Origin of the sequence: Candidatus Contendobacter odensis Run_B_J11 (assembly GCF_000531125.1) — a bacterium.
GTDB lineage: Bacteria > Pseudomonadota > Gammaproteobacteria > Competibacterales > Competibacteraceae > Contendibacter > Contendibacter odensensis.
Genome location: NZ_CBTK010000028.1, coordinates 1 through 57,671, shown reverse-complemented (window position 1 = coordinate 57,671; position 57,671 = coordinate 1). Strand labels below are relative to the sequence as shown.

The 57,671-nt window shown below is 55.8% G+C and carries 51 protein-coding genes and 2 tRNA genes (1 of these 53 running past the window's edge); 9 read left to right on the top strand and 44 right to left on the bottom strand.

Annotated elements, in window-relative coordinates; all coding sequences use genetic code 11:
- Positions 1-1,715, bottom strand: the 5' portion of a protein-coding gene (locus BN874_RS02340) for a heparinase II/III domain-containing protein (RefSeq protein WP_034430604.1). It extends 799 nt beyond the left edge of the window; only the first 1,715 of its 2,514 coding nucleotides appear in the window; the start codon lies at positions 1,713-1,715; its stop codon lies beyond the left edge, outside the window.
- Positions 1,716-1,906: 191 nt separating this feature from the next.
- Here BN874_RS02340 and BN874_RS02335 point away from each other — a divergent pair, with 191 nt between their 5' ends.
- Entirely contained in the window at positions 1,907-5,236 is a 3,330-nt protein-coding gene (locus tag BN874_RS02335) for a VanZ family protein (RefSeq protein WP_034430603.1), read from the top strand.
- Here the strand turns inward: BN874_RS02335 and BN874_RS02330 are convergent.
- The 13 genes from BN874_RS02330 to tssA all read right to left on the bottom strand — a co-directional run bounded on the left by BN874_RS02330 (position 5,194) and on the right by tssA (position 19,693).
- Positions 5,194-6,081 carry a hydrolase 1, exosortase A system-associated gene (locus BN874_RS02330; RefSeq protein ID WP_034430602.1) on the bottom strand — a complete coding sequence of 296 codons (888 nt, stop codon included), beginning with the start codon at positions 6,079-6,081 and terminating at the stop codon, positions 5,194-5,196. The genes BN874_RS02335 and BN874_RS02330 overlap by 43 nt on opposite strands.
- Entirely contained in the window at positions 6,078-6,881 is an 804-nt protein-coding gene (locus BN874_RS02325) for a hydrolase 2, exosortase A system-associated (RefSeq protein WP_034430634.1), read from the bottom strand. Before BN874_RS02325 ends, BN874_RS02330 begins: the two co-directional genes overlap by 4 nt.
- A gap of 9 nt (positions 6,882-6,890) precedes the next feature.
- Positions 6,891-7,148, bottom strand: coding sequence for an acyl carrier protein (locus BN874_RS02320; RefSeq protein ID WP_034430601.1), 258 nt, complete (start codon positions 7,146-7,148; stop codon positions 6,891-6,893).
- Between the two features lie 117 nt (positions 7,149-7,265).
- A complete protein-coding gene (locus tag BN874_RS02315; RefSeq protein ID WP_034430600.1) occupies positions 7,266-8,627 on the bottom strand; it encodes a tetratricopeptide repeat protein in 1,362 nt (453 codons plus the stop codon).
- 29 nt (positions 8,628-8,656) lie between these two features.
- Positions 8,657-11,341: a type VI secretion system ATPase TssH gene (gene tssH / locus BN874_RS02310; protein ID WP_034430598.1), complete on the bottom strand. Its 2,685-nt coding sequence runs from the start codon at positions 11,339-11,341 to the stop codon at positions 8,657-8,659.
- Between the two features lie 84 nt (positions 11,342-11,425).
- Positions 11,426-12,457: a type VI secretion system baseplate subunit TssG gene (gene tssG / locus BN874_RS02305; RefSeq protein WP_051497323.1), complete on the bottom strand. Its 1,032-nt coding sequence runs from the start codon at positions 12,455-12,457 to the stop codon at positions 11,426-11,428.
- Positions 12,421-14,298, bottom strand: coding sequence for a type VI secretion system baseplate subunit TssF (gene tssF, locus BN874_RS02300; protein ID WP_034430596.1), 1,878 nt, complete (start codon positions 14,296-14,298; stop codon positions 12,421-12,423). The genes tssG and tssF overlap by 37 nt, the downstream gene beginning before the upstream one ends.
- Positions 14,298-14,813, bottom strand: a complete 516-nt coding sequence (gene tssE / locus BN874_RS02295) for a type VI secretion system baseplate subunit TssE (RefSeq protein ID WP_034430595.1) — start codon at positions 14,811-14,813, stop codon at positions 14,298-14,300. Before tssE ends, tssF begins: the two co-directional genes overlap by 1 nt.
- Positions 14,806-15,618, bottom strand: coding sequence for a type VI secretion system accessory protein TagJ (locus BN874_RS02290; RefSeq protein ID WP_034430594.1), 813 nt, complete (start codon positions 15,616-15,618; stop codon positions 14,806-14,808). Before BN874_RS02290 ends, tssE begins: the two co-directional genes overlap by 8 nt.
- A 98-nt stretch (positions 15,619-15,716) precedes the next feature.
- Positions 15,717-16,223: an Hcp family type VI secretion system effector gene (locus tag BN874_RS02285; RefSeq protein WP_034430593.1), complete on the bottom strand. Its 507-nt coding sequence runs from the start codon at positions 16,221-16,223 to the stop codon at positions 15,717-15,719.
- A gap of 267 nt (positions 16,224-16,490) precedes the next feature.
- The gene (gene tssC, locus BN874_RS02280; protein ID WP_034430592.1) at positions 16,491-17,990 is read right to left on the bottom strand and encodes a type VI secretion system contractile sheath large subunit; all 1,500 of its coding nucleotides are present in this window, start codon (positions 17,988-17,990) and stop codon (positions 16,491-16,493) included.
- Positions 17,991-17,996: 6 nt separating this feature from the next.
- On the bottom strand, positions 17,997-18,521 hold the full coding sequence (tssB, locus tag BN874_RS02275) for a type VI secretion system contractile sheath small subunit (protein ID WP_034430632.1): 525 nt from the start codon (positions 18,519-18,521) through the stop codon (positions 17,997-17,999).
- Between the two features lie 98 nt (positions 18,522-18,619).
- The gene (gene tssA, locus BN874_RS02270) at positions 18,620-19,693 is read right to left on the bottom strand and encodes a type VI secretion system protein TssA (protein ID WP_034430591.1); all 1,074 of its coding nucleotides are present in this window, start codon (positions 19,691-19,693) and stop codon (positions 18,620-18,622) included.
- A gap of 167 nt (positions 19,694-19,860) precedes the next feature.
- Between tssA and tagH the strand changes: the two genes are divergently transcribed.
- The 6 genes from tagH (at position 19,861) to BN874_RS02235 (ending at position 29,668) form a co-directional block, all read left to right on the top strand.
- The gene (gene tagH / locus BN874_RS02260; RefSeq protein ID WP_034430588.1) at positions 19,861-21,459 is read left to right on the top strand and encodes a type VI secretion system-associated FHA domain protein TagH; all 1,599 of its coding nucleotides are present in this window, start codon (positions 19,861-19,863) and stop codon (positions 21,457-21,459) included.
- A gap of 114 nt (positions 21,460-21,573) precedes the next feature.
- Positions 21,574-22,926, top strand: coding sequence for a type VI secretion system baseplate subunit TssK (gene tssK, locus BN874_RS02255; RefSeq protein ID WP_034430587.1), 1,353 nt, complete (start codon positions 21,574-21,576; stop codon positions 22,924-22,926).
- A 14-nt stretch (positions 22,927-22,940) separates the two neighbouring features.
- Positions 22,941-24,323 carry a DotU family type VI secretion system protein gene (locus BN874_RS02250; RefSeq protein WP_034430586.1) on the top strand — a complete coding sequence of 461 codons (1,383 nt, stop codon included), beginning with the start codon at positions 22,941-22,943 and terminating at the stop codon, positions 24,321-24,323.
- Positions 24,324-24,333: 10 nt separating this feature from the next.
- Positions 24,334-28,086, top strand: a complete 3,753-nt coding sequence (gene tssM, locus BN874_RS02245) for a type VI secretion system membrane subunit TssM (protein WP_034430585.1) — start codon at positions 24,334-24,336, stop codon at positions 28,084-28,086.
- Positions 28,068-28,856 carry a type VI secretion system-associated protein TagF gene (tagF, locus tag BN874_RS02240; protein ID WP_081756080.1) on the top strand — a complete coding sequence of 263 codons (789 nt, stop codon included), beginning with the start codon at positions 28,068-28,070 and terminating at the stop codon, positions 28,854-28,856. Before tssM ends, tagF begins: the two co-directional genes overlap by 19 nt.
- Positions 28,853-29,668 carry a PP2C family protein-serine/threonine phosphatase gene (locus BN874_RS02235; RefSeq protein ID WP_034430584.1) on the top strand — a complete coding sequence of 272 codons (816 nt, stop codon included), beginning with the start codon at positions 28,853-28,855 and terminating at the stop codon, positions 29,666-29,668. Before tagF ends, BN874_RS02235 begins: the two co-directional genes overlap by 4 nt.
- A gap of 42 nt (positions 29,669-29,710) precedes the next feature.
- Here the strand turns inward: BN874_RS02235 and BN874_RS02230 are convergent, their stop codons facing one another.
- The 4 genes from BN874_RS02230 to BN874_RS02215 all read right to left on the bottom strand — a co-directional run bounded on the left by BN874_RS02230 (position 29,711) and on the right by BN874_RS02215 (position 33,116).
- Complete coding sequence (locus tag BN874_RS02230; protein WP_034430583.1) at positions 29,711-30,196, bottom strand: DUF934 domain-containing protein; 486 nt, start codon at positions 30,194-30,196, stop codon at positions 29,711-29,713.
- Positions 30,197-30,206: 10 nt separating this feature from the next.
- Complete coding sequence (locus tag BN874_RS02225; RefSeq protein WP_051497321.1) at positions 30,207-31,904, bottom strand: nitrite/sulfite reductase; 1,698 nt, start codon at positions 31,902-31,904, stop codon at positions 30,207-30,209.
- Between the two features lie 158 nt (positions 31,905-32,062).
- Positions 32,063-32,506, bottom strand: coding sequence for an NUDIX hydrolase (locus BN874_RS02220; protein WP_034430581.1), 444 nt, complete (start codon positions 32,504-32,506; stop codon positions 32,063-32,065).
- A 10-nt stretch (positions 32,507-32,516) separates the two neighbouring features.
- Positions 32,517-33,116: a Tll0287-like domain-containing protein gene (locus BN874_RS02215; protein WP_051497320.1), complete on the bottom strand. Its 600-nt coding sequence runs from the start codon at positions 33,114-33,116 to the stop codon at positions 32,517-32,519.
- Positions 33,117-33,259: 143 nt separating this feature from the next.
- On the opposite strand from BN874_RS02215, the gene BN874_RS02210 reads away from it, so the two are divergent.
- Positions 33,260-33,601, top strand: a complete 342-nt coding sequence (locus BN874_RS02210; RefSeq protein ID WP_034430580.1) for a 4a-hydroxytetrahydrobiopterin dehydratase — start codon at positions 33,260-33,262, stop codon at positions 33,599-33,601.
- Between the two features lie 42 nt (positions 33,602-33,643).
- Here BN874_RS02210 and BN874_RS02205 read toward each other — a convergent pair whose 3' ends face one another.
- The 23 genes from BN874_RS02205 to BN874_RS02095 all read right to left on the bottom strand — a co-directional run bounded on the left by BN874_RS02205 (position 33,644) and on the right by BN874_RS02095 (position 55,295).
- Complete coding sequence (locus tag BN874_RS02205; RefSeq protein WP_034430579.1) at positions 33,644-33,970, bottom strand: DUF2818 family protein; 327 nt, start codon at positions 33,968-33,970, stop codon at positions 33,644-33,646.
- A gap of 27 nt (positions 33,971-33,997) precedes the next feature.
- Positions 33,998-35,437: an NADH-quinone oxidoreductase subunit NuoN gene (nuoN, locus tag BN874_RS02200; protein WP_034430578.1), complete on the bottom strand. Its 1,440-nt coding sequence runs from the start codon at positions 35,435-35,437 to the stop codon at positions 33,998-34,000.
- A 33-nt stretch (positions 35,438-35,470) separates the two neighbouring features.
- Positions 35,471-36,985, bottom strand: a complete 1,515-nt coding sequence (locus BN874_RS02195; protein WP_034430577.1) for an NADH-quinone oxidoreductase subunit M — start codon at positions 36,983-36,985, stop codon at positions 35,471-35,473.
- Between the two features lie 18 nt (positions 36,986-37,003).
- Positions 37,004-38,956 (bottom strand): NADH-quinone oxidoreductase subunit L, encoded by a 1,953-nt coding sequence (gene nuoL / locus BN874_RS02190; protein WP_034430576.1) that lies wholly within the window; start codon positions 38,954-38,956, stop codon positions 37,004-37,006.
- A gap of 4 nt (positions 38,957-38,960) precedes the next feature.
- Positions 38,961-39,266, bottom strand: a complete 306-nt coding sequence (nuoK, locus tag BN874_RS02185; RefSeq protein WP_034430575.1) for an NADH-quinone oxidoreductase subunit NuoK — start codon at positions 39,264-39,266, stop codon at positions 38,961-38,963.
- Positions 39,267-39,358: 92 nt separating this feature from the next.
- Complete coding sequence (locus tag BN874_RS02180) at positions 39,359-39,961, bottom strand: NADH-quinone oxidoreductase subunit J (RefSeq protein WP_034430574.1); 603 nt, start codon at positions 39,959-39,961, stop codon at positions 39,359-39,361.
- Between the two features lie 39 nt (positions 39,962-40,000).
- Entirely contained in the window at positions 40,001-40,489 is a 489-nt protein-coding gene (gene nuoI / locus BN874_RS02175; RefSeq protein WP_034430628.1) for an NADH-quinone oxidoreductase subunit NuoI, read from the bottom strand.
- A 22-nt stretch (positions 40,490-40,511) separates the two neighbouring features.
- A complete protein-coding gene (nuoH, locus tag BN874_RS02170) occupies positions 40,512-41,534 on the bottom strand; it encodes an NADH-quinone oxidoreductase subunit NuoH (protein WP_081756079.1) in 1,023 nt (340 codons plus the stop codon).
- A gap of 21 nt (positions 41,535-41,555) precedes the next feature.
- The gene (gene nuoG / locus BN874_RS02165; RefSeq protein ID WP_034430572.1) at positions 41,556-43,913 is read right to left on the bottom strand and encodes an NADH-quinone oxidoreductase subunit NuoG; all 2,358 of its coding nucleotides are present in this window, start codon (positions 43,911-43,913) and stop codon (positions 41,556-41,558) included.
- A gap of 38 nt (positions 43,914-43,951) precedes the next feature.
- The gene (nuoF, locus tag BN874_RS02160; protein ID WP_034430571.1) at positions 43,952-45,247 is read right to left on the bottom strand and encodes an NADH-quinone oxidoreductase subunit NuoF; all 1,296 of its coding nucleotides are present in this window, start codon (positions 45,245-45,247) and stop codon (positions 43,952-43,954) included.
- A 6-nt stretch (positions 45,248-45,253) separates the two neighbouring features.
- Positions 45,254-45,751 (bottom strand): NADH-quinone oxidoreductase subunit NuoE, encoded by a 498-nt coding sequence (gene nuoE / locus BN874_RS02155; RefSeq protein ID WP_034430570.1) that lies wholly within the window; start codon positions 45,749-45,751, stop codon positions 45,254-45,256.
- Positions 45,751-47,010 (bottom strand): NADH-quinone oxidoreductase subunit D, encoded by a 1,260-nt coding sequence (locus tag BN874_RS02150; RefSeq protein ID WP_034430569.1) that lies wholly within the window; start codon positions 47,008-47,010, stop codon positions 45,751-45,753. The genes nuoE and BN874_RS02150 overlap by 1 nt, the downstream gene beginning before the upstream one ends.
- Positions 47,011-47,023: 13 nt before the next feature.
- On the bottom strand, positions 47,024-47,734 hold the full coding sequence (locus tag BN874_RS02145) for an NADH-quinone oxidoreductase subunit C (protein WP_034430568.1): 711 nt from the start codon (positions 47,732-47,734) through the stop codon (positions 47,024-47,026).
- 11 nt (positions 47,735-47,745) lie between these two features.
- Positions 47,746-48,222: a NuoB/complex I 20 kDa subunit family protein gene (locus tag BN874_RS02140; RefSeq protein WP_034430566.1), complete on the bottom strand. Its 477-nt coding sequence runs from the start codon at positions 48,220-48,222 to the stop codon at positions 47,746-47,748.
- On the bottom strand, positions 48,213-48,569 hold the full coding sequence (locus tag BN874_RS02135) for an NADH-quinone oxidoreductase subunit A (protein ID WP_034430565.1): 357 nt from the start codon (positions 48,567-48,569) through the stop codon (positions 48,213-48,215). Before BN874_RS02135 ends, BN874_RS02140 begins: the two co-directional genes overlap by 10 nt.
- 295 nt (positions 48,570-48,864) lie before the next feature.
- Positions 48,865-48,949 (bottom strand) — tRNA-Leu (locus tag BN874_RS02130).
- 26 nt (positions 48,950-48,975) lie between these two features.
- Positions 48,976-49,311, bottom strand: a complete 336-nt coding sequence (gene secG, locus BN874_RS02125; protein ID WP_034430564.1) for a preprotein translocase subunit SecG — start codon at positions 49,309-49,311, stop codon at positions 48,976-48,978.
- Positions 49,312-49,320: 9 nt separating this feature from the next.
- Positions 49,321-50,073, bottom strand: coding sequence for a triose-phosphate isomerase (gene tpiA / locus BN874_RS02120; protein ID WP_034430563.1), 753 nt, complete (start codon positions 50,071-50,073; stop codon positions 49,321-49,323).
- 61 nt (positions 50,074-50,134) lie between these two features.
- Positions 50,135-51,472, bottom strand: coding sequence for a phosphoglucosamine mutase (glmM, locus tag BN874_RS02115; protein WP_034430562.1), 1,338 nt, complete (start codon positions 51,470-51,472; stop codon positions 50,135-50,137).
- A gap of 89 nt (positions 51,473-51,561) precedes the next feature.
- Complete coding sequence (folP, locus tag BN874_RS02110; RefSeq protein ID WP_034430561.1) at positions 51,562-52,392, bottom strand: dihydropteroate synthase; 831 nt, start codon at positions 52,390-52,392, stop codon at positions 51,562-51,564.
- A gap of 3 nt (positions 52,393-52,395) precedes the next feature.
- Complete coding sequence (ftsH, locus tag BN874_RS02105; protein WP_195912084.1) at positions 52,396-54,312, bottom strand: ATP-dependent zinc metalloprotease FtsH; 1,917 nt, start codon at positions 54,310-54,312, stop codon at positions 52,396-52,398.
- A gap of 106 nt (positions 54,313-54,418) precedes the next feature.
- Positions 54,419-55,039 (bottom strand): 23S rRNA (uridine(2552)-2'-O)-methyltransferase RlmE, encoded by a 621-nt coding sequence (gene rlmE / locus BN874_RS02100; protein WP_034430559.1) that lies wholly within the window; start codon positions 55,037-55,039, stop codon positions 54,419-54,421.
- Positions 55,026-55,295 (bottom strand): hypothetical protein, encoded by a 270-nt coding sequence (locus BN874_RS02095; protein WP_154724708.1) that lies wholly within the window; start codon positions 55,293-55,295, stop codon positions 55,026-55,028. Before BN874_RS02095 ends, rlmE begins: the two co-directional genes overlap by 14 nt.
- Before the next feature lie 17 nt (positions 55,296-55,312).
- On the opposite strand from BN874_RS02095, the gene yhbY reads away from it, so the two are divergent.
- Positions 55,313-55,609: a ribosome assembly RNA-binding protein YhbY gene (gene yhbY, locus BN874_RS02090; RefSeq protein WP_034430556.1), complete on the top strand. Its 297-nt coding sequence runs from the start codon at positions 55,313-55,315 to the stop codon at positions 55,607-55,609.
- 80 nt (positions 55,610-55,689) lie between these two features.
- Here the strand turns inward: yhbY and BN874_RS02085 are convergent.
- The 3 genes from BN874_RS02085 to BN874_RS02075 form a co-directional block, all read right to left on the bottom strand.
- A tRNA-Leu gene (locus BN874_RS02085) sits at positions 55,690-55,777 on the bottom strand.
- Between the two features lie 79 nt (positions 55,778-55,856).
- On the bottom strand, positions 55,857-56,966 hold the full coding sequence (locus BN874_RS02080) for a microcin C ABC transporter permease YejB (protein ID WP_034430555.1): 1,110 nt from the start codon (positions 56,964-56,966) through the stop codon (positions 55,857-55,859).
- A gap of 7 nt (positions 56,967-56,973) precedes the next feature.
- Positions 56,974-57,507 carry a protein phosphatase 2C domain-containing protein gene (locus BN874_RS02075; RefSeq protein WP_051497319.1) on the bottom strand — a complete coding sequence of 178 codons (534 nt, stop codon included), beginning with the start codon at positions 57,505-57,507 and terminating at the stop codon, positions 56,974-56,976.
- Positions 57,508-57,671: the final 164 nt, after the last annotated feature.

Sequence of the window (57,671 nt, the reverse complement as noted above, 5' to 3'; positions counted from 1 at the left end):
GCCGCCAAATCGGCAGCAATATAGGTGTAATCGCCTTCGCGATGCTCAAAGCGCTCCAAACGCCCGCCTTCCAGATGCAAGCCTTTGTCCCGGTTATCCAGCCAGTGCTGAACATCACGAATAGCGCTACCGGTAGGCAGCACGACTCGCTGGCCGCCATCCGCAACGTTGTCGGCGAAAAAGCGGTTAGGCTGCACCTTCTCGCCGGGTCGCAAAATCAGCAGGGTATTTTTGGCGATGCTGCGAATTGCGTAATTAAGCCGGTTGGGACTGAAAAATCCGCCATAGGCGCCACTGTTGATCGCCAGCGGCGCACCCTTGAACAGGCTGAAATGGCCGGCGTCATAATGACCATGATGGGTAAAAGCGTCGCCGGCCCGGAAGCTGATAAACGTCGCATCGGGAGTCCAACCGGAACGGATGTAGGCCAGATTCAGGGCGTTGCGCCCGAATAGTTCGGCGCTGGGAAGGCCGCTGAACAAGCCAGCGATACCGGCTCCCGGCACTGGTGCCAAGCTCGGATCGTTGAACAGGCGAAAGCCCCAGCGATAATCGCGGTAGTAGCTCTCCGCGCCGTGTAACTGACCTAGAAAGGCCGAGTAGGCGGCCAGCACCGGATCGTGAGTCACCTGAGCGATCAGATCGATCACCCGCCGAGTTTCATCCTTCAAATCCACCCGGGGACCTTCATCGCCTAACGCTTCGATCCGGTGATCCGGGCGGGTGGCGTACAGCGTCCAGTAGCCGACTCGACGCAAGGCGCGGCGCACCCGGTCGCCCTCGACACCGCGCTCCAGCCCGTTCAGGTAGGCCGATCCGGCCAGCGCGATCAGGAACGCCCGGCTATTGATCCAGTAGTTGTAACCTTCCGGCCAGCCTTCGGTGAGTTCGAGCGCTTTGATCGTTTCAAGAAAATGGCCTTGCGCCCGGGCGACCAGTTGTTCCCGCGCCGCATCGGTCGGATCAAGCACAACGGCACATAACCAGGCGTCAGCGGCTAGAGTGCTGCGCCCGTGCCACAGCGATGGGCTGTCATCATCCAGTTGTTCCAGCGTTTTACCCAGCACACTTTCCAGACCGATCTCGATGCGCTGCCGATCCTCATTAGTCAACCCTGAGTAGCGATGCAGCAGATCATAGGCCAGCGCAGCTTCCCAACAAGCGCCGCTTTGATCGCCGCTCGTCGTCGATGAAACTGTCGGCGCAAATTGCCGCAGCACCGTTAATAATCGTTGCGCGGACTTCGGATCGCCGGTGCTGACCCAGCAGGCCGCCAGTGCGGGCATATCACCGCCACTGCAAGCCGCACCAGGCGGATTCAAACCACGCTGGCGATAACCCGCCTCGCGAATTGCCAGAACCGCTGGTATGCCCTCACCTGACCCTTCGGCCAGTTCGGGCAACACAATTCGCGGGTGGGCTGCGCGCACTTGTCCATCCAAGAGATGATCGCGATAACGTGGCCCCGGCTTCAGCGCCGCCACCAGCCAAGGCGGATTCATCTGTGTCCATTCAAGGCCGCGTTGCGCCAACTGTCGCAATGTCACTGGATAATGGGTGGGAATGTACTCTATGCTTCCGCCCACCAGCAGCATGAACATCGTCAGGCCGGTCGCGTAGCCCCACCACAGCGGACGCAGCGTGGGGTGCGATGATCCCTCGTTGCATTGCGGTCGCTTGCTCTTTTGTGGTTGATTACGCCGCTTTCCTCTCATTGAGCGTCATCTCGCGATTGTCGCGATCATCCTGCTGGTTTAATTTAGCGCCCGGAAGCCGTACTAAAAGCCGGGGAACTCGGCATCTGCAGCGGCTATCTCGGCTTTGTCGTCGGGTGCTAGCCGTGGCGGGCCGAATTAGCTGGAACAATAGATTCCAGCGTTTCTGGAGACACAGTAGCGAGTATTTTATGGTTAATAGATTCCGTTCGGCTGCTTCCACACCTAATCTTTTATTCTTTCTGATTAGTTTATTTTTTCTGATTGTAATTATTTACGCCAACTTCATTCCATTCAACTTTTCATCCAAATTTTCTTTACATGAAGTATGGGATTTTTTTCAACATATACCCTATTTAAAATCCAGAGCGGGCTGGGAAGGTAACCTGCTTATGTACATCCCCCCCGCATTTTTTATGTGTGGCTACTTACATAGTTATCAAACAAGTAAATTAGCAAAATTGTTAGGTGTTTTTTTTACATTAATTTTCTATGGTACGGTAATAGTGAGTATAGAATTTTTCCAGATTTACTTTCCACCACGTACCGTTTCTCTCAACGATATTATTGCCGAATTCAGTGGTGTAGTATTAGGCGTTATTCTTTGGATACTGTTTGGAAACCGTTTTATAAATGCTTGGCAATCTATCCGCAATGGCGGGCAGCCCGCCATATTTTCCGCATTGATTTTTTACGTAATTGGTTATATTATATTTTGCCTTCTTCCTTTTGATTTCATTCTATCTCTTGATATTTTATACAGAAAATTAGGCAACTTGATGGCAAATAGTGAATGTAATTTCACTCTGCGCTGTTTAGCAAAAAATTTTGCAGTAGTTATTGTCAATATGCCCATCGGTATTCTACTCGGTTTGCTGTGGGAAACTCATAAATCAACCACTGTCCGCAATGTGCTTATCTTTGGGCTAATTATCAGCATTTCCATTGAACTGATCAAGTTTTTTGAAGTGTCTGGAATCAGCCAAGGGCTTTCATTATTGACTCGCCCCCTAGGAATGGGTTTGGGGCTATGGTTGCTTAAACGCCATCAGAAAAAGCCAATATGGCTATCCCAAGCTACTATTAAAGTCGGGATCAGCTTTTTGATACTGCCCTATTTGATCTTGCTGGCAGCTCTGAATGGATGGTTTAGCCAAGCGTGGTTTTCCTGGCAAGCGGCTGTACATCAGATGAATGAATTGCAGTTACTGCCCTTCTACTACCATTATTACGTGCCTGAAGCTGAAGCTTTGAGCAGCCTGATTTATGTTGCTGGGAGCTATGTTCCTATCGGGCTTGGTCTATGGTTCTGGCGCGCCTTGCCGCGACGATCTGATCGCCTGTTGATGCCTGCATTGTTGGCAGGCGGTTGCGCCCTTATCATGGAAACAGGCAAGTTGTTTCTGTCTAAACATCCGGATCTGACTAATATTCTGATTGCCATTACCAGTGCGATATTGAGCTATATCATCGCATCCTGGATAAGGCGCTGGAACCAGAATACCGTACCGCAATCACTTAAATCGATTACACCCAATACTACTGAGGCTGTTACTACTTTAGATAAAGGAAACCAGATAACAGTCGCTTTCTGGATGTTGCCAGTACAGCGTCTTTTCGCTCTCTCCTTGCTGGGAATTGTGATCTTTGCGGTCTCCCTCTATCCCCTTGAGCCTATCTGGCTAGCTATTGGTCTCGCCCTCTACGCCTTATTACTTTGGCGTTATCCTGCCGCATGGCTAGTGGCGATCCCAGCTCTGCTGCCGATTCTGGATTTAACGTTCTGGTCAGGCCGTTTCTTCTTTAACGAATTCGATATAGTCATCTTGTTGACTATCGCCATCGTCTGGTGGCGTTCACCACTGATAACCAGCGAGCAGATACTGTTTCCACGAACTGGCTTCATCATCGGTATAGTCGTTTTAACCCAATTAATTAGCACGGCCATCGGCCTTTTTCCCCCAGCGCCATTAGACGCCAATGCCTTCAGTAATTACTATAGTACTTATAATAGCTTGCGTGTTAGTAAGGGGTTTTGGTGGGCACTGTTCCTACTACCCCTGTTGCGACAGGAAGTGCGACAGGGAACCCCCGTCAGTCATCTGTTCTCAATCGGCATGCTAATCGGTCTTGCAGGAACGTCATTCGTAATCGCTTGGGAACGTATGATGTTCTCCGGTCTGTTTAACTTTGACCTTGATTACCGAGTCACTGCTTTATTCTCTGGTATGCACACTGGTGGTGCCTTTATTGATGGTTATTTGGCCACTGCTTTACCTTTAATTATTACCTGTTTCCTATCAGGAGGATACATAATTAGCCTGATAGGTATCGGAATTTTTTCGGCAGCTCTTTATGGTATTCTAGTTACATTTTCGAGAATTGATTACTTATCTTTTACTCTTACAGGGCTGGTATTATGCTGTGGCACTCTTCTTCTTCTTATTAAACACATCCGAAAAATCGGGCGTACTTTATTAATCAGTGGAATTATTCTGGTTTTAACCATCATCATAGTTTTACCGGTATTAAGAGGATCTTACATACAAGAACGCTTCTCCAGCACCACTGAATCCCTGGAGACTCGTCTTAAACACTGGCATCTAACTTTATCCATAATGAACGACAACTGGACAACAGCTTTTTTTGGGATGGGAAAGGGTAGCTTTCCACGCACTTATTTCTTGAAAAGCAATCAAAATTTTATTCCTACAACCTATCAATATTTGATAGAAAAAGAAAATCAGTTTTTACGCTTGGGTTCGGGGGAATCTCTTTACATGGGGCAACGAATTAATTTATCTGATGGCGATTCCTATACACTGAGTATGGATCTGCGCAGTAATGTAAGAAACGGTGTTTTAACAACGCCAATCTGCGAGAAATCAGTTTTGTATTCGTTCAATTGTAATTGGATAAGTATTAAAAAAAATGCTGCCATTGGAGAATGGAGTCATTATCAAACGACTGTTGAACCCAGTACTTTAGGCAAGGGGCATCGGTGGTTCACACAACATCCCTTGGAAATAGCTTTGTATAACGGTCAATCAGGTTCTGTGCTGGATATCGATAATGTAAAACTGACTACACCAGATGGAGATAATTTGATCAAAAATGGAGATTTCAGCGCTGGACAAGATTATTGGTTTTTTTCAACAGATAGTCATCTGGCTTGGCACAGCAAAAATCTTTGGATACAGATCCTTTTCGAAGAAGGATGGGTGGGGTTGACTGTATTTACGATACTGCTTTTTTATTTATTCTTCACCTTATACCAACGTATCTGTACTGGCGATAGCTTTGCATTACTATTAATGGCTTCGCTCACTGGCTTTCTCACTATTGGCCTGTCTGACAGCCTCTTCGACGAACCACGAATGACCCTACTGTTCTTTCTTATTGCTTGGTTAGCTATGGTCAAGCCTCATGGTCTGATAGGCAAAAGCATCCCAAAAAGCTTATCGCATGTCCACTCTCCTCACCACTTCCGCAGCCACTCCCGCGTCCAAGCCGCTACCTGATCGCGCCATTCACGGCAGGAAAAAGTGTGATTGGCTGCTGGATATTCCCGGATTGTCACCCGTGGCTGCGCCAGCAAGCGCCGCCAGCGCCGCGATGCCTTGACGGTGTCGCGGAATTCCGCCGCCGTCAGATCGTCGCCGCTCAAAATCAGCAGCGCCCGACCCTTGAAACGCCGCAGACCGTCCGCCATTCGCTCCGGCAACGGCGGCTGATTGGGTTCGGACGTCTGAACTGCGGTTGCCGTCTCCACCACCGATTGACTACCCCCCCGTTCACCTCGCCAAACCTGTCCGACCAGCGCCAGTAACGAGCGCAGCGCGGTGGCAAACGAGAACTCGCCGCGTCCGATCTTGCGCCACAAGTCTGGGTTAATCAGCCGGGCAAGGTAGTAATGGCGAAGATAAGCCCGCGCCTGGCCCGCCTCGGTTCGTAACCACGGGTTCAGCAAGACCAGACCAGTAATGCGCGGATCGCGCCAAGCGTAAAACAACGCCGCTGAGGCGGCATCGCACAGTCCCCAAATGACCACCTCCCTCAAGCCGGGAATCTGGGCAAAAAATGCGTCCACCGCGACGGCAATATCCGCGTCAATCTGCTCGAAACCGGCAAATTCGCCTTCAGAATCGCCCATGCCGCGATAGTCAAAGCGCAGCACCGGAATTCCAGCCTGGGCCAGATCGCGGGCCAGCAATACAAATTGGCGGTGACTGCCGACCCGGTATTGCGGCCCACCGACCACGATCAGCATCCCGCACGTTGCACTAGCGCTTCCCGCATGTAGGACTCCGAGCAAATGGGCACCCTCGCATTCAAAGATGAGAGGGCTTTCCTGATGGGCGTTCATCGTTCTGCAACCAGTGCGGCGACGGTCGCCGCCAGCAGATCGGGCGCCGTCGCGATTTCCTGAGTCGCCCAAAACGCTTCCCCCACCAGAGTTCGGGGATGAATCGTCACACCGCTAGTGCGCCATTCGTCCACGGTCCGCTGGCTGGCCGGAAGCAACGGCCGATTCACCGCATTCACCAGTTCAAACCAGTCCACCCAACCACCCGCAGGCGGCACCTGCAATCGAGCTTGTTTCATCGCTGTCGCCAGTTCAGGAGACAGTTCATAGCCTGAAACTTCCAGCGTTTGCCCCGCCGCCAGCACTTCCTGCAACCGGGCCATGGTTTCATCGCCGCCCTTGAGCCGGTCAGCGGTCAGCCGCAACCGCAGGAACTGATGCAGAAATCGCTCACCGTCCAACACCGGCTGCCACAGCAACAAGCGCTGGGTCGTGCTGTCGCCGGCCAGTTCCGCCGCCAGCAACGCCCCCAGCCGTAGCCCCCAGAGTACGAGGCGATGATGGCCGCGTCCGAGTAACCAGTCGCGACACCGCGATAGATCATCCCGCCAGATTTCCCAACGAGCCTCGGCGAAATCACCGGCGCTGTCACCGCAGCCGTACAAATCGGGGATCAGTACCCCGAAACCGGCAACGGCCAACCGCCGCGCCTGCAACGCCACCATCCGCCGCGCCTTGTTCATCTCCTCGGCGAACGGCGGCACATACAGCACCCCGCCACGCTCGGCGACACCGGCTGCCGGCGGATGATAGATCGCGAACCGTGCGCCCTGACTTCCGGGCAGGAAAAATGCTTCAATCACTGCCACTCAAGTCCCGGCCATAACCTTTTCACGCACGAATTCGTAAACCTTGCCCACAGTCTCAAACGTCTCGGCACTGATTTCGTCATCCGCAACCTGGATGCCAAACTGTTCCTCCAGTGCGTTGATCAGAGTGACCACTGCCATCGAGTCGAACTCCGGGATACTCCCCAGCAGCGGAGTGTCCGGCCCGAATGTCCGTACTCGTTCGCCTAATTGCAGGATCTCGCCGATCAACCGCTTTACATCATCGAATTCGACCATCCAGACTGTCCCCCAAAGTGAAAAACCCAGTGAACCGCACCCTACGGTAAGATCGCCCGTCGCCGGGCGCATCAAAAGGGCGTCAAGATAGCGTTGCCGTCGGCAAGAATCCAGCAATCAACCTACCGGCGCAAGATCGGAAAGCTTGCGGGTCAGCACGACATACCCACCGACCGGTTGTCGTCGCTCCAAACGCAAGTCAGCAGGGACAATAGAGAGCGGCGTCAGATTAACCGACATCAAAATCCGCTCCAGGTAGACCTGCGAGTGCAGATAGCGACCGCTGGAACTCAGGTGAAAGCCTTCGGTTTCGTCCATCAGCCGCTCCACTGTGAACGCCAGCAGCCCACCCGGTAACAACGCGCCTGCCGCAGCACGCAAAGGGGGTTCCAGATCGCCGAAGTAAATCAGGGTGTCGGCAAAAACAATTAGGTCGAAACCTTCGGTTTGCTCCCGCATGAAAGCGGTCAGTTCGGCAATGACCAAACCATCGTAGACCTCACGCGCTCGGGCCTTGGCAATCATTTGCGGCGATAAATCGACACCCGTCAGGTGGTGCGCGTAAGGGCGTAATAGCGGTCCACACAGTCCGGTGCCACAACCTGCGTCCAACACGCGCAGCGTCGAGTTTGGTTCCTGTTGCGACGCAATGGCTGTCGCCAACAAGTTGGGGGCCTGATAATTCAAGCGTTGCAACTGTTGATCAAAGCTGTGGGCAAAGCGGTCAAACAATGCCTGCATATAACCGTCTGCCGCCCGGACTGGAATATCTTCACCGGTGATCGCGGCCAGTAGATGCCGGGCTTCAGGGTCATCAGGATACTGGCGGGTCCAGCGCCGGTAGCAATCAGCCGCTTCTTCGATTCGATTGAGGGCGTAGAGTATGCGGCCCAATTCCCGATAGCCGACAGATTGACGCGAGTCATGCCGCAATCCTTCCTGGAGTGCCTGAATCGCTGCCTCAGGTTGGTCGTCCGCCGCCAGTGTCCGCCCCAGGCTGAAATAGGCGTCAGCATAATCAGGCTTGATCGCGATTCCCTGCTGCAATACCTCAATCGCTTCCGCCAAATGGCCTTGTTGCCGCAGCGCTACACCGAGATTTTTGTAGGCATCGGGAAAATCAGCGCAGCAAGCTATCGCCCGGCGATAAGCCGCCACTGCTTCGGCAGATCGACCCAGACTGCTCAGGATATTTCCCAGATTGTTATGGGCATCGGCGTAATCAGGCTGATATACGAGAGCTTGTTCGATCAGACGCACCGCTTCTACGCTTTCACCGCCTTGATAGAGTAAAACGCCCAGAAAATGCAGGGCGTCGGGATTTGCGGGCTGAATCTGAAGAATGTACCGATACAGTCGTTCTGCCTCCTCCAACTGCCCGCTGCGAAGCAGATTAACCGCTATCGGCAACGCCTGTTGGACATCGAGCGGTTGCCGGTGCCGGATCGGGGGCGGACGGTGGTGGCGTTTACGACTCATCGGCATTCACTGGGTAGTAGCAAAGGTGGCTATTCAAACTGATAAGCAAATTCGCTATCCTGCACATTCACATGCACCCGCTCAATCGGCTTGCCTTCGACCATCCGCACCAGAAATTCCTCGCTGATCTTGGGTAACACGGTATTGGTCAGAATCGCGTCAATCATCCGTCCGCCACTCTCCAATTCGGTGCAACGACTGGTAATCAGCTTAATCACCTCATCATCATAGCTGAATGGGATTTTGCGGGTTTCCCGGATGCGTTTGGCGATGCGGCCTAATTGCAACCGCGCAATCGCGCCAATCATGTCATCGCTGAGCGGGTAGTAGGGAATCACTACCAAACGACCGAGTAGCGCTGGCGGAAATACTTTCAGTAACGGCTCGCGCAACGCTTTGGCAATGCCATCGGGATCGGGCATCAAATCCGGATCCTTGCACAGACCCGTAATCAGATCGGTGCCAGCATTAGTCGTGAGCAAAATCAGGGTATTCTTGAAATCAATCACCCGACCTTCACCGTCTTCCATCCAGCCCTTGTCAAAAACCTGGAAGAAAATTTCATGTACGTCCGGGTGGGCTTTCTCCACTTCGTCCAGCAGCACCACGCTATAAGGCCGACGGCGCACCGCTTCGGTCAGCACCCCGCCCTCGCCGTAACCGACATAACCGGGCGGCGCGCCTTTCAGCGTCGAAACTGTGTGCGCTTCCTGATATTCACTCATATTGATGGTAATGACGTTCTGTTCGCCGCCATAGAGTGTTTCCGCCAGCGCCAGCGCGGTTTCGGTCTTGCCAACGCCAGAGGTGCCGGCCAGCATGAAGACGCCAATCGGCTTGTTCGGATTATCCAGCCCGGCGCGGGAAGTCTGAATGCGCTTGGCGATCATCTCCAGCGCGTGACGCTGACCGATGATGCGCTGTTCCAGGTTGTCGGCCAGCTTCAGCACCGTCTCGATTTCGTTCTTGACCATGCGCCCGACCGGAATTCCGGTCCAGTCGGCCACCACCGATGCAACCGCTTGAGCATCCACATCGGGCAGAATCAGCGGCTTCTCACCCTGTAACTCGTGCAATTGCGTTTGCAGCGTCTTTAACTCGGTCAGCCAGTTTTGCCGCTGTGGATCGGGTTCAACTGTTGCCGATGCATCTACCTTGCCGCCATCGCCGCGCAGCTTGGCGCGCAATTCCAGCACCTGATCGACCAGCGTTTTCTCCTGCTGCCAACGCTCGTCCAGTTCCGCCAACCGCGCCTGCTCGGCCTGCAATTTTTCGCTGGCGTCGGCTTGACGCTGTGCGGTATCCATCCCGACTGCCGCTTCGCGCCCGATAATTTCCAACTCGACGTTCAAACCCTCGATACGGCGACGGCTATCATCTACTTGGGCGGGCACTGCATGCAGGCTGATCGCAACGCGGGCGCTGGCGGTATCGAGCAAGCTGACCGCTTTATCTGGCAACTGGCGGGCCGGGATATAGCGGTGCGACAATTTGACCGCCGCCTCCAACGCTTCGTCAAGAATCTGCACCCGATGATGCTTTTCCATGGTCGAGGCCATGCCGCGCATCATCAGAATGGTTTTTTCTTCGCTCGGCTCGCCAACCTGTACCACCTGGAACCGGCGGGTCAGCGCCGGATCTTTCTCGATATGCTTTTTATACTCGGCCCAGGTGGTCGCGGCGATGGTGCGCAACTTGCCACGCGCCAGCGCCGGCTTGAGCAGGTTGGCGGCATCGCCAGTGCCCGCCGCGCCGCCTGCGCCGACCAGGGTATGCGCCTCGTCAATAAACAGGATGATCGGCTTGGGCGAGGATTGAACTTCATCAATCACTTGCCGTAGCCGGTTCTCAAACTCGCCCTTCATACTGGCGCCTGCCTGCAACAACCCCACATCCAGCACTCGCAACGTGACCTCTTTCAACGGCGGCGGCACATCGCCGGATGCGATCCGCTGGGCGAAACCTTCCACCACCGCCGTTTTGCCCACGCCGGCCTCGCCAGTCAGGATCGGATTGTTCTGGCGGCGACGCATCAGAATATCCACGATCTGGCGGATTTCCTCGTCGCGTCCGACGATGGGATCGAGTTCGCCTTTGCGCGCCCGCTCGGTCAGATCCACCGAAAAGCGCTGTAACGCCTCCTGCTTGCCCATTTGCGGCGGAGCCATAGCCTCGCTGGCCTCACCCGGCACCGCGCCGCCGCCGACCTGGGAACCATCGCTGGCGCGCAAGCCACTTTCCAGCGAACCGCCGACAATCGCGCTGAACTGTTCAGTTAAGGCATCCAGCTTGACCTTCTCAAATTCGCGGGAGATTGCGAGCAGCGCGTTACGCAAATCCGGGGTCTTTAACATGCCGACCAGCAGATAACCGGTACGCACTTGCGAATCGTTGAACAGCAACGTGGCATACACCCAACCTTCTCTAACCGCCGCGTCCACATGGGCGGACAGATCGGAAATCGAAGTCGCGCCGCGTGGCAACCGATCCAGCGCCTCGGTGAAATCCTTGGCGATGCGGGACGGATTCAGGTTGAAATGCTGGATGGCCCGGTGCAAATCCGAATCCGGTAATTGCAGAATCTGGTGCAGCCAATGCACCGGCTCAACATAGGGATTGCCCCGCAGCTTGCAGAATACGGTGGCGCTTTCGATGGCTTTGTAGCCCAGACTGTTCAACTTCCCGAACAGGGCAACGCGACTGATTTCGGTCATAAACTTGAACTCCATGAGCGGTAAGGCGTGAGAAATGCGGCGGGCGCGCTTCGGGGAATCCGGTCACGCCGCATTCCTCGCTCCTCAGCTACAGTAAGTAACAGCATCCAGTTTCAAATCGTCGGCATCCTGTGCCAGCGGCTGGCTGGTCAGCCAGGTGGTCCAGCCGAGCCGCGTACCCTCGCCCAGCACCAGCGGCGGCACTTCTTCCTTTTTAAGGATTGGGTTGAAATCCCACAGCAGTTCATCGCCAACATAATTGCGGACCCAAGCGACCAACCGTCGCAGACTGTCACTGCCAGGCAGGAAGCGCTGGAATTCCGCCAGCGGCATCGGCCCGATGGTGATGCGGAACTTGTACTGACAGTCCCACACCCGCTCGCCAATCACTGCCGTCATGCCAAGCAGACCGGTAGCCGGGATTTCGCCCAACCGGCAACGACTTTTTTCGTCCAGCGGCAACCAGTGACCGACGAAGGATTCAATATCAGCCGGCAGCTTGAAAAAATCCGCCAGAATCGCCCGCAGCCCTTCGGGATTACGGGTCTGGTTCACCAGCCGACCGGCATAATGAAACTTGGACAGATCCGGCACCGCATCCCGATTCCACAACGCCGGCATCCCCATCCCAAACGGCGCACCGATATAGACCTTAAAGCGGTCCGTTTCCGGACGGTCGAAACTGACCGTTGGTTGCGCACTGGCCCAGCCCCGGTAAAACAGGCACAGCATCCGGTGATGAAACAGGTCGGCGAAGCCGGCAAAGGTGTGATCGCCGACATTGCGGGTGCGGTCGCGGACGTATTCGGTCAGATGTAGCGGCAACGGCCCGTTGGGTCCGAACAATCCCAGGAAGTATTGGTACAGCCGCGCCGGTCGTTCACCGTCGCCAGGTTCAAACGCCTCCAGGGTAGAGGGCGCGAACACCATGGACGGTTGCTGCGCCAGCCGGATCGGGTCATCCACCAGCCGGATGGACTGGCCCAGCCGGGGTCGATCCCGATAGAAGCACTCCAGTCGCCGCAGCGCCTGGAAAACATGAAACGCATACGGCTCACGCCGCAGCGCCTCGAACAAGGCTACAGGGTGTGCCGACGTCCGATCCGGGCTGGCCATCGCATGATCTCACCGCGTTCGGTCGATCGGACGACCGTTTCGGTAAAGGAGTTGATAGAGGCGTACTTGGTGAAAAACCGCTCCAGCACCGCTCCTAACAGGAAGATGCCTTCGCCCTCGAACGCGGCTTCATCCAGCGTCACCGTCACTTCCAGACCACGGGCGAAGGCAATCGGCCCCGGAATCGGGGCGCGGCGGGTGACGGGGATTGACTGAATGGAATGCACTCCATCGATCTGCTTGCGGATCGACGCCTCAGCCAGATCACCGTACAGCGCCAGCAATTCCCGCAACGCAACCGCTCCCTGGCGGGCGTCGCTATCGGCGAGCGACAGATAATTCAGCGTTAGATGACTGATCAACCGCCAAGCGGTATCGCCATGCGCATGAGAAGGGCGTGGCTTGGTGGGTCCGGCCAGGCAGCGCACGGCGCGAACTGGCGCCCCGGAAGCCAAGGTGAAATCGGTGTCGCCACGACCGACTGGCATGTGGAGCGGCAGGTCGCGGTTGGTGCATAAGGTGGTCACTGCCAACTGCTTCAAATCACCCCGATAAGGCGCTTCATCGGTATCCACCAGCGCCAGATAGGTTTCGCTGCCGATATAGCTTGAGCGCGGGCCAGTGCGCCGCTGCGAGCTGGACAACAGGCGCGGCAATCGATGCACGGTGTAGAACGATCGCGGGTCGCGCTGGCTCAGCCGGTCGTGGCTGGCATAAAAAGGCAGGAATTCCTGCTCCTCACCCTCGGCACCGATTCCGGTCACACCAGCGATCTGATAAACCTCAAAATCCATCGGTCGGGTGCGATCCGGCAAGATATGATGTTCAACGACCTGATCGCTCAGGTGAATCCGGTCAGCGCGTTTGGGAAACAGATTAATCGCCGGGGTGCAGAATAAGGCGAAGTTCGCAGCGGCTACGGTATTTTCCAACGCCAGATCAGCCCGGTTGAACAGAATGAGAATTTCCAGCTCATTGCTCACACAGCGACGAATCGCCGGCCCCAGTCCACCCAGCTCCACAAACAGATAGCGTTGCGGCAACGCAAAATACTCGTGCAACAAGCGGTAACCCTGGAACGAAGGCGGCACATACGATAACAGCGCCTGCTCTTCCTCAAAGCCCAGTCGCTGAATCCAGCGGCTATCCACCACTTCATGCCAGGGTGCCGGACGCTGACTAGGACGCACCACCAGCATGACGGTGTTTGCCAGCATCTGTTCGTACAAACGCATGGGTAGCGCATCACTGCCGTGCAAGTATAGCGGCAATCGATCCAGCGCCAATTTACTAAACGGGAGACCGGGCAGCGTGGTGCGCAACCGCAAACGGATACCGGCCCGGACTTTCTGCAAATCAGGCAGGTTGAGCAATGCCACCGGTTCTTTGCCGGCAAAATACTGAGCCTCGGTGATTTCCACCGGCCACAGGGTTACTGGATGCGCGGTGCGGTATTCGCAAGCGGTGCGCTCGCCTTTACCCAACACGCTATACAACTCATTGCCCCGGGGAATGACAAAACCCTGTTCAAGAGTGCTTTCGGTGGGATCCGGATCAAAGCGGACGACGGCCATTGAAGGCGTTGGCGCCAGGTAATGCGGATAGATAATTTCCAGCAGATGTTGGGTGAAGCGCGGGAATTCAGCATCAATTTTGAGTTGTACTCGCGCCGCCAGGAAGCTGAAGCCTTCCAGCAGGCGCTCGACATACGGATCAGCGCAGTCGAAACCGTCAAGACCCAGCCGACCGGCGATCTTTGGAAACTCACGGGCGAACTCTCCGCCCATTTCGCGCAGATGTTGCAATTCCCGGTTGTAATACTGGAGCAGGTGCGGATCCATCAATGCACACTCGAATGTCCGGCTTCCTCAATTTTGACCTGACCACTTTCCAGGTCAATCTCGGTTTTCAGATAAAGCTGCAGCGGTAACGGCTGCGCCCATAAGTCGCCGCTAATCTCGAAAGTCAATGTATTGTGGCTCATTTGATCTGGAGCCAGAATGGCGTGAACCTTGACCGTATTTCTGAGAATACGCGGTTCAAAATCCCGGATCGCCTGGCACAATATGTTTTCCAGATCCTTAATATCGAGATTATGAACGATGCTTCCCGATAGAGGCGGCAATCCGAAATTGATCACGGAACGGGCCGCAAACGGATAGCGCTCAATGTCCTGGCTCGTGGGCAGTCGCGCCGAATTGAGTAGCCACGCCAAGTCGCGCAACACGCATTCGCGCAGTCGACCCATGGATAAAACCCGTTTTTCACGCGATTCCTGAAGCTTATCCGGCTCCTCATCAGTCAGTCGATCCAGCAGCGAAGGTTGCAAGCGATCCTTCTGGGTCAGTTCAGCCATCGCTAACCTCGGTAGCAGGCGCATCCAGCGTGATCTTGCGCACATCCAACAGAGCGTAATCATCCACATCGGTGGCCAATAGCCGCTGTCCCAGACCCAACTGAGTCACGTCAGAACATTTTTGCCAGTCAGTTTTACTGGCCATGCGAATGGCATCGTCCTCGGAGAGTTCCGAGCCGGGATAACGAACCGGAACCAAACCGACATTCTGGCCGCCGTTGGCCCAGGTAAAATTGGCGGGCAACCAAACCAGATCACGCAAATCAGAGGGCGGTTCAAATTCGATCACCCGAATGCGATGCAACGGAATCCAGTAATAACGGCCGTTGATAATAGCTTCCAGCATCGGCCCCAGTCGCGGATCAGCATCCATCAGCCAGGTAAAGGGCAGATCGTTAATGCAACCGCTGGTAACCGGAGCTTGGTCTAGCGCCTGCGCACGCAAATCCTCGGCTTTACCGTACTCGTTCTGGGCGGTGAGCTTGAGCGCTTCCAGCATCAGCGCCAACCAGGTTTCCGGTTCGCCGAAAAACAGCGGGGCGCGCGCTCCAGCAAACACTTGCTTGCGCAGCGCTTCGCACTGAATGGCTTCCTGATAGGTTTGTGCCATCGGCAAGGTTTCAGCATCCAGCTCACGCAGTACGTTGAGCTGATTCAGGGCTTTCTGCCAATCTCCCAGTACGCAATAAAGCTGAAACAGAAAAATCCGGTGCTTGAGGTCAGCAGGCTGTTTACGCACCTGCTGTTGCAGTTGCTCCAGAGCCTGGCGCAGGGCGCGGTCACGCAGAATGTCTGCGACTGCCATGAGAACCACTCCATCTTTACGGAATCAAGCGAAATGCCCGATGGGCAAAGCCCACCGGGCTATCGAACACGCCTAAGTCAGACGGCAAGCCACGCCGATTAGGCCTTTTCGGTGTTGGTGGTCAAATCCCAACCCGCCACCACTGCGGCATCCAGCGAACCATCCTCGGCCTTCTGCGGGCTGTAGGAGATTGAGAAGGTGCCAAAAGCCAGCGACATGCTTTCGGTCGGCGTATCGTCGCCGCCGGTCGAACCGGACCACTGGATGCTCTCGACGAATACCTTTTCGAAGGTGTAGATCAGATATTCCTGCTGCCCACCTGCACCACCCGCTTTGCGCAGGGTGACCGTAGCCTTATCAAAGTGCTCGCCCTTAGCGCACATGCTGAACAGAATCGGCGAAGCCTTATCGGTCTTCTTCATGATATTGAAGCTGGATACCGACACTTTGCCGCCGGACGATCCGGTCGATCCTGAACCGATGGTCACCGGGTTACTGGCGCCAAAGCTGAAGCTGTAAATCTCGAATTCACCCGCATGCGTCGAGTCGGTTGATTCGCCGGCGACATTAGGGCCTTCCAGTTTCAAAAAGGTATCAAAAGCCATGATTGCTCTCCACAGTGGTTAAGTTCAAAAAAACAAGGGTTTTGGTCAAACCAGCCGCGATACTCGCTGCTTGGACTGCAACCGGATTCACCATCACCTCGAACCCAGTTGCCTGACTTCAAAGCATCATCCATGCCAAAAAATATATCAAATTGATTTTATTGATTTTATTTCTTAATCAACGAAAGAATTAGCCGCACTGACCGGTTCATTAAATCGGGTCAAACTGGCAAGCTGGCCTACCAGTTTGACCCGATTCGCGGTAACTCAACCGCTGCCCTTCACCGAAGGCAGCTTGGAAACCAGGCGCAGCGATACGGTTAAGCCCTCCAACTGATAATGCGGGCGCAGGAAAAACTTGGACGTGTAGTAGCCGGGATTGCCCTCAACCTCTTCCACCCGCACCTCGGCGGCGGCCAGCGGCTTCTTGGCTTTGACCAGCTCGCTGGAATGCTCTGGCGAACCATCGACGTACTGGATGATCCACTTCTGCAGCCACCGCTGCATATCTTCGCGCTCCTTGAACGAGCCAATCTTGTCACGAACCATGCACTTCAGGTAATGCGCAAAGCGACAAGTGGCAAACAGATAGGGCAGACGAGCTGACAGATTGGCATTTGACGTAGCGTCGGGATCCTCATACTCGGCTGGTTTTTGCAATGACTGCGCCCCGATGAACGCGGCAAAGTCCGAGTTTTTCTTATGAATCAGCGGCATAAAACCGTTTTTAGCCAGTTCGGCCTCACGCCGGTCGCTAATGGCGATTTCGGTCGGACATTTCATATCCACGCCGCCATCGTCGGTCGGGAAGGTGTGGGTCGGCAGATTTTCTACCGCACCGCCAGATTCGATACCGCGAATCCGGGTACACCAGCCATACAGCTTAAACGCCGTGTTGATATTGACCGCCATGGCATAAGCAGAATTAGCCCAGGTGTACTTGCTGTGATCGGCACCTTCGGTATCTTCTTCAAAATCGAAGTCTTCGACTGGATCAGATTTAGACCCGTAAGGGCGCCGCGCCAGGAATCTTGGCATCGCTAAACCGATATAGCGTGAATCTTCTGATTCACGCAGCGACCGCCACGCCGCGTATTCCGGGGTCTGGAAGATTTTGGTGAGATCACGGGGATTGGCCAGCTCCTGCCAGGAATCCATTTGCATCACCGTAGGCGCTGCACCGGCGATGAACGGACAGTGGGCAGCCGCAGAGATTTGCGACATCTCTTTCAATAATTCAACATCGGTCGGACTATGATCGAAGTGGTAATCCCCCACCAGACAACCGAACGGTTCGCCGCCAAACTGTCCGTACTCCTCCTCGTAAAGCTTTTTGAAAAATGGGCTTTGATCCCAAGCAGTGCCTTTGAACTTCTTCAGCGTTTTGTGCAATTCCTTCTTGGAAACATTGATGACCCGAATCTTGAGCATCTCGTCAGTTTCAGTGTTGTTAACGAGATAGTGCAACCCGCGCCAAGCGCTCTCCAACTGCTGAAATTCGGGATGATGCAGAATCAGGTTGACTTGCTCGGTCAGCTTACGGTCAATTGCCGCAATCATCGCCTCAATGGATTTGAGCACATCATGAGAAATGACGGCGGTATTGCTCAGCGCCTGTTCCGCTAAAGTCCGTACTGCGCTTTCAACGGCATCTTTAGCTTGATCACTCTTGGGCTTGAACTCGCGTTGCAGCAGCGAGGAAAACTCACTGACTTCCAGTGTAGCCGCCTCGGGTTGAACCTCGGCAGCGGTCATCGGATCAGCCATGGCGCATTACTCCTGTGGGGCAGTGGGGGCAGAGGCATCTTGTGGCTTCGGAGCCGAAGCCAATGCTTGCAACAACGTCGGATCGCTCAGAACCTTGGCGATGAGTTCCTCAGCGCCGGTTTTACCATCCATATACGTCATCAGATTCGAGAGATGCTGACGCGCTTGCAACAACTGGTTTAGCGAATCCACCTTCTTGGCAATCGCAGCCGGCGAGAAATCATCCATGCTCTCAAAGGTCAAGTCCACGCTTAATTCGCCTTCGCCGGTCAAGGTGTTCGGAATCCGAAACGCCGCCCGTGGTTTCATCGACTTCAGCCGACTGTCGAAATTGTCAACATCAATCTCCAGGAACTTGCGATCAATCACTGCGGGCAACGGTTCAGTCGGTTTTCCCGACAGATCCGCCATTACGCCCATTACAAAAGGTAGTTGCACTTTTTTCTGTGCGCCATACACCTCTACATCATATTCAATCTGAACGCGCGGCGCCCGGTTGCGGGCGATAAACTTCTGACTGCTCATTGCCATGGTCATACCCCTTTAACCCATACATGAAAGCAACGATATTGAGCGGGAACCGTGAGAATCCCGCAACCCTATGTCAACCCCAATCCCATCTGCTATTTTCAACCCGCTGATGTTTCATCCAGGCCCAGAATCACTTTCGCGTGGTCAGTGCCTCCTGGAGCCAGATCCCGCAATACTTCCATGAAGTCCTTGGACATTAAGCGCCTGGCCCGTTTCAGCAAAAACGGCACCGGACTCGAAGGCTCGTAACGACTAAAATACTCGCACATCTTGTCAATGGCACGGATGACTTCTTCACGACTATTAAGTTCGCCCACCACCAGTCTGGATTCCCTTGGTACTCCAGTGGCATCAACGGCGCCAGCAGTTTCGGCATCGTCGGTCATCGCGGTTTCAACTGTGGGTTCAACATAACCCCGCCGTGACAACCAGCCTGCCACTACCGAATACATGTCCTGAGCCAATTTTCGCAGAAGTTCCAGATTAGCAGATTGGGTGATACCGACCCGCTCCGTAATCAGCGCCTCAATCATCTGTGTATTTTCCTTGATACCGGCCAGTGCATCCGCAGTCCCTTTTAATTCCATCAGATCAACATCCTGAAAAGCGCTATCAATCATCGCCTGCTCAGGTAATGGCGTTTTGTCATCTTTAGCGACAATCGGTTTCAATTCGCCGGCGGCAATCTGAATGTCACGATAACTGAAGCGCCCGGCGACCCGCGAAACCACCAGCGGCCATTCCTTAAGACTGCGCAAGGTCTCTTCGGGGTCAATCAGAACTTCAACAATATTCACTCTCAAGGTTGAATCATAACCATCATCGGGGTCGAGTTTGGGATGCACCTCATCCCAGAACTGTTCAATCAACCCCCGCAACAGCACCAGTCCATCACGAAAGCCTTCCAACCCATCGGTATACAGTAGCGCTCTCGTCAGATAGACCGCCACCCGCAAATCCTTGGTGCGGGACAGCAATCCCAGTGCCATTTTCTTGATACCGCCCCAGTTGGGAGGTTCCGCAGGAATAATGGTGTTACCGTACTGGCGCTCCGGCGTTCCCTGCGCCAGTTTCTCCATCTCCACGAACACCGGGTCGTACTCAAGATTCTCGCCGCACGGCTCGGCAGCGGAGATCTGGCTCAAAAATTGCTCAATTTCAATCGCACTCATAGCGGTCGCATGCCTCGTCATGATCCTGAGTTTTCCAGTCAAGTATAGTCTGGCTTGGCGCAATTACACGGTCGGTATAGACTGAATAATAGTAATCCATGCGATCCATTTCGATGAATTCCGCTCGGGGCGGTCGAAGCGGCACCCCTGCCAACGGAAACTGCGTCATGCCCCTGAAATTGACTATCACCAGCTACCAGCGACTCTCTCCTGGCCAGGAAACTACCCAGATACTCGACCGTGGTTCCATCAGCATCGGTCGCGCCGCGCAAAGCGACTGGATCCTGCAAGACCCGGAACGCATCCTGTCGGGTAAGCATTGCACCGTCCATCATCAGGATGGCGGCTACTTCCTCACCGACACCAGTACCAACGGGGTCTACCTGAACGATTCCGAACAACGCATCGGTCGAGGCGAAATGGTCAGGCTCCAGGACGGTGATCGTTTCGTCCTCGGTGAGTACGAAATCGCGGCTACCTTGATCCCTACGGCTGCGGAATTGGATGAAATCGAGCAGGAAGGACCCACCACTGATGTAGTGTGGACTTCGAATATCCCCACTCCAGCCGCGCCGGCGCTCCCTGTAATGGGCGTGGTCAGTCTCGGGGGGGGGCCAGTAGAACTGGACAAGCCTTCTTTCACTGATCTTCTGGCCGAAAATCACGATGATCTGGGCCTCTCCGAGCTACCGCCCGCCAACGCTATCGCCACTGAGCCCCCCTCCGATCTCATGGCGCCGGATCGTGCCTTTTTCGAACCACCTGCGCTGCTGCCCGAAATCCCGACTCCGCCCATCGAACCGATCACGGCGATCCCGACTCCAGCACCTGTGGTACAACCCCCTCCACAGGCGCCGACTGCGCCCGATATTTCGTTCGATCGCACCGCCGAAGATTCCAGCGCAAGTGCGCTTTCGGCTGGAGCCGCCGAATCGGAATCCGAACCGGCCATTCCCGAAGATTGGTGGATGACCCCACCGGTGTCCGCCGCTGCCGTCCAACCGGTCACCGCGCCGCCGCTAAAGCCGCCGCCACCCGCGCCACCACGCCCGACCGTTCCGCCATTACCGACCTCATTGCCGCCGGTTGAGGAGCCTGCCAAAGCCGTGCCGTCGGTAATGCCAGCGCCTCCGATACCATCGCCCCTCCCGGAACAGCCGGTCGGACTCGAAGCCAAAGTTCTGCTGCGCGCCTTTCTGGAAGGTGCCGGTCTGCCACACGCACGCTTGTCCGACGAGCAGCTACCCGAAATTATGGCCAATCTCGGCGCGATTTTCCGCGAAACGGTGCAGGGAATGATGGAAATTCTATTGGCGCGCGGTGATGTCAAGGGTGAATTCCGCCTGGATCGCACCAATATTGGACCGATAGAAAACAACCCGCTCAAGACACCGCCGGGCCAGCCGCCGCTCAGCCCGGAAGAGGTGATGACCCTGCTGCTGATCCGGCGCAAGGACGCCTATATGTCTCCGGTTCAAGCAGTGCATGAGGGGTTCAATGATATCAAGGCCCATCAACTGGCGGTCATGGCCGGGATTCAGGCCGCCTTAAGCCGCCTGCTCGAACGGTTCGCTCCCAGCAACCTGGAAACTCGCCTGCAACAAACCGTGTTCGACAGTATTCTGCCGGCCAATCGCAAAGCCAAATACTGGGATTTGTTCACCGCCGAATATCGAGCCATTGCCCATGAAGCCGAGGAAGATTTCAATGAACTGTTCGGCAACGAATTTGCCCGTGCCTACCAAGAACGGCTGCATCTGCGCTAGGTCTCATGGCTCTGATCCTGCATTGACTACCGTTCTACGGTTTGGATGCTAGGCTTTAGAAGCAAAGCCCCATCTTCCCAATCCAAGACACATAATGAGACGAGCAACACTGCAATGAGTTGGTACAGCAAGGTCGTGTGGTCTGAAGGGATGTTCCTGCGTCCCCAGCATTTTCAGCAGCAGGATCGCTATCTGGAAGCCTTCATTCGGCAATCCTGTAGCGTGCTGCGTCCTTACGATTGGGGTATGGCGGAACTGACTCTGGATCGGGAAGCGCTGGCGCTGGGCAAGATCGCCCTCACTACCGCTCGGGGTCTGCTGCCCGATGGCACCCCCTTCGATATTCCCGACCGCGATCCGCCTCCTGCGGCAATTGATATCGAGGCCGATGTACGCGGCACTCGGATCATGCTGGCCTTGCCGCTGCGGCGAACCGGCATGGCGGATGTGGAGCGCGGCGAGCAACAGGACACTACTACCCGTTATCGGGCGGTAGCTCGCGAAGTGCGTGACAATAACGTCGACACCGCCAATAACAGCGCCTTCGTCGAAATCGGCGAGCCTCGATTGCGCCTGTTGCTCGATACCAAGGATTTGGGTGACTACACCTGCATCGGGATCGCCCGGGTGCTGGAAAAGCAGCCTGATCAGCGGGTGGTGCTGGATGGAGAGTATTTGCCACCGTGCCTGGACTGTCGCAACGTGCCGACGCTAAACGGCTTTGTCACCGAAATACTGGGGCTGTTGCACCAGCGCGGCGACGCTCTGGCCGAACGGGTAGCCGGTGGGGGTGCCGGGCGCGGCGCTGGGGTAGACATTGCCCAGTTCCTGCGGTTGCAAACCGTCAATCGTTTTGAACCACTGTTCGCCCATCTGGCAACCATGCAGGGCTTGCATCCAGAAGCGTTCTACCAGATCGCCTTGCAACTGGCCGGCGAGATGGCGACTTTCACCGGCAAGGTCAAACGCCGTCCGCCGATGTTTCCAGCTTATGATCACGACGATTTGCAGAAGACCTTTGGCGCGCTGATCACCGAGCTACGGCGCTCGCTCAGTCTGGTTGAAGAGCAAGCCGCGATCCGGATTCCTATCGAGGAACGCCAGTACGGCATCCGGGTGGCGATCATCACCGACCGCGAGCGCCCGCTGCTCGCCAAGGCCACCTTTATCCTGGCAGTACACGCCGACATGGCGATGGACCTGCTGCGCGCCCGCTTCCCGACCCAAGTCAAAATCGGCCCGGTGGAACGTATCGCCCAGTTCGTCAATCACCATCTGCCGGGTATTGGCGTCAGTGCCCTGCCGGTAGCGCCCCGAGAAATTCCGTATCAGTCTGATTTCATCTATTTCCGGCTTGACCGCAGCAGCGAGTTCTGGAAACAGATGCTCAACTCGGGTGGCTTCGCGTTCCATGTGGGCGGCGAGTTCCCGGATTTGGAAATGGCATTCTGGGCTATCAAAGAGTAACCGAGTAGCGAACCTTGACCATAGACGATCCGTTTGCCACCACCGATGGGGATGAAGGTGAGCGCACGATTATCCGGCCCATGCCGGGCGGTCGCCGTTCAGGCAGCCCGCTGGCGGCACCGCCAGCACCAACAGCGCCGCTGCCTCGTCCGACAGGTACGCCGCCGCCGACTGAAGCGGCCCTGATGCCGTCCGAGGTCGGCCTGAATCCGCTGGAAGCTGCCGCTGCGCCGCTACTCAGTTTGATCACCCGCCTGAAGAACACCTCTTCGCACCCCGATCCCGAGCGACTACGCCAACAAATGATCGAAGAGATCAAGGTGTTCACGGCCACCGCCCGTGACCGGGGCCTTGACGAGAAAACGGTATTCCGTGCCCGTTATGTACTTTGCACCACGCTCGATGAAGTGGTGCTGAATACCCCGTGGGGCCGGGCCAGCCAGTGGAGTGAAAACAGTCTGCTGGTCACTTTCCACAATGAAACCTGGGGCGGGGAGAAGTTTTTTGAACTGCTGGATTCCATCATCCTCGACCCGCGCAAGAATCTATACCTGCTGGAACTGATGTACCTGTGCCTGGCGTTTGGTTTCCAGGGCCGCTACCGAATGCTGGACAATGGCCGCAGCCGGCTGGACGAACAGCGGGAGCGTGCCTACAACGCCATCCGTACCGCCCGCGGCGAATTTGAACGCGAGCTATCGCCGCATTGGCGCGGCGAGATCAAACAACGTAACCCGTTGATCCGCTATGTGCCGCTGTGGGTAGTGGCCGCAGTCGCGGCTGCATTGCTGCTTGTCGCCTACTCGCTCTTTAACTGGCTGTTGAACAATGCCTCCGATCCAGTGCTGACCTCCCTCAGCAGTCTTCGTGGCGAAACCGTGGCCATGGTTCGGCGCGGCGGCGTCGCCGTCCAACCCTCGGTTGCCAAACCCCAGCCACCCAACGCCGGTCTTACCCGGTTTTCACAGGAACTGCGTAAATTCCTCGATCCCGAAATCCGGCAGGGGCTGGTTGCTGTCATTGAGGAAGCTGACAAGACCACGGTGCGCATCCGTGGCGACGGTCTGTTCGACTCAGGCAGCACCCACATAAAACCAGCGTTTCTGCCGCTGCTGGCGCGGATTGGACAGGAACTGAACACGGTGCAGGGCCGGGTGCTGGTAACCGGTCACAGCGACAACACCCCGATCCGCACCCTGCAATTTCCCTCCAACTGGCATCTGTCCAAAGCTCGCGCCGATAGCGTGGTGCAAATGCTGGCTGTCGGCAGCACCAATCCGAGCCGTTTCACCAGCGAAGGCCGCGCCGATACCGAGCCGGTTGCCCCCAACGATACGCCGCAGAATCGCGCACTGAACCGGCGCGTTGACATCATTCTGCTGGCGCGGGTCAATTAGTGGGGGAGCCATGAAAAAAATCCTGAGTATTCTCAAAAATCCCTGGCTGATCGGTATCACCGGCATTCTGGCCGTCGCGGCATTGATCTGGTATCTAGGCCCGCTGATCGCCGTCGCTGGTCAAACCCCGCTCGCCACCAACCTCGGTCGTGTCGTCGCCATCATGACCGTTGGCGGCGCCTTCGCGCTTTACCGAGTTATTGAGTACGTCGGCACGCTGCGCCGCAACCGCGACATGCTGGCCGGTTTGGCTGGACAAGCCGGTTTGGCTGGACAAGCCGGCAAAGCGGGACAAATCGCAGCCGGGGGAGGCGATCAAGCCGCTCGCGATCAGCAACAAAAGAAGAAGGAAGTGGAAACCGCCTCGGCTGATGAAATTTCCACCCTTAAGCAGGGGTTGGACGAAGCGCTGGTTACCCTCAAGAAAGCGCGGCTGGGTGGTAAATCGGGGCGCGCCCAACACCTTTACCAATTGCCCTGGTACATCATCATCGGCCCGCCGGGTTCCGGCAAAACCACCGCGCTGATCAACTCCGGCCTGCGCTTCCCACTGGGTGCCGGCAAGGTGCGCGGCGTGGGCGGCACCCGCAACTGCGATTGGTGGTTTACCGATGAAGCAGTACTGCTGGATACCGCTGGACGCTACACCACTCAGGACAGCCATGAAGAAGTGGATCGGGCGGCATGGCGCGGTTTCCTGGATTTGCTCAAGAAGCACCGCAAGCGTCGCCCCATCAACGGCGCTTTCATTGCGATCAGTCTGGCCGATTTGTTGCAGCAGTCCGAGGAAGAGCGGACGGCTCAGGCGCTGGCCATCAAGCAACGCATTCAGGAGTTACACGAGCATTTCGGCATCCGCTTCCCGATCTATGTACTGTTCACTAAAGTCGATCTAATCGCCGGCTTTATCGAGTTTTTTAGTGATCTAGGCCAGGAAGAACGAGCGCAGGTCTGGGGTGCGACCTTCCCGATGGATGATCTCGCTCATCCCCAAGGGGTGGTGGAGCGGGTTGCCGCCGAATTCGAGTTGCTGGAGCGCCGGTTAAACGACCGGATGGTGGAACGCTTGCAGGAAGAACGTGACCCACAGCGGCGCGACCTGATCTACACCCTGCCCCAGCAGTTCGGCGCCCTGAAACCCCTCGCGGACCAATTCCTCAAAGAAGTATTCCGACCCAGCCGCTACGAGGAGCGAGTGCTGCTGAGAGGCATGTACTTCACCAGCGGCACTCAGGAAGGCACCCCAATTGACCGGCTGATGAGTTCGCTGGCGACCACGTTCGGTTTGCATCGACAGACGCTCAGCACCTTTTCCGGCAAGGGCCGCAGTTACTTCCTCACTCGGTTGCTCCGCGATGTCATCTTCCCGGAAGCGGAGATCGCTGGCGCCAATCTGCGGTTTGAACGCTGGCGAGCCTGGATTCAGCGCGGCGCCTATGCCGCTGCCCTGCTCATTACCGTGACCGCCGCCGTCCTGTGGTTGACCAGCTACGCTCGTAACGAACTGTACGTGCGTGCGGTAGAGAAACAGCGACTGGACGTGGAAAAACAGATTCAGGCGCTCTCACCCGATCAGACCGATCCCATCGCCGCACTTCCGCTGCTCAATTCCGCCCGCGTCATTCCCGGCGGCTACGGCGACCGCGATGCGGGCGCACCCTGGCTGATGGGTTTCGGCCTGTACCAAGGCGACAAACTGGGCGGGGAGGCGCAGGCGATTTACCAGCGACTGCTCCTGCAAGCTCTGTTGCCTCGCATCATCCTGCGGATGGAAGAACGACTGCGGCAAAATACTGGCAACCCCGGCTATCTGTATGACACGCTCAAGATTTATCTGATGATGGATAATCAGGAACGCTTCGATGCCAAGGCGGTTAAGAATTGGCTGGAGCAGGAGTGGCAAGCCAATCTACCTCGCTCGGTCAGCCGGGAACAGCGTGAGCAGTTATCGGCCCATCTGGATGCGCTGCTGGCGCAGGCGCCGTTGCAATCACCGCTGGCGCTGGACAGTACCTTGATCCAGAACACCCGAACCCTGTTAAATCAGGTTCCCCTCTCCCAACGCATTTACGAGCGGATCAAGCAAAATCAACGCACTGCCGGTATTCCTCCGGACATCGGGTTAACGTCCGCTGCCGGCCCGGATACGCCCCGCGTCTTCGACCGCAAGAGTGGTCAGCCGCTGAATGTCGGCGTTCCCGGCCTGTACACCTATAACGGCTATTACCAGTTCTTTCTGAACGAAAGTCCGAAGCTGGTGGGTCAACTGGCCGACGAAAGCTGGATTCTGGGAACGGCGGTGCAAATTTCCAGCAATCCGGCGGACCGGCAACAAACCGCCGATGGGGTCTGCCGGTTGTATCTCAACGACTATCTGAAGCAGTGGCAAGACCTGCTCACCGACCTCAAGATCAAGGAATTCAACAATCCGGATGCAGCACTCGACATCCTGCAAGTGCTGTCCGCACCGGCCTCGCCACTGCGCACCCTGATCGAAACCGTCACCCGGGAACTGGCGCTGGACAAGCCACCCCCACCACCCGATGGTAAAGCTGCCCCTGCCGATAAATCGCTGACCGACAAAATTGCAGGCATCCTCAATAATGCCAATGCGGTCGCTACCGGCACTACGATCCAAGCCTGTACCCTCGATCCACGATTGCTGAACTTTGGGACTCAATACGGACGTGAAATCGCCGGCGCCGAAGGGGCTATCCCGCCCTTCGACAAGACCCTGTCTACGCTTAATGATCTTTACGGCCACATGAATGCTATCGCCCGCGCCCGGGAATCCAGTCCTGACGGCGTGGTGCCGCAAACCCTTAAAGACCAGTTTGGAACGGTGGTCAATCAGCTTCAGGTAGACGCTGCCCGCAAGCCACCCCCGTTCAATACCCTGCTGAACAAGCTGGCCCAGGACAGTTCCGATATGATTCGCAGCCTGCGCGACCGGCTGAATGCGCAATGGCGATCAGCACAGGTCGCCGCCTTTTTTCAGGACAATCTGAAGGGCCGCTATCCACTGGTCCGCAGTTCCATTCAGTGGAGCGGAGGCGCGCCGGGGGCTGCGCCAGGCGGCAATGTCCCGCTCAATACCATTCAATGGGTTGGCCAAGGCACTGGTCCTAATGTGAGCCGCACTGTAGCCGGCCCACCGGACGCCACCCTCACCGCTTTTGGTCGCTTTTTTGGCCCGAACGGTCTGATGGACAGCTTCTTTAAGCAGAATCTGCAACCTTATGTAGAGACCACGCCGGGCGGCTGGCGCTGGCGCGGTCCCACCGGTCCGGAACAGAGCATCCCGCCCGAGGCCTTGCAGGCTTTTCAACGCGCCGCTGCGATCCGCGATACTCTGTTCAGCGGCAACAGCCAAACACCCACGGTTCGCTTTCAGTTGGCGCCCATCGAACTCGGCAGCGATGTCGGCCAGTTCGTGATCGGCGTGGACGGCCAAACCCAAAGCTACATCGCCGGACAGACGGCGCGGGTCGCCGATCTGCAATGGACCGGCGGGTCTGGGCAAGCACGGATCGAGTTTTTGCCGCCGACTGCGGGCAGCCCAACGCAACTGAACGAAACTGGGCCTTGGGCCTGGTTCAAGATTCTCGATCAAGCACAAGTTCAACCCATGGCTACCGGGCAATTCCGGGTGACGTTTCAGTTGAACGGCCGTCAGGCTGTTTACGAGATGCGCACCTCGGGTGGCGTTAATCCCTTTCGCCCGCGAGAACTGGAGGGTTTCCAGTGCCCGGAACAACTGTGACTTCCGGCGCAGCATGGCCGACGACCGGATTTTTCGGCAAACTGCCCAGCCGGGGTGATTTCATTGGCCGTCATCTGCCCAAGAGCTTTCTGGAACCTTGGGATGCTTGGCTGCAAGCCGCTATCGTCCAAAGCCGCAGCCAGTTGGGCGAATCCTGGCGCGAGTGCTACTGCACCAGCCCGATCTGGCGGTTCACGCTCGGTGCCGGTGTGTGCGGACCGACGGCCTGTGCGGGCATTCTGATGCCCAGCGTTGATCGGGTAGGTCGCTACTACCCGCTGGCACTGATCGCACCGCTGGCGCTGAACGAGCCTTTGCTGACGCTACCGACGACCGGCGCGGCGTGGTTTCAGCAAGCCGAACGCCTGGCGCTCGACGCGCTCGACCGTGATGAACTGGATTTGGACGATTTCAGCCAGCAGGTGGCGACCCTGGATGCGCCACCTGCGGTGGGCTTTGCCGCGACGAGCGCAGTGACGGGCAATACTTGGTGCTGCTCCCTGCCGGAATCGTCGGACGAATCGCCGATATCGCCGATCTTGGCAAATCATTTGCTTAGAAAAGCATTTCCCCAACCCAGTTTATGGTGGACTGAGGGTTCCGAGCAGATTACCCGTTGCCTGCTGATTTGTGACGGGATGCCGCCGGTGGCCGGTTTCGTGGCGCTGCTGACTGGAAACTGGCAACACTGGGGTTGGAATGAACTATCGCTCGTCGGTATCGCCGACTTGCCGGGCGAGTCAGCCACTGCCGAGGAGGATCAAGCATGAATCAGAAAACAACCTTTCAATGGTCATCCGCCGGTCGTAGTCATGTCGGCATGGTGCGGGCGATCAATGAGGACGCTTGCCTCGCCATGCCAGAACTGGGTCTTTGGACCGTCGCTGATGGCATGGGCGGGCACGAGGCCGGCGATGTGGCCAGCCGCATGATCGTCGAAGCTCTGCAACAGATAGATCCGCCGAGCAACTGGGAGGATTTTCTGGATTCAGCGCGGAATCGGTTGCGCGAGGTGAACCGGCGACTGCGCGAGGAATCAGCTGAACGCTACCAACACCGCACCATCGGCAGCACGGTGGTGGTGCTGCTGGCCTATGAAAGCCAGTGCGCCTGTCTGTGGGTGGGAGATAGCCGAATCTATCGGTTACGGAATGGGCAGCTTCAGCAGTTAACACGCGACCACAGCCATGTCCAGGAACTGGTCGATCAGGGCTTGATCACGCCCGATGACGCGCACCGCCACCCACTGGCTAATGTGATCACACGAGCGGTGGGTTCGGCAGAAGAGTTGCAGATTGATGAGGTAATCCATCCGCTGCAAGCGGGCGATCTGTACCTGCTGTGCAGTGACGGTCTTAACAAAACCGTCAGCGATGATGAAATCGCCGGTCTGCTTGCCCACAGCGATCATAACTGTCAAGAAGCAGTCAAGGCCTTCATTCATCTGGCCTTGATGCGGGACGCCAGTGACAACGTAACCACGGTGGTTGTCAACATCGGCGACCCTGGATCGGATCCGGTAGAGGAAACCGGTTCCGAAACGCTCGCTAACCCGATTCCACCGGATTGGTACTTGCAATAACGCAGGCCGCCCCAATAGTGGGGGCGGCGCCAACCTAAGCTCTCAGCGCCCCCGCCGGTACAGCGGCAACGGCTGGTCGGCGGCGGGCTGATAGCTCTCGCTAAATTCACCGAATGCTTCCAGCGCGTCTTCCAGACTGCGATCTTCGCGCAGTTCAAAGACATCGAAACCGCCACGCGCCATGAAAAACACCTGATCGCGCAGTACATCGCCCACTGCCCGGATTTCACCCCGATAGCCATAGCGTTCCCGCAGCAGCCGGGCTTGGGAATAAGCCCGGCCATCGGCAAATTTGGGAAATTCCAGCGCTACAACGGCAAGTTTTGGCAAATCTTCGGCCAGTTCTGCGGGATTAATGGTGTTCGGCAACCGGACTCCGACCGGCTCGCCCCGTTCCAGCAATACGGATCGTTGCTGTTTCCAGCGCGCCAACGACACAATTACCGGATTTGCCGGCAGTTCGCCATCGTCGGTGAGATGTTGCCAGTAATCCTCGATGATCTGGCGATTCTTGATAATTCGTCGCATGGCGCTGCTCCTAAGCGGCATCCGCTTCCAACTCCAGCACAGCCGGCGATGTTCCCACAGCGGGATAAACCCGCGCCCGAAATGGTTCGAGACCAATCCGCCGGAAAGTGTCAAGGAACCGTTCATCATCCTCACGCCGCTCGACATAGACCCGCAGGATGCGCTCCAGGGTGTTGGCGACCTCGGTTTTGGGCACTGAGGGGCCGAGAATATCGCCCAGCGTGGCGTCGTTCTCCGAGGAACCGCCCAACGAAATCTGGTACCACTCTTCGCCTTTCTTATCCACGCCGAGAATGCCGATGTGGCCAACATGGTGATGGCCACAGGCATTCATGCAACCGGACATGTTGAGGCGGATTTCACCGAGATCGTAGAGATAGTCGAGCCGGTCAAATTTCTCATTGATCTGCTGGGCAATACCAATCGAACTGGCATTGGCCAAGCTGCAAAAATCCAGACCGGGGCAGCAGATCATGTCGGCCAAGGTACCGATCACCGGCGCAGCCAGTTTCTGCGCGGTGAGAGCGTGCCACAGCGGATATAAATCAGCCTGCCGCACATCAGCCAGCAGCAGGTTCTGATGATGGGTCGCACGAATCTGGCTGAAACTGTAACGATCCGCCAGATCAGCTACAGCATCCATCTGATCAGCGCTGATGTCGCCCGGTGGCACCCCAGGATACTTAAGCGCCACAAATACGTTGCGATAGCCTTCTATCTTGTGATCAGCCACATTATGACGCACCCAGGCGGCGAACGCCTTGTCGCCCTTTAACCATTGCCCAAAGCTGAGATCGCGGTCAGCCTCCGACTCATAGGGCGGAGGGGCAAAGTAGCAGCGTACCCGCTCGATTTCATCAGCGTCCAGCACCAGGCCGGAATTTTTGATCTGTTCCCATTCCGCCTCGACTTGGGCGCCGAACTTTGCCGGCCCCAATGCTTTAACCAGGATTTTGATCCGGGCCTTGTAGATATTGTCGCGCCGCCCGTATTGGTTGTAGACCCGCAAAATGGCTTCCAGATAGGACAGCAAATCACGCTCGGGCAGGAACTCACGGATGACGTGGCCGATAATCGGAGTGCGGCCCAAACCGCCGCCGACCAGCACCCGAAAGCCGATCTCGCCCTGCTGGTTGCGGATCAGATTCAGGCCGATGTCATGGACTTGAGCCGCAGCCCGATCATGGATCGCACCGGTAACGGCAATTTTGAACTTGCGCGGCAGGTAGGAAAATTCCGGGTGGAAGGTGGACCACTGGCGAATGATCTCGCAGTAGAGGCGCGGATCTTCCAGTTCATCCTTGGCCACTCCCGCCAAATGATCAGCGGTGACGTTACGGATGCAGTTGCCGCTGGTTTGGATGGCGTGCATCTCCACCGTTGCCAGATCGGCGAGGATGTCCGGCGTTTCTTCCAGTTTCGGCCAGTTGTACTGAATATTCTGGCGGGTAGTGAAGTGACCATAATCCTTGTCGTAGCGGCGGGCAATGTGGGCCAACATCCGCAGTTGCCGCGACGATAACAGGCCATAGGGAATGGCGACCCGCAGCATCGGCGCATGGCGCTGGAGGTAAAGACCATTCATCAGCCGCAACGGACGAAATTCGTCGTCGCTCAGTTCACCCGCCAGATAACGCCGAACCTGACCGCGAAACTGGGCGACTCGCTCGTCCACAAGCGTCTGATCATACTGGTCATATTGGTACATGGTCGTCGGTTCCCGCTGTCCGGTTACACATCCTGCCCTGGCTCAAGCCGCCTCGGGCCACTCGATTAGAACCTTAGCATTGTGGCTATATGCAAATAAAGAATTTTTTAACCATAAATTTATAGCAAATTGTTATCAAGTGGCGCGGTCGTCTGACCTCAGAGATAGCTGAACAAATCCAGTGGATACCGCTGACCCGTCAGATAATCATCCACACAGCGCAGCACCATCGGGCTACGCAATTTTGGCCCCAGCGCGGCGATCTCCTCCCGAGTCAGCCATAACGCCCGCTCAATCCCGTGATCCAGCGGTTGATCGGGATGGTGGCGCAAGGCTTGGCCGGTGAAACAGGTACGGATGTAGGTATGACCCTGGGGATGCGTCCAATAGTAGAGGCCAACAATGGCGTCCACCTGCACTTCCCAAGCGGTTTCCTCCAGCGTTTCCCGGATAGCTGCCGCCGCCAGCGTCTCGTGCGCATCCAGATGACCAGCAGGCTGGTTATAGACCAGTTCCTCGCCGTCAGCGTATTCCTCAACCAGCAGAAATCGCCCCTCGCGCTCGATGAGGGTAGCAACGGTCAACCGGGCATCCCAATCCATAAAAATCCTCCTACGGTAACGGTTTAGCCAGAGTAAATGCGCCGCGCAAATCACCTTCCCTAAAGCCCCGCGCCGCGTCGCTCGGATACAACTCTTTCAATTTGGCGTCCACTTCAGGAGTGAGATGCTCACCATGACAGCCCAGACACAACGCGGCGGTTGGGATTGCTTTCATATAGCGGAAGGTTTTCTGGCCTTGGTCATCATCAATCACCGCGAAAAACTCCAGCTTATCCACCGGTTCACCCTGCGCCTTGCGGGCATCGAACTGCTTGAGTACCGCCTGTTCCCAATTGTCGGGTGCATTGGCTGGATTGCGGATTTTGAGACTGGTTCGACCCACCAGTATCCCCAAGTGCTGGGATAGATCCGTGGCGATTTGTTCAGCCTTATCGTGGCAAACCGCAATGCCGTTGACCGCACCACCGCTTTGCATCGCCTGTTGTAACGCTTCTTTCAGGGTTGCGCCGAATTTCTGAACGGCGACGCGGCTGACAGTGATTTCGGGCGGAGGGTTTGGGCTGGGTTTCGCAGCGACTGATGGGGGCGAAGTCAGAGCGATGCCGACGGTCAGCGCCGCGCTCAGGGTAAGAATCAAAGCGGGTCGCATGTGCAGAATCTCCCATTTACGTCAATACTGGGAGAGAAAGTATAGGCGAACCAGCGCCTATTGCCGTGAATTTTTCCGAACCTGGCCCGTTCTAACCCAGCGCGCCTAATTTCCATCGAAGCCAAACCCACGAGGTGTGACTGATGAGCCTGTCCCAGAAGACTTGTACCCCCTGCCAAGGCCGCATTCCCCCGCTGTCCATAACCGAAGCCGAAGCCCTGTTGGCGCAAGCCCCCGGTTGGGGTTTGCTACACCATGGCACCCAACTGGAACGGCGGTTCCCATTCAAGTCCTTCGACACAGCTTTAGCTTTCGTCAACCGGGTGGGTGATCTGGCCGAGGAGGAGGGTCATCATCCTGACATTAGCTTCGGCTGGGGTTACGCCAACGTGCTGTTTTACACCCACAAGATCAGTGGGTTGCACGAAAACGACTTTATTATGGCCGCTAAGGTCAATGATCTTTATACGGACGAGGTGACTTGAGAGGAAACCAGGGGAGAAAATAACGACTTCGACACAGCGCACTTACCGACCGGACTGCTCCAGTAAACGCCGCAGTTGGTAGCGATAGACAAAACCGGGCAAGGCACCAACCGCAAACAGGCACAGAGTCACCGTGTAGAACTCCCAATCCTGAGGGTGAAGGGTGCCAGTAGCCTTGTATTCCAGACCCAATCCCAGACCTAGAACCAATGCATAGAGCAGCGCCCACTCAATCAGTCGCAGCCCAAACGGCTTGGGCTGCCCATCCCGGCGCGCGATCAACAGCAGCCAGCGCTCGCTCAACCAAGGCAGATTAGCGGCCACCACCGCCAATCCCAACCAAAACCCAATAGCGATTCCCTGCGGCATGGCGTGTGGCCGGGCCGGATCAAGCAATCAATTCAATAGCGCCGTAGCGCACCAGGTCATCAGCGCGGTCGGGTATAGCCCCAGCGCCACCAACAGCAGGCCATTGGCGCTAATCGCGATCTCGGTATCCAGACTGATATGAATCGGCTCGCTCTGTTCCGGCTTGTCGAAATAGAGGCATTTGACCACCCGCAGATAGTAAAACGCCCCGATCACCGAGAACACCACCCCGAACAGCGCCAGCCAGACCAGACCGATATTCACCACTGCCTGCAACACCATCCACTTGGCGTAGAAACCGGCCATAAACGGAACGCCCGCCATGGACATCATGATTACCAGCATCAGAAAGGCCAACCACGGACTGCGGTCGTTCAACCCCTTAAAATCGTCAATATTCTCGACTTCAAAGCCAGTCCGACCCAGCATGATCACCATGCCGAAAGCGCCGACCGCCATCAACACATAGACGATGGCGTAGAACATCGCCGCCGCGTAACCCTCAGGGGAGCCGGCCAAAATGCCAAGCAGCAGAAAACCGACATGAGAAATAGTTGAATAGGCCAACATCCGCTTGATGTTGGTCTGGACAATAGCTACCAGATTGCCCAGCGCGATGGACAGCACCGACAGGATGATCAGCATCTGTTGCCAGTCACCTTGCAGCGTACCCAGCCCATCCACCAAAACCCGCATCATCAGCGCGAAGGCCGCCAGTTTGGGCGCTGACCCGATGTACAGCGTGACCGAAGTCGGCGCGCCCTGATAGACATCCGGCAACCACATGTGAAACGGCACTGCGCCCAGTTTGAACGACAGCCCAACCACCAGAAACACCAACCCGAACACTAACACCAGATTATCAGCGCCTTGCCGGGCGACCGCATCGGACACCACCTGAAGATCCACGCTACCGGTCGCACCATAGATCATCGAAATCCCGTACAGCAACATCCCGGAGGCCAGCGATCCCAGCACGAAGTATTTCATCGCAGCCTCGGACGCCACCGGTGAGTCGCGGTCCATCGCCACCAGCGCGTACAGCGACAACGACAACAGTTCCAGTCCCAGATATACGCTCAGCAGGCTGTGCGCCGACACCATGATCATCATGCCCAACACGCCAAACAGACCCAGCACATAATACTCGCCCTTGAACAAATCACGCCGGCGCAGATAGTCACGCGAGTACAGAAACACGGCAGCGGAGGACAGATAGATGAATATTTTGAGCAGATCACCCATCGCATCCTTGATGTAATGACCGAACATGGTGGTCACTGGCGCATGGGCATAGGTTACCAGCGTCAACAGCGCCGCACCCAACAGAGTCAGTTGCGCCACCCCGTAAGTGATGTAGCGCTGCCGCTGTTCCAGGAACACGTCAATGACCAAAAGCAAACACGCCATAGTCAGAACGAACAGCTCCGGCACTACCGGCATGAAGTCAGGGGCGACAAAATTCATGGATTTTCCCTTTTTTCTCTACGACAGGCGCTTTCACAGCTTGGTCACAATGACATGTTGCAACAGATTATCCACCGTGGTGTGCATCACCGAGGTGAGCGGATCAGGCCAGAGACCCAGCAACAGCACCGCTGCCGCCAGCAGGCTCAGCATGACGATCTCACGAGTGCTGACATCCTTCAGTTCAGCGACATGGCTGTTACCAATTTCGCCGAAAATAACCCGCTTCACCAACCACAGGGTATAGGCCGCGCCCAGGATCAGAGTCGTAGCCGCCAGGAAAGCGATCCAGAAATTCGCCTTGAAACTGCTGAGAATCACCAAAAATTCGCCGACGAACCCAGATGTCCCCGGCAAACCGGAATTAGCCATGGCAAACAGCACCATGAAAGCGGCGAAGATCGGCATGGTGTTGACCACCCCACCATAATCCTTGATCTGGCGGGAATGAACCCGGTCATACAGCACCCCCACGCAGAGGAACAGCGCACCAGAGATGAAGCCATGCGACACCATCTGCACCATGCCGCCCTCAATGCCCATAGCCGCTCCACTCAAACTGCCTGTGTTGCGGTATAAGCCAAACACGATGAAGAAACCCAACGTCACAAAGCCCATGTGCGCAATTGAGGAATATGCAATCAGCTTTTTCATGTCCTGCTGGATCAGTGCCACCAAGCCGATATAGACCACTGCAATCAGCGACAGGGTAATAATCAGCCAGTCCAGCATATTAGCCGCGTCCGGGGTAATCGGCAGAGCAAAGCGCAGGAAGCCGTATCCACCGATCTTGAGGGTAATAGCAGCCAGGATCACTGAGCCACCGGTGGGCGCCTCGACATGGGCGTCCGGTAACCAGGTATGCACCGGCCACATCGGCACCTTGACTGAGAAAGCTAACACGAAGGCAAAGAAAATCAGCACCTGCTCAGTCATGCTGAGCGGCAGCTTGTGGAAATCCAGAATCTCGAAGCTGTTGGCCTGGTTGTACATATAAATCAACGCGATCAGCATGAACACCGAACCGATGAAGGTGTACAGAAAGAACTTAATCGTAGCGTACACCCGCCGTGGGCCACCCCAGATCCCGATGATCAGGAACATCGGGATCAGCATCGCTTCGAAAAAAACGTAGAACAGGAGGGCATCCAGCGCAGTGAACACCCCGATCATCAGCCCTTCCATGATCAAAAAGGCCGCCATGTACTGAGCAACCCGGTACTTCACCACTTCCCAACCGGCAATGACCACTAATACGGTCATAAACGCGGTAAGCAGGATGAGCGGCATTGAGAAGCCATCCACACCCAAGTGGTAATTAACCGTGAACGCTGGAATCCAGGGCGCAAACTCCTGGAACTGCATCGCAGCCGTCGCGGGATCGAACAATGTATACAATGGAATGCTGATCAAAAAGCTCAGGATTGCCACAGTCAGGGCCAGTGTCCTAGCACGTCCGGGGTTATCATCACCCACGAACAGCACGGCGACACCACCGAGAATCGGGAACCAGATAACAAAACTCAGCAAAGGCAGTTCCGGCAGCATGAATTTTATTCTTCCAGGTTAGCGGGTGACAAACCACGTTAGCAGGATCAACAAACCGATGATCATCGCAAATGCGTAGTGATACAAATAGCCCGATTGCAGATGCCGGGTCACAGCCGCTACCCAACCGACCCATCGCGCTGTGCCATTGACCAGCAGGCCATCAATTAATCCGGCATCCACATACTTCCACAGCACGGTGCCGGTCTCGCAACTACCCCTGGCAAAGAACCGCTGATAGAACTGGTCGAAGTAGTACTTATTATCCAGGATATCGTACACCGGTGCGGCAAGCTGACGAATCCGCTCAGGCACATCGGGCCGTGCCATATATAGGTACCAAGCTGAGCCAAAACCAGCCAGAACCAGGATAAACGGCAACCCAGTCAAGCCATGCAGTGCGAAGTTCATGGCTCCGTGGAAGTGTTCGGCAAGATGCTCCAGTACATTATGCTCCGGCGTAACCATGATGACCCCCTTGAATACCTCCCCGAATAACAGAGGTTCGATGGTCATAGCTCCGATAACAACAGAAGGGATAGCCAGCAGAATCAGCGGCACAGTCACCACCGCAGGAGTCTCGTGTAAATGCTCCTGAGTATGATGATCCATTCGCTCTTTACCGTGGAACACCAGAAAATACAGTCGGAAGGAATACAGCGAAGTGACGAACACGCCCAGCATCACCGCGAAATAGGCGAACCCCGCACCGGGAATCTGTGACGCATGAACCGCTTCAATAATACTGTCCTTCGAGTAGAATCCGGCGAAACCTGGTGTACCAATCAACGCCAAAGTGCCGAGCAGGAAGGTCACCCAAGTAATCGGCATATACTTCCACAGCCCACCCATCTTGCGGATGTCCTGCTCATGGTGCATGGCGATGATTACCGAACCGGCGCCTAAAAACAGCAGTGCCTTGAAAAAGGCATGGGTCATCAGGTGGAAAATAGCGGCGGAATAAGCGGACACACCGAGTGCCACCGTCATATAACCGAGTTGCGACAGGGTGGAATAGGCAATTACCCGCTTGATGTCATTCTGGACAATACCCAGAAACCCCATGAACAGGGCGGTAATCGAACCGATTACCAGCACCACACTCAATGCGGTCGGCGACAACTCAAACAGGGGCGACATCCGGGCCACCATAAAGATACCGGCAGTCACCATGGTCGCAGCATGAATCAATGCCGAAATTGGAGTTGGGCCTTCCATTGAATCAGGCAACCACACATGCAATGGCACCTGAGCCGATTTACCCATCGCGCCGATGAACAACAGGATGCAGGTCACCGTCATCAGCGACCAATCAGCACCAGGAATAATCTGCACCGTCATGCTGGCCATTAGCGGCGCGGCAGCGAATACATCAGCGTAATCGAGGCTATTGAAAGCCATCAGTACGGCAGCAATACCGAGCAGGAAACCAAAATCACCCACCCGGTTGACCAGAAACGCTTTCATATTAGCGAAAATGGCACTCTCGCGCTTGTACCAGAAACCAATCAGCAGATAAGACACTAAACCAACCGCTTCCCAACCGAAGAACAATTGCAGGAAGTTGTTGGACATCACCAGCATCAGCATCGCGAAAGTGAACAATGCGATATAGCTGAAGAAACGCTGGTAACCGTCATCGTCATGCATATAGCCGATGGTGTAAATGTGGACCATGAGCGACACAAAAGTCACTGTGGCCATCATGATCGCAGTCAAGTTATCCACCAGGAAACCGACTTCCAGGCGGATACCTTCAACTATCATCCAAGTGTAAATCGAACCATTATAAGGGGCAGCCCCGCTCAGCACATGATGCCGGAGAACGATCAGTGACAACAGGAAAGCAGTCGCTACACCAATGATGGTAATCCAGTGGGCACCAGACCGACCAATTTTGCGGCCGAACAGACCCGCAATAAGGGCTCCCATTAACGGCGCGAGAATAATACCGAGGTAGATATTTTGCATACGGCTAGCCTTTCAGCGTATCGAGTTCGGCGACATTAATAGTGCGACGGTTGCGAAACAGCACCACCAGGATAGCCAGACCGATGGCCGACTCGGCTGCCGCCACCGTCAGGATAAAAAAGACAAAAACCTGTCCAGTGGTGTCGCCAAGGAACCGCGAGAACGCGATGAAGTTGAAATTCACCGCCAGCAACATAAGCTCAATCGACATCAGCAGGATGATGACGTTCTTCCGATTCAGAAAGATGCCAGCCACGCTGAGACAAAAGAGGATCGCCGCAAGCACAAGATAATCAGTAAGCGCGATCATCTATCCCCCGCCTTGAGTTTTTTGGAACAGTAGAAATCAGTAGAGAAAAAGCGGACTCACCACTTTTAGTAGTTGGCCGCCCGCCTGACATTTTACTTCTTCTTTTCCGGCATCATCCGTACCAGACGTACCCGATCATCCCGCGAAACCCGAACTTGCCAAGCGGGATCCTGGGACTTAGTACCTTCCCGACGACGCATCGTCAGCGAAATAGCAGCAATAATCGCTACCAGCAGGATCGCCGATGCAATCTCAAATGGATAGACATAGAAGGTATAAAGGACGCTACCTAATTCTCGGGTATTACTGTAGTCAACTGCGTGTGGAACGAGCCGGTACTGTTCCGCACCGAAATAACCGGAACCCACTACCAATCCCATTTCGATAACAATGATCAGCGCCACCGTCACTCCAACCGGCAGGTAGCGAATAAAACCTTCTCGCAGCGGTACGATATTAATGTCCAGCATCATGATTACGAACAGGAACAACACCATCACTGCACCTACATAGACCAGCACCAGGACAATGGCCAGGAACTCGGCCTCAATCAGCAGCCAGAGCGCAGCACTGGTGAAGAACGCCAACACCAGAAACAGCGCGGCATGAACTGGGTTGCGCACCGTAATCACCCGCACCGCCGAGAACACCAGGACAAGGGCAAAGACATAAAATAGAAACTTTTCAAATCCCATAAGTGAACCTGTTTTCTTGATTCTGATAATAGAAACTGACTAGCGATAAGCAGCGTCAGCGGCCCGGTCGGCAGCGATCTGCGCCTCCCACTGGTCGCCATGCGCCAGCAGTTTTTGCTTGGTCATGATGTGTTCGCCCCGCTTCTCGAAGTGGTAATCAAATACCCGGGTTTCCACGATTGAATCTACGGGGCAAGACTCCTCACAGAACCCACAGTAGATACACTTGAACAGATCGATCTCGTAGCGAGTGGTACGGCGGGTACCATCAGGTCGTTGCTCTGACTCAATAGTAATCGCGAGTGCCGGACAGACTGCCTCGCATAATTTGCAGGCGATGCAGCGTTCTTCACCGTTTGGGTAACGGCGCAACGCATGCAGACCGCGAAACCGGGGCGACAACGGAGTCCGCTCTTCCGGAAATTGCACCGTGATTTTCTTGGCGAACAAATAACGGCCTGTCACCTGCAGACCAAGCAGCAGTTCCCACAACAGGAAACTCTTAAGGTAGTGCCGAAGGGTGTTCAGCGTATTCATCTGTTTTCTCCACTCAATCGAACCATGGACTCACATGAGCCAACACGCCGAGCCCGATGACCAGCAGCCAAACCAGTGTCACCGGGATAAATATTTTCCAGCCCAAGCGCATGATCTGATCGTAGCGATAGCGTGGGAAGGTAGCGCGAAACCACAGAAAAAACAGCAGCAAGAAGGAAATTTTGAGTACCAGCCAGATCGCGCCAGGCACGAAGGCGAACAGATTACCCAGCAGCGGAATACCCTCGAACGGCGACAGCCAGCCCCCCAAAAACAGGGTAGATGCCAGCGCGGACACCAGGATCATGTTGGCGTATTCCGCCAGAAAGAACACAGCAAATGCCATGCCGGAATAGTCCACATGGAATCCGGCCACGATTTCCGACTCACCTTCAGCGACATCAAAGGGGGCACGATTGGTTTCGGCAACACCGGAGATGAAGTAAACCAGGAACAACGGCAACAACGGCAGCCAGAACCAGTGCAGTAAGCTACCCTGCTGCGCCAGCACTATCTGATTGAGATTCAGACTACCGGCGGCCATGAGCACGCCCACCAAGGCAAAGCCCATGGCAATTTCATAAGAGACGATTTGCGCTGCTGACCGCATGGCGCCAAGGAAGGCATACTTGGAGTTCGAGGCCCAACCCGCAATGATTACACCGTAAACGCCCAGCGAAGTCAGCGACAGCAGATACAGCAGGCCGGCGTCGAGATGAGAAATGAGCATGCCATCGCCGAACGGAATCACGGCCCAAGCGGCCAAAGCCGGACCGAAAGATAACACCGGGGCCAAGAGGAACAGGAAGCGATCCGCTCGACTCGGAATAATAATTTCCTTGAACATCAGCTTCATAGCATCGGCGATTGGCTGCAACCAACCCTTGGGGCCGACCCGGTTCGGGCCGATCCGCACCTGCATGTAGCCAATGATCTTACGCTCGGCGAAGGTCAGATACGCCACGCCCAGCAGCAGAGGCATTAAGAGAGCCACAATCTTTAGCAGGATGATAACGAGGGTCAGCAGCGTTTCCATGATCCGATGTCCTTGCTCTTGTTATTGGATGATCACCGGCCCTACTGCCGGACCCAGCACGACACTAGCGGGTAACCCTGCCGGAATCCAGGCACAACCCCTGGGTACACTGTCATCCAGCACCAGCGGCAGATCGACTGCCACGCCATTCTGGCGCACTTGAACCCGATCCCGCCCGACCACCCCCAACTCTTGAGCCACATCAGGATGCAGTCGCACCTCAGCGGGTTGTGCCAGCGGACTCGATTGCAACGAGCGTGCCCGTCGCACTAGCGGATCCATCGCATAGATCGGCACATCCGCCACCCGCAGCAGGCCATCAGCCTGGAATAGCTGCCAACCTGGCTGACCAATACCCAAGCTATTATCCGGCTGGATGCTGCCACCGACACCCTGCACCTCGGCGAGTACATCCTCGGAGCTTATATAGTCAAAACCCTGCACTCCGCACAGATTGCCCAGTACCCGCAGTACCTTCCAGGTCGGACGCGCCTCACCCAACGGTTTGCTGGCACCCTGAAAACTCTGCCAGCGGCCCTCGGCATTGACATAAGTGCCGGAGGTTTCAGCGAAAGTCGCTACCGGCAGCGTTACCTTGACATACCCCGCAACGCTGGCGTAAGAACTGAGCGAGACCACAAACTCGGCGGCTTGCATAGCTTTCAGCGCTGCCGCGCCGTCCCAACAGTCCAGTTCCGGTTCAACCCCGATCAGGACATAAGCCTTGCGCGGTGAGTCCAGCATTGCTCGTGCATCCAAACCTGCAGCTGGCGCCGGCTTGCCGCCCGGCAACCGGTGTGGCAGCGCACCGGCTAGCCACCCACCCACCGAATTAGCGGCTTCCGGTAAATAACCCAGTCGGGCACCGCTACACCGAGCCACGAAGCCCGCCAGCGCCCGCATCTGGGCAAAAGCTGGATGAGACACCGCCAGATTGCCCAGCAGCACCGTAGCCGGGGCGTTGTTAACCAGATTAGCGGCAATAGTTCGCTCGGTATCGCTCACCTTCACTCCAGCGGTCAGGCCGGCCAGATCTGCTGGCACCGACTCGCCCTTTAACTCCGCAACCGCTTGGGCCACCCCTGCTAGCGCTGCTACCATTCCGACTGGATCTGCGACCACTTTCGCCACTACCGGAAACCGGAACTCAAAATCGCGTGGGTTGATAAACATAACTCGACCGCCGGCCAACGCCGCTTTGCGCAAGCGATGTCCAGCCAGTGGCTGTTCCATCCGCACATTGGAGCCGATCAGTAACGCGGCCTTGATCTTCTCCAGTTCCTCCAATTCCTGCCCCAACCACGGGAACACTGGTGCCGTAGCCTGATCGCTGAAATCGGCTTGCCGCAGCCGGTGGTCAATATTTGTGACGCCCAGACCGTGCGCCAGCTTTTGCGCCAGATAAAGTTCTTCCATCGTCGCAGTCGGTGAGACTAGAAATCCAACCGCATCAGCACCTTGTCGGACGATCACATCCTTCAAGCCCTTAACCGTTGCGTCCAGTGCGATTTCCCAATCAACCTCGACGCCATCGACCAGCGGTTTGCTCAAACGGTCATCACTATGGATGCCTTCGTAGCTGAACCGGTCGCGGTCGGAAAGCCAGGTTTCGTTGATTGATTCATTCTCACGCGGCACGACTCGCATCACCTTGCCACGCAGAGTATGGATGAAGATGTTGGAACCAATGGAATCATGCGGGGCAACAGCCGCGTGTTGCACATACTCCCAAGAGCGGCCTTGATACCGCGAAGGTTTGGCCGTCAACGCCCCAACCGGACACAGGTCAATAACATTGCCCGACAATTCCGAGGCTACACTGTGGGCCACGTAGGTGCCAATCTCCATGTTTTCGCCGCGACCTGTAGCCCCCAGTTCGCGCAGGCCAGCAATTTCATCACCGAATCGCACACAACGGGTGCAATGAATGCAGCGGGTCATGTCAGTGGCGATGAGCGGCCCGATATTCTTATCCTTAACTACCCGTTTGCGCTCGGTGAAGCGTGATACGTCACCGCCGTAACCCAGAGCGACGTCCTGCAACTCACACTCGCCGCCTTGGTCACAGATTGGACAGTCCAGTGGGTGATTGATGAGCAGGAACTCCATGGTTCCCTTTTGCGCAGCGAGCGCCTTGGGCGATTCAGTGTAGACCTTCATCCCTTCCATTACCGGCGTCGCACAGGCGGGCAATGGTTTGGGCGCCCGCTCCACCTCAACTAAACACATCCGGCAATTGGCAGCAATAGACAGCTTCTTGTGATAACAAAAACGGGGGATCGAAATCCCTGCCGCGTCGGTGATCTCGATGAGCATCGCGCCTTTGCGCGCCTTCAGCGGGATACCGTTGACCTCGATGTTGACCAATTCCTCGCTCATCTTTTACCCATTGCAACCGTGTGGTGGGTTCCGCAGCCTTACGCGGCCAAGGCTGTCGCGCCGGCAACCATGCTGTGCTTATGCTCGATGTAATAGGCGAACTCGTGACGGTAGTGCTTGACAAAGCTCCTGACCGGCATGGCAGCGGCATCGCCCAACGCGCAGATCGTATGTCCTTCAATCCGGCTGGCCACGCTATCCAGCAGATCAAGGTCCTCGGGCCGACCTTTGCCTTCAACGATGCGGGTGATCACTCGATATAGCCAGCCGGTGCCTTCACGGCAGGGCGTACACTGGCCACAGGATTCCGAAAAGTAGAACCGGGAGATACGTTGTAAAACCTTGACCATATCAGTGGTCTCATCCATCACGATGACTGCGCCCGATCCCAGCATCGAACCCGTCACTTTGACCACCGAATCGTAATCCATGTTGGCTTTCAGCATGAGATCGCCGGGCACCACCGGTACCGAGGATCCGCCTGGAATCACGGCCTTGAGCTTGCGCCCTTTCCAGACCCCACCCGCCAGCACCAGTAATTCGGAAAAAGAAATGCCTAGAGAAACCTCAAAATTGCCGGGGTTCTCGACATGTCCAGACACCGAGAATGCCTTGGTACCACCAGCGTTGGCAGTACCCAAACCCGCAAACCATGCACCACCATTACGGATGATCGACGGCACCGATGCCAGCGATTCGGTATTATTAATGGTGGTCGGTCGGCCATACAAACCGTAGCTGGCAGGAAACGGCGGTTTGAAGCGCGGCTGACCCTTCTTGCCTTCCAGCGATTCCAGCAACGCGGTTTCTTCGCCACAGATATACGCGCCAGCACCCAAAGTGGGATATAAATCGAAATCAACCCCCGAACCCTGAATGTTCTTGCCCAACAGGCCAGCGGCGTAGGCTTCTTTAACCGCATTCTCGAACCGCTGATAAGGCTCGTCCAAGAATTCACCGCGCATGTAGTTGTAGCCGACCGTGGCGCCAATAGCGAACCCGGCAATCGCCATACCTTCCACCAGTGCATGTGGATTGATGCGCAGAATATCGCGATCCTTGCAGGTGCCCGGCTCGGACTCGTCGGAGTTGCAGACGATATACTTCTGACCGGGTGCATTCCGTGGCATAAAGGTCCACTTCAGACCGGCCGGAAAACCTGCGCCACCACGACCGCGCAGGCCAGATTTCTTCACTTCATCAATCACCTGCTCCGGCGTCAACTGTCCGGACAGGATTTTCTTCCAAGCCTCGTAACCATCTACACCTTGGTAGGTCTGGATGGACCAAGGACGATCCAAGCCCCGTGTCCGGTAGCAAACTTCGTTAGCCATGGCGATTTACTCCAAGCTATCGAGCACCTGGTCCACCTTCTCAGCGGTCAGATGCTCGTAGTAAATATGGTTTACCTGCATCATCGGTGCGCCGCAGCAGGCCGCCAAGCATTCCTCTTCCTTCTTCAGGTAAAACTTGCCATCCGGGGTACTATCACCCAGTTTGATGCCGAGTTTTCTTTCAATATATGCCAAGACAGTATCACTACCGCGAAGCATACAGGAGACATTAGTGCATACAGCGATGCTGTGACGACCCACGGGCTTTAACTCGAACATCGAGTAAAAGCTCGCCACCTCGTAAACCGCGATGGGCGACATGTCCAGGTAATCAGCAACTGCATCCATCAATTCCGTGGTGAGATAACCGCCGTTCTCATGCTGCACTTCACGCAAGGCAGCCAGTACAGCAGACTGCTTTTTATCAGCGGGATAGCGGGAGACCCATTGATCGATTTCTGCACGGGCGTGGGCGGATAGCAGATCACTCTTGCGTACACTCATTAGCGATCAATCTCCCCAAAGACGATGTCCTGTGTACCGATGATGGACACTACATCGGCCAGCATGTGACCGCGAGCCATCTCGTCCATGGACGACAAATGAGCAAAACCCGGCGCCCGAATTTTAACGCGATAAGGTTTATTGGCACCATCGGAAACCAAATAAACCCCAAACTCACCCTTAGGATGCTCGGTGGCAACGTAAACCTCACCCTCAGGTACACAATAGCCTTCCGTGAACAACTTGAAGTGGTGGATCAGGGCTTCCATATCCTCTTTCATCGTCTCCCGCTTTGGCGGCGCGACTTTATAATCCTCGATCATAACCGGACCCGGATTTTCCTTCAGCCACTGTACGCACTGTCTAATAATGTGATTGGATTGCCGCATCTCCTCAACGCGAACCAAGTAACGGTCATAGCAATCGCCAGTGACCCCAACCGGAATATCAAAATCCATTTGTTCATAAACGTCATAAGGTTGCTTCTTGCGCAGATCCCAAGCGATACCCGACCCGCGTAGCATCGGCCCGGAAAACCCCAGTTGCAAGGCGCGTTCGGGCGTCACTACACCAATGCCTACCGTCCGTTGTTTCCAAATACGGTTATCAGTCAGCAGCGTTTCATACTCGTCTACACGCTGCGGAAAACGCTCAGTGAACGCCTCGATAAAATCCAGTAATGACCCATGGCGGGTAGCATTCCGATCATCAACTTCCCTTTTGGTGTGGCACTTGGAATGCGCGTACTCATACTTGGGCATTGCATTCGGCAAATCGCGATAGACGCCGCCGACCCGAAAATAAGTAGCGTGTAGTCGGGCCCCGGATGCGGCCTCATAACAATCCAGCAGATCTTCTCGCTCGCGGAAAGCGTAAATAAACATAGTCATGGCGCCAATATCCAGACCGTGTGCGCCAATCCACAACAGGTGATTCAGAAGCCGGGTAATTTCTGCATACATAACCCGGATATACTGCGCCCGCAACGGTGGTTGAATACCGAGCAGCTTCTCAATAGCCAGCACATAGCCGTGTTCATTGCACATCATGGACACGTAATCGAGCCGGTCCATGTAACCGATGCTTTGGTTGAACGGCTTGCTCTCGGCCAGTTTCTCGGTAGCGCGATGCAGCAAGCCAATATGGGGATCAGCACGTTGCACAACTTCGCCATCAAGTTCCAGCACTAAGCGGAGTACGCCGTGAGCAGCCGGATGTTGCGGCCCAAAGTTCAGGGTGTAATTGCGAATCTCAGGCATCAGCGACTTTCCTTCAGTGAGACCCGGACAAATAATGGTGATCCTTGCGGATAACACGGGGCACTAATACACGCGGCTCGATACTTACCGGCTCGTACACGACACGCCCACGCTCGGGGTCGTAGCGCATCTCGACGTGTCCAATCAACGGAAAATCCTTGCGAAACGGATGCCCGATAAAGCCATAGTCGGTCAGGATACGACGCAAGTCTGGATGGCCTTCAAACACGATACCGTATAAGTCGAAAGCTTCGCGCTCATACCAAGCGGATGCAGCCCAAATCCCTACCACCGAAGGGACTACGGGCAGATCGTTATCTGAGGCGAATATGCGTACCCGTACCCGCTGATTGAGCGAGACCGATAACAACTGATAAACAGCAGCAAAGCGGCACTTATTTGCAATTACTCGATCTACAGTGTGTTGAATCGCTACTGGACTACGACTAGTGGCCCGTTCAATGACTCCACGACTGAACCCTTTATTCGTAGACTCGCTGGTTGCCCATTCTACTTCGCCGTAAGTGGAGTAGTCTACCCCGCATATATCCATGACTTGCTCGAAGGCGAAATCGGATTCATCACGCAGTGCAGTAAATACTTCGATGGCTTTGGCTGGAAAAACTTCGATGGTGACTTCTTGGCGGTCCAGCTTACATTCCCGCAAAGCGTCACTGAATCGGGCCTGGAGTTTTTCCACAAGGTTTTGGAGAGCGTCAGCCATGGAGCATTTTCTCAACGGGCGATAGTGTTGGTGTTGCGGATTTTATTATGCAACTGGATAATCCCATACAACAGGGCTTCTGCAGTGGGTGGGCAACCTGGTATATAAATATCTACCGGCACGATGCGGTCACAACCACGAACTACTGCATAGGAGTAATGGTAATAACCGCCACCGTTAGCGCAGGATCCCATAGAAATTACCCAGCGCGGCTCGGCCATCTGATCATAAACCTTGCGGAAAGCCGGCCCCATTTTATTACACAAAGTGCCAGCAACGATCATGACGTCGGACTGGCGTGGACTGGGTCGAAACACAATTCCAAACCGGTCTAGATCGTAGCGCGCCGCACCGGCATGCATCATCTCCATCGCACAGCAAGCCAACCCAAAAGTCATCGGCCACATCGAACCTGTGCGCGCCCAATTAATGAGCTTGTCGGCAGTGGTAGTCACCACTCCTTTTTCAAGAAGGCCTTCTATTCCCATTCTAAGGCTCCTTTCTTCCACTCGTAGATGAAGCCGATCACCAGGATGCCGAGAAAAACAGCCATCGCTGCAAAACCAAACAGCCCAATCTTATCAAGAACAATAGCCCAAGGGAAAAGAAATGCAATTTCCAGATCAAAAATGATGAACAGGATGGCTACCAGATAGTAGCGAACATCAAACTTCATTCGGGCATCTTCGAACGACTCAAAACCACACTCATAGGCAGAGAGTTTTGCATCATCATCACGGCGAGGACCCAAGAAGTAGCCCAAGCTGACCATGACTGTGCCAGCTATAAAAGCAATAATCACGAAAATCAGAACCGGAAGATAATTCGACAGCATCAGAGTCGCACCTTGGACATGGCAAAGTAGGGGGAAATCGCTACAACAGCCAAATTACGCACTGGAATCGAAACATTCCTACTCCCGCCATATAGCGAGGCTGGAATACTTTGACAGGAAGCTACGGAACACAGCATTCAGGGCGAATTTTTTATGGTTAAAACGCCATATGAAGACATAGAACCTCAGTAGTAGTAACTACAACAGCTTCGGTCAGGCCTAACAAGAAATACAGGATTCCTAAAAAACATCAGGGATATCCCGAACCCGGATTCCAGGACACTCTGGTATTCAATGGTACCGATGGCCGGACTCGAACCGGCACGGCTTGCGCCACTAACCCCTCAAGCTAGCGTGTCTACCAATTCCACCACATCGGCACGATAAAACATAAATCATGTTACCACTACTTCTGCGGCAACTGCGGTACATCCGAGGGGCCACTGGCTTTGGGCGATTCAATAGGTTTCTCCAATTGAACCCGCTCAACAACGCTCTTGGGCACAGAAATCTGCGTTGAGAAATACGCCAGAGTCAGACTCGTCATAAAAAAAACGGTTGCCAAAATAGCCGTAGTTCGACTCAGGAAGGACGCCGAACCCTGCGATCCAAACATGGTTGAGGAAGCACCGCTACCAAATGCTGCGCCGGCATCGGCACCTTTGCCCTGCTGCAAAAGCACCAGCGCGATCAACGCAACAGCGACCACAACGTGCGCAACGAGAATCAGGGTATGAAACATGGCAGGAGTTTAACAACCCGCCTTGGCGATTGCCAAAAAATCCTTGGCATCGAGCGACGCACCGCCCACCAAACCTCCGTCAATATCTGGCATCGCCAACAGTTCCGCAGCATTGGAACCCTTGACGCTACCACCGTACAAAATGCGCACCTTATTGGCCAGCGCTGGATCGAGTTCAGCTAATTTGGCGCGAATGAATGCGTGGACTTCCTGAGCCTGACCTGATGTTGCCGTTCGCCCGGTACCAATCGCCCATACTGGTTCGTAGGCAATTACCGCATCAGCAAAGCTACCAATGCCTTCCAAATCCAGTACCGCCTTGAGCTGCCGCCCGACTACCGCTTCGGTCACGCCTCGCTCACGCTCATCCAGAGTTTCACCTACGCAGAGGATTGGTTTGACGCCCACTTTACGTGCGGCAGCAAATTTTTGCGCGACAACTTGATCGCTCTCACCATACAACGTGCGCCGCTCCGAGTGGCCGACGATCACATAGGTACAGTGGAAATCATTGAGCATCGATCCCGACACCTCACCGGTGTAGGCGCCAGACCCCTGATCACACATGTTCTGCGCACCCCAGATGACAGCGGAACCAGACAGTTGCTGTTCAACCGCCCCCAAATACACGAACGGTGGGAATACCGCCAGTTCTACAGCCGCCACTTCAGCGGCGCCCCCAAGGATTCCTTGCAACAACTCGCGGATGCTACCCGTCGAGCCATTCATCTTCCAGTTTCCAGCCACCAGCTTGCGGCGCATGTCATTCCTCTCCACGGCGAAAAATCCGGGCAATCTTACGGATTCCACACCTGAAAATCAATCACACTGATAGCGTGTCCCGCACCACATTAGCTAATTCCCGGGCATGGCGCTCGACAGTGCCCATATCCACTCCTTCCACCATAACGCGCACCACCGGTTCAGTTCCGGACGCTCGCAGCAGGACTCGGCCGTTGTCACCCAGTTGAATCTCCACCGCACGAACCGCCTCTTGAATCAATTTTCGCTGCAAATCCACCGGCCCAGTAACCGAAACATTGATCAACATCTGTGGATACTTGCTTATACCCGCTTTGAGATCATGCAGACTTTTACCCGATTGCAGCATGGCCGATAGCACCTGCAACGCCGAAATAATACCGTCGCCCGTGGTCGTTCGATCCAAGCAGATAATGTGCCCGGAACCCTCGCCCCCCAAAATCAGCTTCTCGGCCTGCAAACACTCCATCACGTAGCGGTCACCAACCTTGGCGCGACGCAATTCAAGACCCAATGCCCGCAGCGCTACTTCCAAGCCCAGATTGGTCATCAGCGTACCGACCACCGCATTAAAGCGGCTGCCCGTGCGCAGGCGGTCGCGAGCGATAATGAACAGCAGTTCATCACCGTCCAGTACCTCACCACGATGATCCACCATGATCACCCGGTCGCCATCGCCATCGAAGGCGATACCCAGATCAGCGCCCTGTTCCTTGACCGTCGCGAGCAACATTGCCGGCTTGGTGGAACCGCAATCCAGGTTGATATTCAGCCCATCGGGAGCGGCACCTATCGAAATCACCGTCGCGCCCATCTCGCTCAATACACTGGGAGCGATGTGATAGGTGGCTCCATGGGCACAGTCCACTACGATCTTAATCCCTGCCAGGCTGGTATAAGCGGGAACCGTACTCTTGCAAAACTCGATGTAGCGACCGGCGGCGTCAACGATACGCTCGGCCTTGCCCAGCGCGTCGGGTTCAACCGTCGTCATCGGCTGCTCCAGCAGATCCTCGATGCGCATCTCGACGGCATCGGGCAATTTCTGGCCGTCGCGGGAGAAGAACTTGATCCCGTTGTCGTAGTAAGGGTTGTGGGAGGCGCTCACCACGATACCGGCACAGGCATGTAAGGTGCGTGTCAAGTAGGCAATGCCAGGCGTTGGCATCGGCCCCAGCAGGGCGATATTGACGCCGGAAGCTGACAGACCAGCTTCCAAGGCCGATTCAAACATGTAGCCGGAGATACGGGTGTCCTTGCCGATAAGCACCTTGTTAAATCCCTGAGTCTGCAACACCCGCCCTACCGCCCATCCGAGCTTCAACACGAATTCCGCAGTAATTGGGTGCTGACCTACACGACCGCGAATGCCGTCCGTACCGAAGTAGCGTTTTCCCATACTGTATCCCTCTGCCTTAGCTCGATTTGAGCATTATAGCGGGGATAGCGACGCGCTGACGCACGGCTTGGCGCAATTTACTATCCGCATCAAACAATCGCCCGTGCGGCCGCACAGATACACAGGGCATGCACCGTCTCCCGGACATCGTGAGTGCGGATAATGTTAGCGCCTTGCCAGGCAGCGATCACCGCCGCTGCTAGACTGCCGCTCAACCGTTCGCCAACAGGCGCCCCCGTCAGTGCGCCGATCATGCTCTTGCGGGAAATCCCAACCAAGACCCCCGCAGCGAGATCGCCAAAGCGATGCAGGCTCCGCAGCAGTGCTAGGTTGTGTTCCAGCGTCTTGCCGAAGCCAAAACCGGGATCCACCAAAATCCGGTCGCGCCGGATACCAAGACTTTCGCAGGCGCGAACCCGCTCAGCTAGAAAGGCATAAACATCAGCTACTACATCAGTGTAATAAGGTTCCTGTTGCATCGTCACAGGTTCACCTTGCAGATGCATCAGGCAAACCGGCAAACCGCTGGCGACCGCCGCTTCCAACGCCCCCGGCAAGCGCAGCGCCCGCACATCGTTAATCAGTCCAGCACCGGCGCACGCTGCTGCGCGCATGACCTCAGGCTTGCTGGTATCCACTGAGATAGGTACGGACAGTTCACGCGCCAGCCGCTCCACGACCGGCAACACCCGATCCATTTCCTCCTGAACCGATACCGGCATCGCGCCTGGTCGAGTGGATTCACCGCCCACATCAATTAGTGCAGCGCCTTCCACCACCATCAACTCGGCGCGGTGCAGCGCATCAGCCAGTGAACTGTAAAGCCCACCATCAGAAAATGAATCGGGAGTGACATTCAGCACCCCCATAACGACGGGCTGGCTCAGGTCAAGCACCCTGCCAGCGCAGTCGATCTGCATGGATCAATGCTGCCGGGCTGGACCGCCAATCGGTCCCTTGCCGACGCGATCCTTGTCCAGGTTAACCGGCGAACCGGCTGAGGGTGGTTCCTGGTCGGCGGTCGGTTCGACCGGCTCACGCGGCGGACGCCCCGCCATAATGTCGTCAATCTGATCGGCATCAATGGTCTCATACTTAATCAGCGCCTCAGCCATGGCATGGAGCTGGTCGAGGTGATCCCGCAACAGTTGCTCGGAGCGCCGGTAATTGCGGTTAACCGTGGCGTGAATTTCTTCGTCAATCACATGGGCGGTCCCATCAGAAACATTTTTATGACGGGTTACTGACCGGCCCAGAAACACCTCACCGTCATCCTCGCTGTAAGTCAACGGTCCCAGTCGATCCGACAGACCCCACTTGGTCACCATGCTGCGCGCAATGTTGGTGGCGCGCTCAATGTCGTTCTGCGCGCCGGTGGTAACAAAATCCGCCCCGAAAATTAGCATCTCAGCGATTCGGCCACCGAACAGGCTGGAAATCTGGCTTTCGAGTCGCTGCTTGCTGAAGCTGTAACGATCCCCTTCCGGCAGGAACATGGTCACGCCCAGCGCCCGTCCACGCGGGATGATGCTGACTTTGTAGACTGGATCATGCGACGGCACCAGTCGCCCGACAATGGCATGACCCGCTTCGTGATAGGCGGTGAGTTTCTTCTCCTCCTCGCTCATCACCATGGACTTGCGTTCAGTGCCCATCATGATTTTATCTTTCGCTTTCTCGAAGTCGTCCATGTCGACATCGCGCTTGTTGGTGCGGGCGGCAAACAGGGCAGCTTCGTTGACCAAGTTCGCCAGATCAGCGCCAGAGAAGCCGGGGGTACCCCGAGCGATAACCGCTGGCTTGACGTTGCCGGAGAGCGGTACTTTGCGCATGTGAACCTTGAGAATTTGCTCGCGGCCACGCACGTCGGGTAGCGGCACCACCACCTGACGGTCAAAACGACCTGGCCGCAGCAACGCCGGATCGAGTACGTCCGGCCGGTTGGTGGCGGCGATGACGATAATGCCTTCATTACCCTCGAAACCGTCCATTTCCACCAGCAGTTGATTCAGGGTCTGCTCGCGCTCGTCGTGACCGCCGCCGAGACCCGCGCCGCGATGGCGACCAACGGCATCAATTTCATCGATGAAAATGATGCAGGGCGCATGTTTCTTGGCCTGCTCGAACATGTCGCGCACCCGTGACGCGCCGACGCCCACGAACATTTCGACAAAATCGGAACCGGAAATCGAGAAGAACGGCACTTTCGCCTCGCCCGCAATCGCCTTGGCCAGCAAGGTCTTACCGGTACCCGGCGAGCCGACCATCAGCACCCCACGCGGAATCTTGCCGCCGAGCTTCTGAAACTTGCCGGGATCGCGCAGAAACTCCACCAGTTCCGCCACTTCTTCCTTGGCCTCGTCAACGCCCGCGACATCGGCGAACGTGATCTTAATCTGGTCTTCGCTCATCATCCGGGCACGCGACTTGCCAAACGACATCGCCCCCCGACCCGCACCGCCCCCCTGCATCTGCCGCAGGAAGAACACCCAGATACCGATCAGCAGCAGCATCGGGAACCAGGAGATGAAAATCTGCATTAACAGACCCTGTTTCTCCGGCGGTTGGCCTTCGATATCCACGCCATGGGTGAGTAGTTCACCGATCATCGGGCTGTTATCAGTTTCCGGGCTGTAGGTGGTGAAGCGTTCACCGCTGCCGGTGCGACCCTGAATAGTGCGACCGTCAATCGTCACCTGCGCGATCCGCCCCTGTTTGGCATCTTGCAGAAACTGCGAGTAGGACATCTGGGCGGTCGGTGTCACCTTGGGGCCAAAGCTGTTAAAAACCGACATCAGAACCACCGCAATGACCACCCACAACAGGATATTTTTGACCATGTCATTCAAGGCATGTACCTCAACACTGCGAGACTGCGATAAAAGAAATTTGCGCCGCCGTTTCTCGGTCGCGATGGCTGAAAAAGCACAAAAATTATAGACCGGTTCACCCGCGATAGTTCCTGGCGAGCAGGTACTGTTCGGCGCTACGGGCGCGTGAAGCCTTGGGCTTGCGGGGCGCGACAGTGATGAACGCGGGGCGCAACTCTTTCAGAAACACATCGAAGCCTTCACCCTGAAAGATCTTGAGCAGAAAATCCCCGCCCGGTCGCAAACAACGCCGGGCAAAGTCCAGCGCCAGTTCGCTCAGATACATCCCGCGTGGTTGATCGACCGCTTTGATGCCGCTGGTGTTGGGAGCCATGTCCGCCAGCACCAGGTCCACCGAGCGACCGTTCAACGCCGCCAACAACTGTTCAAGCACCACGGTCTCGCGGAAATCACCCTCGATGCATTCGACTCCGGGCAGCGGTTCGATAGGCAAAATGTCCAAGGCGATAACTATACCCTGCTGACCGACCAGTCGCGCCGCCAGTTGCGACCAGCTCCCCGGTGCCGCACCCAAGTCCACCACCGTCATACCGGGCCGCAATAACCGGTCTTTCTCATGAATCTCCAGCAGCTTATACACTGCACGAGACCGATAGCCCTCCTGCTGGGCGCGCTTGACGTACTCGTCGGTGAAATGCTCCCGCAACCAGCGAGCGCTACTTTTAGTCCGGGCCATGGGCACCCTGTTCCCGGTCACGGGCGATCCTGGCCATGATCTTGCGGGTACGGATTACGATCCAGCACAGACCCAGCAGACCATAGCTCGTCAATACCAATAGTTGTACCAGCACGCTCTCCACGATCCGCCCCTGTACCAACAGCAGCAACCCACCGACCGTCAGGATAATACCAAGGTCCAGCTTGACTTCATTCAGGGGGCTTGGGGCTACCGTCATACCCTTGCCACCGGTTATATTCTTCGATTCTTTCACCCTATCCGGTTTCCCGCGTGCAGACTCTCACTAATCCACAAAAACGTCATCTCAAAGCCTTGGCCCATCACCGCAAGCCGGTCGTGATCATCGGTGACAGCGGCATCACGCCAGCGGTCACGCACGAAATTCTGCTGGCGCTGGATCATCACGAATTGATCAAGATCCGGGTCAACGCCGCAGATCGCGAAACCCGCGAAACCATGGTTGCTGAACTTTGCACCACAACGGATGCAGCCCTCGTGCAGCGGGTTGGACACATTGCCACGCTGTTTCGCCGTAATCCCGAGACGCCACGCATCGAATTATCGTGAGTAGCATGACCCTCAGAGACAAAAAACCGCCAACAATGGCGGTAAGTTAACAAGAACAAGGATTGCTAACCGGCTGTTTTTGGTACTGGTGGTGGGACTCGAACCCACAAGCCCGGTCAAGGGCGCAGGATTTTAAGTCCTGTGTGTATACCATTCCACCACACCAGCGCGAAGGCAGAAATGCTCTCAAACGACTTCCGTAGAGTGTCTAGGATAATCCAGCGACACCCGCATTGTCACCCTATGCTCAGGTCTCCCGCGCCGCAAAATCAATGCGCGGATCAACGAAGTGATAACTTAGATCACTGACCAGATTCAGCAGCAGCCCGATCAGGCTAAACATGTACAGCGTCCCGAACATTACCGGGTAATCCCGCTTGACCACCGCCTCGAATCCCAGTAGCCCCAAGCCATCCAGCGAGAAGATCACCTCGATCAGCAGTGATCCGGTGAACAACATGCTGATCAGTGTTGCTGGAAAACCCGCAATCACTAACAACATGGCGTTGCGAAAAACATGCCCATACAACACCTGCCGCTCGTTAAGACCCTTGGCGCGGGCGGTCACCACGTACTGCTTGTTAATCTCATCCAGGAACGCATTCTTGGTCAGCATGGTCAACGAGGCGAAACCGCCGATCACCATGGCCATCACCGGCAGGGTCAGATGCCAGAAATAATCCAGAATCCGCGCCGGCCAGCTTAAATCCGCCCAGTGATCCGAGACCAAGCCCCGCAGCGGAAACCAGTTCAGATAGCGCCCGCCAGCAAACACGATGATCAGCAGGATGGCGAACAGGAACGCTGGAATGGCGTAACCGATGATCACCGCCGCACTGCTCAACACATCAAAACGTGAACCATCGCGCACCGCCTTGGCAATGCCGAGCGGGATCGAAACCAGATAAATCAGCAAGGTACTCCACACGCCCAGCGAAATGGAGACCGGCAATTTGTCCAGCACCAGATCCAGCACCGCCCGGTCACGGAAATAGCTTTTGCCGAGATCGAAACTCAGATAATCGCGAACCATCAGGCCGAAGCGCACATAAGCGGGTTTATCGAAACCAAACTGGCGGTTGAGTTCGGCGATGAACGCCGGATCAAGACCTTGCGCACCGCGATAGGCGCTATTACCGCTGGAATTTTGCGAAGCGACGGTACTCCCGCGCCCCGCTTCCACGCCCTCCCCGCCGCCGACCCGGGTTGTGGCGGAAACTGCGGTGTTCTTGAGTTGCGCCAGCATTTGTTCCACCGGTCCGCCGGGGGCAATCTGCACAATGACAAAGTTGATGGCGATGATGCCCAGCAAGGTCAGCGGAATCAGCGCCAAACGGCGGAGGATGTAGGCGAGCATGGGTAAACTATCGCAGTGGAGACAAGGGGATAGCCGCGTCGGCGATCAGGCCGCTGCTGAGAGGCTGGCCCTCTCGTTGCGCGCCGATCGCCGCGTCCGGCCGCCAGATGATCCCGACAGTAATATCATCCCCGCTACCCTGTTGAGAAGCTTCATTCAGCCACTCTTTCAAATGCAGTTTCACCGCCGCATCGCCGTCATCGCGCAACATCGCCCAAAAGTCCCGCGCCACCTGTTGAAAACCGGCTTCGTTGCGGTAAGCGTTGGCGTAGCCGTCAGTGGCGGCCAGAATCAAGGCGGGCGGCGATCCAGCCAAGGTTTGAAAGCTGACCCGCATTTCATTCCATGCCCTGGCGGAACACAGCGAGGTGGTTTCATTGCCCATGAGCCGCGCATCAGCCGCAATCGGGCGCTCAATTTCGCCCTGCGCGGATACGGTGAGAATGTCGCCATCGCCGAGTTGCAGATAGAGAATGAAGGCGGGCGCGACGATCACCGTCAGCAGGGTCGAGCCATAGGCCAGATAGGGGTTGGTTTCCACTAGTGGGCTGCCGCAAAAGTTTTGATAGGTTAAGCCTCGGCTGACGTAGCCAAGTTTGGGGTAGACTCCACGGCAGGGTAGAGGCGTTTAAGTTGGGTCCGAGCCCAATAGTGTTCGGCACACTTATTGGGTAGACAAAATGATGTCTCGATGTTCATCAGTCA

Excerpts from the sequence above, each read along its gene's own strand:
- BN874_RS02335 (WP_034430603.1), top strand. The coding sequence starts at position 1,907 with ATGGTTAATAGATTCCGTTCGGCTGCTTCCACACCTAATCTTTTATTC.
- BN874_RS02330 (WP_034430602.1), bottom strand. The coding sequence starts at position 6,081 with ATGAACGCCCATCAGGAAAGCCCTCTCATCTTTGAATGCGAGGGTGCC.
- BN874_RS02320 (WP_034430601.1), bottom strand. The coding sequence starts at position 7,148 with ATGGTCGAATTCGATGATGTAAAGCGGTTGATCGGCGAGATCCTGCAA.
- BN874_RS02315 (WP_034430600.1), bottom strand. The coding sequence starts at position 8,627 with ATGAGTCGTAAACGCCACCACCGTCCGCCCCCGATCCGGCACCGGCAA.
- tssH (WP_034430598.1), bottom strand. The coding sequence starts at position 11,341 with ATGACCGAAATCAGTCGCGTTGCCCTGTTCGGGAAGTTGAACAGTCTG.
- tssG (WP_051497323.1), bottom strand. The coding sequence starts at position 12,457 with ATGGCCAGCCCGGATCGGACGTCGGCACACCCTGTAGCCTTGTTCGAG.
- tssF (WP_034430596.1), bottom strand. The coding sequence starts at position 14,298 with ATGGATCCGCACCTGCTCCAGTATTACAACCGGGAATTGCAACATCTG.
- tssE (WP_034430595.1), bottom strand. The coding sequence starts at position 14,813 with ATGGCTGAACTGACCCAGAAGGATCGCTTGCAACCTTCGCTGCTGGAT.
- BN874_RS02290 (WP_034430594.1), bottom strand. The coding sequence starts at position 15,618 with ATGGCAGTCGCAGACATTCTGCGTGACCGCGCCCTGCGCCAGGCTCTG.
- BN874_RS02285 (WP_034430593.1), bottom strand. The coding sequence starts at position 16,223 with ATGGCTTTTGATACCTTTTTGAAACTGGAAGGCCCTAATGTCGCCGGC.
- tssC (WP_034430592.1), bottom strand. The coding sequence starts at position 17,990 with ATGGCTGATCCGATGACCGCTGCCGAGGTTCAACCCGAGGCGGCTACA.
- tssB (WP_034430632.1), bottom strand. The coding sequence starts at position 18,521 with ATGGCAATGAGCAGTCAGAAGTTTATCGCCCGCAACCGGGCGCCGCGC.
- tssA (WP_034430591.1), bottom strand. The coding sequence starts at position 19,693 with ATGAGTGCGATTGAAATTGAGCAATTTTTGAGCCAGATCTCCGCTGCC.
- tagH (WP_034430588.1), top strand. The coding sequence starts at position 19,861 with ATGCCCCTGAAATTGACTATCACCAGCTACCAGCGACTCTCTCCTGGC.
- tssK (WP_034430587.1), top strand. The coding sequence starts at position 21,574 with ATGAGTTGGTACAGCAAGGTCGTGTGGTCTGAAGGGATGTTCCTGCGT.
- tssM (WP_034430585.1), top strand. The coding sequence starts at position 24,334 with ATGAAAAAAATCCTGAGTATTCTCAAAAATCCCTGGCTGATCGGTATC.
- BN874_RS02235 (WP_034430584.1), top strand. The coding sequence starts at position 28,853 with ATGAATCAGAAAACAACCTTTCAATGGTCATCCGCCGGTCGTAGTCAT.
- BN874_RS02230 (WP_034430583.1), bottom strand. The coding sequence starts at position 30,196 with ATGCGACGAATTATCAAGAATCGCCAGATCATCGAGGATTACTGGCAA.
- BN874_RS02225 (WP_051497321.1), bottom strand. The coding sequence starts at position 31,904 with ATGTACCAATATGACCAGTATGATCAGACGCTTGTGGACGAGCGAGTC.
- BN874_RS02220 (WP_034430581.1), bottom strand. The coding sequence starts at position 32,506 with ATGGATTGGGATGCCCGGTTGACCGTTGCTACCCTCATCGAGCGCGAG.
- BN874_RS02215 (WP_051497320.1), bottom strand. The coding sequence starts at position 33,116 with ATGCGACCCGCTTTGATTCTTACCCTGAGCGCGGCGCTGACCGTCGGC.
- BN874_RS02210 (WP_034430580.1), top strand. The coding sequence starts at position 33,260 with ATGAGCCTGTCCCAGAAGACTTGTACCCCCTGCCAAGGCCGCATTCCC.
- BN874_RS02205 (WP_034430579.1), bottom strand. The coding sequence starts at position 33,970 with ATGCCGCAGGGAATCGCTATTGGGTTTTGGTTGGGATTGGCGGTGGTG.
- nuoN (WP_034430578.1), bottom strand. The coding sequence starts at position 35,437 with ATGAATTTTGTCGCCCCTGACTTCATGCCGGTAGTGCCGGAGCTGTTC.
- BN874_RS02195 (WP_034430577.1), bottom strand. The coding sequence starts at position 36,985 with ATGCTGCCGGAACTGCCTTTGCTGAGTTTTGTTATCTGGTTCCCGATT.
- nuoL (WP_034430576.1), bottom strand. The coding sequence starts at position 38,956 with ATGCAAAATATCTACCTCGGTATTATTCTCGCGCCGTTAATGGGAGCC.
- nuoK (WP_034430575.1), bottom strand. The coding sequence starts at position 39,266 with ATGATCGCGCTTACTGATTATCTTGTGCTTGCGGCGATCCTCTTTTGT.
- BN874_RS02180 (WP_034430574.1), bottom strand. The coding sequence starts at position 39,961 with ATGGGATTTGAAAAGTTTCTATTTTATGTCTTTGCCCTTGTCCTGGTG.
- nuoH (WP_081756079.1), bottom strand. The coding sequence starts at position 41,534 with ATGGAAACGCTGCTGACCCTCGTTATCATCCTGCTAAAGATTGTGGCT.
- nuoG (WP_034430572.1), bottom strand. The coding sequence starts at position 43,913 with ATGAGCGAGGAATTGGTCAACATCGAGGTCAACGGTATCCCGCTGAAG.
- nuoF (WP_034430571.1), bottom strand. The coding sequence starts at position 45,247 with ATGGCTAACGAAGTTTGCTACCGGACACGGGGCTTGGATCGTCCTTGG.
- nuoE (WP_034430570.1), bottom strand. The coding sequence starts at position 45,751 with ATGAGTGTACGCAAGAGTGATCTGCTATCCGCCCACGCCCGTGCAGAA.
- BN874_RS02150 (WP_034430569.1), bottom strand. The coding sequence starts at position 47,010 with ATGCCTGAGATTCGCAATTACACCCTGAACTTTGGGCCGCAACATCCG.
- BN874_RS02145 (WP_034430568.1), bottom strand. The coding sequence starts at position 47,734 with ATGGCTGACGCTCTCCAAAACCTTGTGGAAAAACTCCAGGCCCGATTC.
- BN874_RS02140 (WP_034430566.1), bottom strand. The coding sequence starts at position 48,222 with ATGGGAATAGAAGGCCTTCTTGAAAAAGGAGTGGTGACTACCACTGCC.
- BN874_RS02135 (WP_034430565.1), bottom strand. The coding sequence starts at position 48,569 with ATGCTGTCGAATTATCTTCCGGTTCTGATTTTCGTGATTATTGCTTTT.
- secG (WP_034430564.1), bottom strand. The coding sequence starts at position 49,311 with ATGTTTCATACCCTGATTCTCGTTGCGCACGTTGTGGTCGCTGTTGCG.
- tpiA (WP_034430563.1), bottom strand. The coding sequence starts at position 50,073 with ATGCGCCGCAAGCTGGTGGCTGGAAACTGGAAGATGAATGGCTCGACG.
- glmM (WP_034430562.1), bottom strand. The coding sequence starts at position 51,472 with ATGGGAAAACGCTACTTCGGTACGGACGGCATTCGCGGTCGTGTAGGT.
- folP (WP_034430561.1), bottom strand. The coding sequence starts at position 52,392 with ATGCAGATCGACTGCGCTGGCAGGGTGCTTGACCTGAGCCAGCCCGTC.
- ftsH (WP_195912084.1), bottom strand. The coding sequence starts at position 54,312 with ATGGTCAAAAATATCCTGTTGTGGGTGGTCATTGCGGTGGTTCTGATG.
- rlmE (WP_034430559.1), bottom strand. The coding sequence starts at position 55,039 with ATGGCCCGGACTAAAAGTAGCGCTCGCTGGTTGCGGGAGCATTTCACC.
- BN874_RS02080 (WP_034430555.1), bottom strand. The coding sequence starts at position 56,966 with ATGCTCGCCTACATCCTCCGCCGTTTGGCGCTGATTCCGCTGACCTTG.